The following is a 52,411-nucleotide window of genomic DNA, read 5'->3' as shown; positions in this document are numbered from 1 at the left end:
ACTCTCATGACCTCAACTTCTCGAACCGCCCGGTGCGGACCCGCATGCCGGGTGGTGTGGCAGGGGAGCGACCTCACAAGGTCGCCCCCTATGCCGATCGTGGTCTGTTCCGTTGATCTGGAATAAAAGGCAGCGACGAAACCTGATCATATGTGGCGCCGTATCTCGCGCCATGAACGGAGGAGTTGGGATCATGCGCAAGACGCAACTGGCCCTGCTGACGCTGGGAGCGACGGTGCTTGCCGGGTTCGCCACGGTCACTCCTGCTGCCGCGCGCGACTATCCCTGGTGCGCGCAGGGCGGCGAGTACGACTATCCCGGCGAATGCGCCTACAGCACCTATGAGCAGTGCCAGGCCAGTGTTTCCGGCCGCCTGCTGTACTGCGGTCCCAACCCGATGTACTACGCCTATGGCCAGGACCCGCGGCCGCAGCCGCGGGTGCATCGCCGCACGCGGCCCGCTACTCCGTACTAGCTTCACGCTGACCATCTCCGCAGGCAGTTGACCGCTGCCTGATCACGCAGTCGTGCAGATGCGCGACCGCAGGTTCCCGCTTGACGCATCTTCGTTCGCGCTTATACTAAACCAAATGGTTAAGTATCAGGGCGAGACACTCGACCGGACCTTTGCGGCGCTGTCCGATCCGACGAGGCGCGCACTACTCGCACGTCTCGGCGAGCGGGAGAGCCTGTCGGTGAGCGAGTTGGCCGCACCATTTCCGGTCTCGCTGCCGGCGATCATGAAGCATCTCGACGTGCTCAGGGATGCGGGCCTGATCGTGCGGGAGAAGACCGGACGCACGGTTTCTTGCCGCCTCACCGCGCAGCCGATGGAGCAGGCGATGAAATGGCTCAATCGTTACGCGCAGTTCTGGTCCGACAATCTCGATCGCCTTGCCGCCTTTGTGGAGGAAGAGAAATGGCCAACGCAGCCGTCAACGCCGATTCCCGCACAGTCGCTTCGTCAATCGAACGTCCAAGCCTCACGCTCACGCGCCGGCTCCGTGCGCGGCCGGAAAAGGTCTACGCCGCCTGGACGCAAGCCGAGCAGCTAGTGCAATGGTTCGGGCCGCCGAACATGAAGCCGGCGACCCTTCAAGCCGAGCTCGACGTCCGCACCGGCGGCCGCTACCGCATCAGCTTCACCCGTGACGACGGCGAATATTTCGAGGCGGGCGGCACGTATCGTGAGGTCGTGCCGAACGAGCGACTGGTCTTCACCTGGGCCTGGCACTCGACGCCGGAGCGCGAATCGCTGGTGACGATCGCGCTGAAGCCGGACAGCACGGGGACGCTGATGGTCTTCCATCACGCCCAGTTCTTCGACGAGACCGCCCGCGACAATCACCAGCGCGGCTGGAGCTCGTTCTTCGACAAACTCGACGCCTTCGTCGCCTGACTTTCATAAGGAGAGCAATATGCAGCAACATCAGATCGTCTCGCGCGAGCAATGGATCGCAGCCCGCAAAATCCATCTGGCGCATGAGAAGGAGCTTAGCCAGTCGCGCGAACGCCTCGCCGAGGAGCGCCGCGCATTACCCTGGGTGAAAGTCGACAAGAGCTATCTGTTCGACGCGCCGAACGGCAAGGTGACGCTCGGCGATCTCTTCAAGGGCCGCCCGCAGCTCGTTGTCCAGCACGTGATGTTCGCGCCCGACTGGGAGGCCGCCTGCAAGAGCTGCTCGTTCTGGGCTGACGGCCTTGAGCGCATGGTCCCGCACCTCGCTGCGCGCGATACCTCGGTGGTCGCGATCTCGCTGGCCCCCGTCGCAAAGCTCGAGGCCTTCAAGAAGCGGATGGGCTGGACCTTCGACTGGGTCTCGTCGGGGAGCAACGACTTCAATTACGACTACGAGGTCTCGTTCACGCAGGAGCAGATCGACAAGGGCGTGCCGAAATACAATTTCGGCACCACGCCGTTCTATGGCCCGGAGCTGCCCGGCATCAGCGTGTTCTACCGCAATGAGGCCGGCGAGATCTTCCACACCTATTCCTGCTTCGCCCGCGGTCTCGACATGATGAATGCCGCCTATCAGTATCTCGACCTCACCCCGCTCGGCCGCCACGAGCAGGGCCTGCCCTATCCGATGGACTGGGTGCGCCTGCGCGACCAGTACGAGCCGCAGGCGGTGAAGGGTGCGTGCTGCCACGGGTGAGGGGGACGCGAACAGTGTCATCGCCCCGCGAAGGCGAGCAATCCAGCATTCCGAGACAGTGAGATTAGAACCGAAAAGCCGCGGCGTACTGGATGCCCCGCCCCAGAGCGCAAGTGCGCACAAGGCGGGGCATGACAGCGGTGCGCTTGACGACGTCAGCTAATGCAAATGCAGCAGATGCGGCCACCACAGGCCGAGCCCGGTCATGACGAGGCCGGCGAGCGTCAGGATGCCGCCGACATAGGCCAGCGCGATCATCCCGGTGATGATGGTGGCCGAGGCCAGCACGATGCCGATCTGGAAGGCGGCAGACGCCAGCTCGAAGTGATGGTACTTCGCGGTCGCCTCGTCGCGCTCGTGCTCGGCATGCTTGGCCTTTTCAGCAAGCTGCTCGGTGCCCTCGCCGGTCTCGGGCTCGGAGCGGTAGCGCGCCGCGGTCTTCTGCCAGTCGTCGATCTGCTTCTGCAGCGCGGCCTTGAGGCCGTCGTCGTTCGTGGATCCCAGAGTCAGTTTGCCCTGCTCGGCCGCGGTCACCACCACGGTGCGGCGAACGCTTTTGGCCTGGAAGAACGCCCAGAGATTGGCGGCCTCGACGTTCTTGCTGATAGCTTCGGTCTGGGCGCCCTTGCCGAGCGTTTCCGAGATCGCCAAGAACAGCGCCAGCACAGCGATCAGAAGGGCGATCTTCTTGTTCGAGCCGGACGCGTGCTCGGCATGCTCCGCATGCTCCATGCTTTCATGTGCGCTCATGATTCCCCTTCCTGTCTCGGTTCCCCACGATTGACCGAACCGCGGGCGCCGCGCAAGAGGCATGCGCGCCACGAGAGTTGGCTATGACAGCTTCATGTCAGGATTCAGCGGCGATTCGGCGACAACTCAGCGTCTTGGATGCGCGCTCGCATAGACTTCCAGCAGCCGCTCGGAATCGATGCCGGTATAGACCTGCGTGGTCGAGAGCGAGGAATGGCCGAGCAATTCCTGGATCGCGCGCAGATCGCCGCCGCGCGACAGAAGATGCGTCGCGAAGGAGTGCCGGAGCGCGTGCGGTGTGGCGCTGTCGGGCAGGCCGAGCGCGCCGCGTAGCCGTTCCATCGCGAGCTGTATGATGCGCGGGCTGAGCGGGCCGCCGCGCGCGCCGACGAAGATAGGTCCTTCCGGCGGCAGCGCATACGGGCACATCGCAACGTACTCCTGCACGAGCGCGAGCACGTTCTGAAGCACCGGCACCATGCGGGTCTTGTTGCCTTTGCCGGTGACGACGAGCACGTCGCCTTCGCCGGGACGCGGCACCTCGCGGCGCTTCAGGCCGAGCGCTTCGGAGATGCGTAGGCCCGAGCCATACAGCAGCGCCATCACGGCGGCGTCGCGCGCCAGGACCCAGGTCTCGCGTTCCTCGCCGGCGCGCTCGTCGGCGTCGGCCAGGCGCTTTGCCGACGCCATCGGCAGCGGCTTCGGCAGGCTCTTGGCGACCTTGGGCGCGCGGATCGCCGAGAGTGCGCCAACCTTGCCTTTGCCCTCGCGCTCGAGAAAGCGGCCAAAGGAGCGCAGGCCCGCAAGCGCGCGCATCAGGCTGCGGCCGGCAATGTCGTCGGCACGGCGCATCGCCATGAAGGCGCGAATGTCGGTGGCTTCCAGTGCCGCGAAACGCGCCAGCGTGACGCGCTCGCCCCAATGATTGCTGAGGAAATCCAGGCACTGCCGCAAGTCGCGGCCGTAGGCCTCCAGCGTCTTCGGCGACAGCCGCCGCTCGGCGCCGAGATGCGACAGCCAGCGCGCCATCTCCTGCACGATGTCAGGATCGGCGCTGGCGAGCTCGATTGGTGGGGCGGCCGCTTTGCTCATGAGCTCTGGACGTGGTGATTCCGCACAGTATATCGCATCACACTCGTTTATCGTTCGCTAAGGCCGCCTTACGGCGCTAGCCTCGAAGCCCCCGGGTTCCGATTCTCCGCCCAAGACCGTTCCAAGACAGTTCATGGATCATTCGCCGCGCAGCAACGCCGTCTCCGCCAACGCGACCCGCATGGTCGACGTGCTGGTGCCGGTCGCGCTCGACCAGACCTATTCCTACAAGGTGCCGCGCGGGATGGAGCTGAAGGCGGGCGATCTCGTCGGCGTGCCGCTCGGCCCGCGCGAGGTGCTCGCGGTGGTCTGGGCGGAAAACGCCAATCCGGATCCGCGCCTGCACAATCGTCTCAAGGAGGTCAGCGAGAAGCTCGACATCGCGCCCTTGAAGCCCGAGCTGCGGTCGGTCGTCGACTGGGTCGCCAATTACACGCTGAGCCCGCGCGGCATGGTGCTGCGCATGTGCCTGCGCATGGGCGAGAACCTCGGCCCCGAGCGGGTGCGCCCCGGCGTGCGCCTCGTCGGTGATCCCCCGAAGCGGCTGACGCCGGCGCGGCAGCGCGTGATCGAGGTGCTGTCGGACCGGCTGCTGCACGGCAAGTCCGAGGCGGCCAGGGAAGCGGGCGTCTCGGCCGGCGTGATCGACGGCCTCGTCGACGAAGGCACGCTGACGGTCGAGGCCATGCCCCCGCCGCCGCCGCCGCCGGCCCCCGATCCGGATTTTGGCCGGCCGGATTTCACACCGCTCCAGCGCGCCGCGGTCGACACCATGCGCGCGCTCGCGGCCAACGGCACGTTCCACGTCGCGCTGCTCGACGGCGTCACCGGCTCGGGCAAGACCGAGGTCTATTTCGAGGCGGTCGCGGAAGCGATCCGCCGCGGCAGGCAGTCGCTGATCCTGATGCCGGAAATCGCGCTCACCGGTCAGTTCCTCGACCGCTTCGCGCAGCGCTTCGGCGTGCGGCCGCTGGAATGGCATTCGGAGCTGACGCCGCGCACCCGCGCGCGCAATTGGGCGGCGATCTCCGAAGGCAGCGCGCCGGTCGTGGTCGGCGCGCGTTCGGCGCTGTTTCTGCCCTACGCCAATCTCGGGCTCATCGTCGTCGATGAAGAGCATGATCAGGCCTACAAGCAGGACGAGGGCGTGCATTATCACGCCCGCGACATGGCGGTGGTGCGCGCGCATATCGCAAAGATTCCGGTCGTGTTGGCCTCGGCCACGCCGTCGGTCGAATCCGAGGTCAACGCGCGCAAGAACCGCTATCAGCGCATCGCGCTGCCCTCGCGCTTCGGCGGCCAGCACATGCCGCATATCGAGGCGATCGATCTGCGCCGCGAGCCGCCCGCGCGCGGCCGCTTCATCTCGCCGCGGCTTGCCGGCGAGATCAAAATCGCGATCGAACGGCGCGAGCAGGCGCTGCTGTTCCTCAATCGCCGCGGCTATGCGCCGCTGACGCTGTGTCGCGGCTGCGGCCATCGCTTCGCTTGCACCATCTGCGATGCCTGGCTGGTCGATCATCGTTTCCGCCAGCGGCTGGTCTGCCATCACTGCGGCTTCTCGATGCCGCGCCCGCATATCTGTCCGAATTGTTCGGCGGAGGAATCGCTGGTCGCGGTCGGCCCCGGCGTCGAGCGCTTGCAGGAGGAGGCGGCGGCGCTGTTCCCGGAGGCGCGTACCATGGTGCTGTCGAGCGATCTCATCACCTCGATCGAGACCATGCGGTCGGAACTTGCCGAGATCGCGGAGGGCCGCGTCGACATCATCATCGGCACGCAGCTCGTCGCCAAGGGCCATAATTTCCCGCGGCTCAATCTCGTCGGCGTGGTCGATGCGGATCTCGGCCTTTCCAATGGCGATCCGCGCGCGTCGGAACGCACCTGGCAATTGCTCAACCAGGTGATCGGCCGCGCCGGGCGCGAGCAGGGCCGCGGCGTCGGCTATCTCCAGACGCATCAGCCCGATCATCCCGTGATGAAGGCGCTGATCGCCTGCGACCGCGAGGCCTTCTACGACAGCGAGATCGACTTACGCGAGCGCACGCTGTATCCGCCGTTCGGACGGCTTGCGAGCCTGATCATCTCGGCAGGCGACCGTCCGAGCGCCGAAGGGTTTGGGCGCAAGCTCGTTGCGCTCGCGCCGCGCGACGAGCGCGTAGTGGTGCTCGGGCCGGCCGAGGCGCCGCTCGCTGTCATCAAGGGCCGCTATCGTTTCCGTATCCTGGTGAAATCGGCGCGCGGTTTCGATCTGTCCGATTATCTGCGCAACTGGCTTGCCGTCAGCCCGAAGCCGAAGGGCAATCTGAAGCTCGAAGTCGACATCGACCCGCAGAGCTTTTTGTAGGGGCTGCGCCACATCCTCGACCGTCATTCCGGGACGCGCCGTGAGGCGCGAGCCCGGAATCCATCGGGCGGCATTGCCTGCGGTGAAATGGATTCTCAGATGCGCAATTGCGCATCATAGTTCGCGCTTCGCGCGCCCCGGAATGACAAGCCAACAAAAAAGCCCGCCGTCCCCCAAGACGGCGGGCCTGTCTCACGCGCTCATCAAACTGCTCACGTCCGTGCGGACGATGATGAAAACTGCGCTTGTGAGGTGAGGCGCTGGTCGCGCCGTTAGGAGACGACTTCCGCGGTGACGCGGCCGACGCCGGCGCCCGTGAGGCCGATGGCGCGGGCTGCGCCGGTGGAGAGGTCAAGGACGCGGCCGCGAATGAACGGGCCACGGTCGTTGATGGTGACGATGACGCTCTGGCCACGGTGGGTGACGCGCAACTTGGTGCCGAACGGCAGCGAACGGTGCGCCGCGGTCATGGCGTTCTGGTTGAAGCGCTGGCCCGACGCGGTCTTGCTGCCGGACTCGTTGCCGTAGAAGGAAGCCATCCCGGAGAAGCTGTGGCCCGTGCCCGACGACGGCGTCATGGACGCGTTGGCGTTGTGCCAGTCGGAGCTGGAATCGTTCCGGGCCTGGTGGTGATGGTGCCGGTGATGCCTGGATTTGGCGGAAGCCTCGGTGGCAGTTCCACCGAGGAGGAGAGTTGCGGCGACGAAAGCAATCGCCGGACGCGGCCGGGTCACAGTGCCCAGCGTCTTCAAAGACAGCATTTAGTGGTCCCTAAGCTAGTATTGCCACATATGTGGCTAGTGAGCCCCCGTCAGTTTGTGAGCGAGATCGCGTTTCGATTCGCAATGAGGCGTGAATTGGGCAGTAAATCCGTCCCGTGTTGTCCTGAAATATCTTGTGATTGGCATCGATATTGCAGTCGATGTTTTGTATCTTTCGGCTTTAACGATTTGTTAACCTAGTCATTACTTCAGAATACTGTAAAACGAAGTCGTTGTTCCGGACGTTTAGAATTGAGTAAGTATTCGGCGCGGGGAACCATGGCCGGCGGACTCACGCCTCTGCGATCTGTGTTCATGGCCGCTATGCGCTGAGGGCAGGAACAATCGGGCGAGATGCCGACGTAATGCCCGCGGCAATTCCGCGGCGCGGCAGGTCATCGTGCTCGTCATCTATAAGGTGTCGCTGACTGCGACGAACTGGCGACAGAACCTCGTGCCTTTAATTTGGCGTCATGTTGCACGTGCGCGCCTGCTATGTTAGCAAGGCCGCGATTTTAACGGGCCCGGCACTTCCCGTGCTGGCCGGAAATCGAAGTCCCGCTTGAATTCCAAGGGCTTGGATCGCTTGGCGCCGCTTCGTGGCGACGGTTTTTCCCTTGCGAGTTTAACAGCAAAAAGAGCGCGTCTGTGGCTGCAGAAGATACGTCCGTTTCCGGTGTGTCCGGTCGTTATGCAACGGCCTTGTTTGAACTAGCCCGCGACCAGAAGGTGGTCGACGAGGTCAAAGCCGATCTCGACAAATTCGATGCCTTGCTGAACGAGAGTGCCGATCTGAAGCGCCTCGTTCTCAGTCCGGTGTTCGCGGCCGACGCCCAGTCAAAGGCCCTCTCGGCCGTGCTGGACAAGGCTGGCATCGCCGGCATCTCCGCCAACTTCCTGAAAGTGCTGACCGCCAACCGCCGCCTGTTCGCGGTGAGCGATGTCATTCGCGCCTATCGCGCCCTCGTCGCCAAGTTCAAGGGCGAGACGACGGCAGACGTCACCGTGGCGGAAGCGCTCTCGGGCAAGAATCTCGACGCCCTCAAGGTTGCCCTGAAATCGGTGACCGGCAAGGACGTCGCGCTGAACGTGAAAGTCGATCCCTCGATTATCGGTGGCCTTGTCGTCAAGCTGGGCAGCCGCATGGTGGATGGTTCGCTTCGCACCAAACTCAATTCGATCAAGCACGCGATGAAAGAGGCAGGCTGATGGACATCCGCGCCGCGGAAATTTCCGCGATCCTCAAGGACCAGATCAAGAATTTCGGCCAGGAAGCTGAAGTCTCCGAAGTCGGACAGGTGCTGTCCGTCGGCGACGGTATCGCCCGCGTCTACGGGCTGGACAACGTCCAGGCCGGTGAAATGGTCGAGTTCGAGAACGGCACCCGCGGCATGGCGCTGAATCTCGAAACCGATAACGTCGGTGTCGTTATTTTCGGTGCCGACCGTGAAATTAAGGAAGGCCAGACCGTCAAGCGCACCCGCGCCATCGTGGACGCGCCGGTCGGCAAGGGCCTGCTCGGCCGCGTCGTCGACGCGCTCGGCAACCCGATCGACGGCAAAGGCCCGATCCAGGCCGACAAGCGCATGCGCGTCGACGTCAAGGCGCCCGGCATCATTCCGCGTAAGTCGGTGAGCGAGCCGATGGCGACCGGCCTCAAGGCGATCGACGCCCTGATCCCGATCGGCCGCGGTCAGCGCGAGCTGATCATCGGCGACCGTCAGACCGGCAAGACCGCGATCGCGCTCGACACCATCCTGAACCAGAAGCCGCTCAACGCGCAGCCCGACGAGAACATCAAGCTGTACTGCGTCTACGTCGCGGTCGGTCAGAAGCGTTCGACCGTCGCCCAGTTCGTGAAGGTGCTGGAAGAGCAGGGTGCGCTCGAGTACTCGATCGTCGTCGCTGCGACCGCTTCGGATCCGGCGCCGATGCAGTACATCGCGCCCTTCACCGGCTGCACCATGGGCGAGTACTTCCGCGACAACGGCATGCACGCGGTCATTATCTATGACGACTTGTCCAAGCAGGCCGTCGCCTACCGCCAGATGTCGCTGCTGCTGCGCCGCCCGCCGGGCCGCGAAGCCTATCCGGGCGACGTGTTCTATCTGCACTCCCGCCTCCTCGAGCGTGCGGCGAAGCTGAACAAGGACCAGGGCTCGGGCTCGCTGACGGCGCTTCCGGTCATCGAAACCCAGGCCAACGACGTGTCGGCCTACATTCCGACCAACGTCATCTCGATCACTGACGGTCAGATCTTCCTGGAAACCGACCTGTTCTTCCAGGGCATCCGTCCCGCGGTGAACGTCGGTCTGTCGGTGTCGCGCGTCGGCTCCTCGGCGCAGACCAAGGCCACCAAGAAGGTCGCCGGCAAGATCAAGGGCGAGCTCGCGCAGTACCGCGAAATGGCGGCGTTCGCGCAGTTCGGCTCCGACCTCGACGCCTCGACCCAGCGCCTGCTCAACCGCGGTTCGCGCCTGACCGAGTTGCTGAAGCAGCCGCAGTTCGCGCCGCTGAAGATGGAAGAGCAGGTCTGCGTGATCTGGGCCGGCACCAACGGCTATCTCGATCCGCTCCCGCTCAACAAGGTGCGCGCGTTCGAGGATGGTCTGCTGTCGCTCCTGCGCGGCAAGAACGTCGAGATCCTCAACTCGATCCGCGACACCCGCGATCTCTCGGACGACAACGCCGCCAAGCTGAAGTCGGTGGTCGAAGGCTTCGCCAAGACCTTCGCCTGATAGCCGGCATGGCCGGTTCGTCCGGCCATGACCGCTTCGCGAGAGGCAAAACAACAGGAAGCGTGCCCGGCGCCCGGCCGGGCATTGCAATAGGGACAGGCTAGCGGTCCGACGTATCAGTCGAACCGCCGGGGTGAACGAAGAATGGCGTCACTTAAAGACATGCGCGTCCGCATCGCCTCCACCAAGGCGACGCAAAAAATCACCAAGGCCATGCAGATGGTCGCGGCCTCCAAGCTGCGCCGCGCGCAGACCGCCGCGGAAGCCGCGCGCCCCTATGCCGACAAGATGAGCGCGGTGATCTCCAACATCGCCGGCGCCGCTGCGGGCTCGCCCGGCGCGCCGACGCTGCTCGCCGGCACCGGCAGGGACCAGGTTCACCTGCTGCTGGTCTGCACCGGCGAGCGCGGCCTGTCCGGCGCCTTCAACTCCTCGATCGTGCGTCTCGCCCGCGAGCGCGCCCAGGCGCTGATCGCGCAGGGCAAGGAAGTGAAATTCTTCTGCGTCGGCCGCAAGGGCTACGAGCAGCTTCGCCGCCAGTTCGACAAGCAGATCGTCGAGCACATGGATCTGCGCAGCGTTCGCCAGCTCGGCTTCGTCAACGCCGAGGACATCGCCAAGAAGATTCTGGCGCGTTTCGACAACGGTGAATTCGACGTCTGTACGCTGTTCTACTCGCGCTTCCGCTCGGTGATCGCGCAGATCCCGACCGCCCAGCAGGTCATCCCGCTGGTCGTCGAGGAGGGCGCTGCCGCCAGCACGACGTCTTACGAATACGAGCCGGAGGAGGACGAGATCCTCACCCGCCTGTTGCCGCGCAATCTCGCGGTCCAGATCTTCCGCGCGCTGCTCGAGAACAACGCTTCGTTCTACGGTGCGCAGATGAGCGCGATGGACAACGCGACGCGCAACGCCGGCGAAATGATCCGCAAGCAGACGCTGGTCTACAACCGTACGCGTCAGGCGATGATCACCAAGGAACTGATCGAAATCATCTCGGGCGCCGAGGCTGTCTGACGAAGACGCATCGGTACCCATCAAACGCAACATCCCGGTCAAGCTGACCGTGGTCTAAAAGTTCGGATCGAAGGAGACATTCAATGGCTACAGCAGCCGCCCAGGTCGGTCGCGTCACCCAGGTCATCGGCGCCGTCGTCGACGTGCAGTTCGAAGGCCACCTCCCGGCCATTCTCAACTCGCTCGAGACCAAGAACGGCGGCCACCGCCTGGTGCTCGAAGTCGCTCAGCATCTCGGCGAATCCACCGTGCGCACGATCGCGATGGACACCACCGAAGGTCTCGTCCGGGGCCAGGAAGTGACCGACACCGGCGCTCCGATCCGCGTTCCCGTCGGTGAAGGCACGCTCGGCCGCATCATCAATGTCGTCGGCGAGCCGATCGACGAAGCCGGTCCGGTCAAGTCGGAAGGCCTGCGCGCCATCCACCAGGAAGCGCCGTCCTACACCGACCAGTCGACCGAAGCCGAAATTCTCGTCACCGGCATCAAGGTCGTCGACCTGCTCGCGCCCTACGCCAAGGGCGGCAAGATCGGCCTGTTCGGTGGCGCCGGCGTCGGCAAGACCGTGCTGATTCAGGAGCTCATCAACAACGTCGCGAAGGCGCACGGCGGTTACTCCGTGTTCGCTGGCGTCGGCGAGCGTACCCGTGAGGGCAACGACCTCTATCACGAGTTCATCGAGTCCAAGGTCAACGCCGATCCGAAGAATCCGGATCCGAGCGTGAAGTCGAAGTGTGCGCTGGTGTTCGGCCAGATGAACGAGCCGCCGGGCGCCCGCGCCCGCGTCGGCCTCACCGGTCTGACCGTCGCCGAGCACTTCCGCGACCAGGGCCAGGACGTGCTGTTCTTCGTCGACAACATCTTCCGCTTCACCCAGGCAGGCTCCGAAGTGTCGGCGCTGCTCGGCCGTATTCCTTCGGCGGTGGGTTATCAGCCGACGCTCGCCACGGACATGGGCGCGCTCCAGGAACGCATCACCACCACGCAGAAGGGTTCGATCACCTCGGTGCAGGCCATCTACGTTCCGGCCGACGACTTGACCGACCCGGCGCCCGCGACCTCGTTCGCGCACTTGGACGCCACCACCGTGCTGTCGCGCGCGATCTCGGAAAAGGGCATCTACCCCGCGGTGGACCCGCTCGACTCGACCTCGCGCATGCTCTCGCCGCTCGTCGTCGGTGAGGAGCACTACCAGACCGCCCGTATGGTTCAGCAGGTGCTGCAGCGCTACAAGTCGCTTCAGGACATCATCGCCATTCTCGGCATGGACGAGCTTTCGGAAGAAGACAAGCTCACCGTGGCGCGCGCCCGCAAGATCGAGCGCTTCCTGTCGCAGCCCTTCTTCGTCGCCGAAGTCTTCACCGGCTCGCCCGGCAAGTTTGTCGAACTCGCGGACACCATCAAGGGCTTCCGCGGCCTCTGCGAAGGCAAGTATGACCACCTGCCGGAAGCCGCCTTCTACATGGTCGGCACCATCGAAGAGGCGGTCGAGAAGGGCAAGAAGATGGCTGCCGAAGCGGCCTAAGCTTTCTCATCTCGTCATCGCCGGACAAAAGCGCAAAGCGCGTCTTTCGCAGAGCCTGGCGATCCATCGAGAGAGAACTTTCGTTGACTGATGGACCCGTGGGTCGAGCCCGCGGGTGACAAGCGAAGCAAGCGGAAACATCATGGCCACCTTCCACTTTGATCTCGTCTCTCCGGAAAAGCTCGCATTCGCGGGCGAGGTCGACCAGGTCGACGTCCCCGGCTGGGAAGGCGACTTCGGTGTGCTCGCCGGGCATGCACCCCTCGTGGCTGCGATGCGGCCGGGTATCCTGACGATCATCGCCGGCGGCCAGAGGCAGAAGGTCATTGTGCTCGGTGGCCTCGCGGAAGTTTCCGCCGACCGTCTTACCGTTCTCGCCGACGTTGCGACGTCGATCGAGGAGCTCGATCGGGCGCAGTTCGCCGAGACCATCGCGGAGATGGAAGAGGGGCTGAAGGAGCATCGGGGCGACGAGCTCGATCAAGCCATCGAGCGGCTCGACCACTTCAAGAGCATCCAGCAGCAGCTCAACACCACGGCTATGCATTAAGCCCCGGGGCACCCGCGCCGGGGCTCAAACCACAAATTCCTGAATAAGTTCAGCGCTCGTCACCACCGTGGCGGGCGCTGAAACTTTGTTGCACCGCGCCGCCTTCGCCGTCCGCTGCGATCAGCGGCAAATTCCCGGCCGACATGGTGTCGTTCATCAATGAGCGCGTGCGCGGCTATCTCACCAGCGAATATTCCGCCGCCGGCGACTACAAGGCCTTTGCCCTGAGCATCGGCGGTTTCACCGGTGCGGCGCTCGATCAGCCGAACGTGGAAGCCGCGCGCAACATGGCGCTGGAGCAGCGCCAGAAGCGCGCGGATGCCGCGCAATCGCCGCGGCGCTGCGAGCTCTATGCGGTTGACTCCGCAGGAGCGCTACTGGCTGACCCTGCGATGATTGCGCGCTTTCGCCGATTCATCCCGACATGTCAGTCATTTCACAACCACCACTGCGCATCGCACCCGCAATGACCGGCTACTGTGCATGGGGTTGTTTTCGATACTTTAGTTTTCGAAGGGCGCAAACTGCTGCGCCACGGCGCGGTAGACGTCGCGGCGGAACGGCACCACGAGATCGGCGACACGGTCGAGGCGCTCCCAGCGCCACGCGTCGAACTCCGCGGGCTGTCCGTTGCGCGGCGTCAGCGGATCGATCTCGTCATCCTTGCCGGTGAAGCGCAGCGCGAACCATTTTTGCCGCTGCCCGCGGAATTTTGCCAGGCGATGGGTTTGCGGTCCGTCATAGGGCGGGAATTCGTAGGTGAACCAGTCGGTCTCGCCGAGATAGTCAGCGCTGACGACGTTGGTCTCCTCCCAGAGCTCGCGCATCGCGGCATCGCGCAAATTCTCGCCTTCGTCGACGCCGCCTTGCGGCATCTGCCAGTCGAGGCCGGGCAGGATGATCTCGGGCCCGTCGCCCTTGAAGCGGTGGCCGATCAGCACACGGCCTTCGGCATTGAAAAGAGCGATCCCGACATTGGGACGGTAGGGCTTCTGATCGGTCACACGCAGACTTCTTTCTTCGTCATTCCGGGGCGCGCAAAGCGCGAGCCCGGAATCCATAACCACAGGCGGTCGTTGGTTGAAAGGTCGTGGTTGCTATCCGTTGCCAACTTCTCCCTGGGGGCATGGACCCCCCGCCCCAGTGCGCAATTGCGCACAAGGCGGGGACAACGACCGGGAGCGCGGCGGCAGATCCTATTCATCCGCCAGCGCGGAAAATTCCTTCACTACGCGCTCATAGACCGGGCGCTTGAACGGAATGATCAATTCAGGGAGATTCTTCATCGGCTCCCAACGCCAACTCACGAACTCGGCCTTGTGGCCGCCACCGCCGGGCTTTTCGACGTTGATCTCGCTGTCCTTGCCGGTGAAGCGCACCGCGAACCATTTCTGGCGCTGGCCGCGGTAGCGGCCTTTCCAGGCGCGCCCCGCAACCGTGCGCGGAATGTCGTAGATCAGCCAGTCGGGGACCTCGCCGAGCCGCTCGACCGAGCGCACGCTGGTCTCCTCGTAGAGCTCGCGCCTGGCCGCGTCCCAGGTGTCCTCTCCGGGATCGACGCCGCCTTGCGGCATCTGCCAGACGTGGCTGTCGTCGACACGTTCGATGCCGCCGGCGCGGCGGCCGATGAACACCAGTCCCTTTTTGTTGATCAGCATCACACCGACGCAGGTCCGGTAGGGCAGATCCTCGTAACGCGCCATTCCGCCAAACCTCTCGCGTGCTCTTCGGTAAGGCTTAATCGGCCCCGCGGGACCCGTGCCGTACCAATTCGTTGATTTAGCTGGATTTTGATTTCAGCATCGCGGTTGTCAATGGCACCAAAAGGATACCTCGGTCGCCCAATGTCTTGGTCCAGGCGCCGATGCGCTCGATCGAGACCGGGAGGGCGGAGGCAGTGCCGACGGCCGCGCCGCGCTCGCGCGCCGCCGATTCGAGCTTGTTCAGGGCGCGGTCGATCTCGGCCGGGGTCGGCACCACATCGATCGCGATGTCGCCCTTGCCGAACGGCATCGCCTGACCCGCCGCGGCCTGGGGCGCGACGCTGCGGGGCGAGGAGCCGTCGTCGAAGAAACCGAGCCCGCGCTTGGCCGCCTCGCGGATGATCGGCTGCATCGCCGCCTCCGTCGCCACGAAGCGGGCGCCCATGAAATTGGTGATGCCGGCATAGCCCTGCATCCGGCTCAGATGCCAGTAAAGGCGGTCCATGTTCTGGTCGGTACCGAGCGAGGTCAGCAGCGTCTGCGGCCCCGGATCGTTGTCGGGGAAATCGTAGGGCTCCATCGGGATCTGGAGGAAGATCTCGTGGCGCTGGGCGCGGGCCCGCTCGGCGAGCTTGCCGGGATCGGTGCCATAGGGCGTGAAGGCGAGCGTAATTGCCGGCGGCAGCTTCATGATGGCATCGGTGGTCTTGGCGGCGCCGACGCCGAGACCGCCGATGACGATCGCGACCACCGGCATCCTGGCGGCCTTGGCGCGGTCGGCGTCCGCCGCATAGACGTTGAACGGTTTCAGCCCGTTGGAGACCACCGGGATCATGCCGTAGCGTGATTTCTCCAGAAGCTTCGGATCGATTCCGGCCATGACGGGCGGCGGTGCGGAAGCCGCCTCGCCGATATCCGCTGCATCGCCGCTGCCGATCACCACGTCACGGCGCGCGCCAGTGGAGCCGTCGATCATGGTGACGGTCTTCTGATCGCCCGGGGTGGCCTGCTTCGGCGTCTCCTTGATTTCGCGCTTGCTTTCCTGGCCCAGGCCGGCGGCGGCCGGCTTCTCGTCCGTGGCTTTGGGCTCGCGGATCGCGATCCGCGCCATCGGCTCGCCGCCGAGCGGATCCTTGTTGAAGATGGCGAAGCCGGCGAAGGAGACGAGGAACAGGCCAAGAAAGACGGCAAGCGCCTGCATAGCCGTGAACGGCAGCTGCAGCCGGCGTCTCCGGCGCGGGCTGTTTTGTCCGAGCGGGGCACTCAGATCATCGGCCGTCTCAGTCATGCGCGATCCCGAATCACTTACGCCGACGATACCACGCCGAGGTCAAGCGGCGGCAGGCCGGGATAGACCGGGGGGACGGGCAGACTTCCACGCAAAAAGGGCGGCTCCGGGAGCCGCCCTTTTCGAGAGATCGCGTGGGTTGCGCCGACTTACATCGCCGGCCTGGTTCGCTGCCTTAATTCGCAGCCTTGGCCTTGTCGGTCGTCGTGCCCTTGTTGTCGCTGCCCGGCGTCGGCGCCGCGGAGGCGCTGTTCTTGATACCGTGGAGCAGGTCGTCGGCCATCTTGAGCGCCTTGTCGTCCTTGGCGTCCGGCGGGACGTAGGACTGCGAACCGGTCTTCTCGTCGCCGTCGTTCTTCAGGTGGCCGCGCAGTGACGCCTCGCCCTTGGTGTCGGTGCGCGACTTCAGTTCGTCCGGCACGTCCTGGAGCACTTCGATGTCGGGCACGATGCCCTTGGCCTGGATCGACTTACCCGACGGCGTGTAGTAGCGCGCCGTGGTCAGCCGCAGCGCGCCGTTGCCCGAGCCGAGCGGAATGATGGTCTGCACCGAGCCCTTGCCGAACGAGCGCGTGCCGACGATGGTCGCGCGCTTGTGGTCCTGGAGCGCGCCGGCGACGATCTCCGACGCTGAAGCCGAGCCGCCATTGACCAGCACGATAACCGGCTTGCCCTTGGTCAGGTCGCCCGCATGCGCGGTGCGGCGCTGGGTCTCCTCGGCGTTGCGGCCGCGGGTCGACACGATCTCGCCCTTCTCCAGGAACGCGTCGGAGACGGTGACTGCTTCCTCGAGCAGGCCGCCCGGATTGTTGCGGAGGTCGATGATGTAGCCCTTGAGCTTGTCACCGATCTGGTTCGAGAGGTTGGCGACCTCGCGCTTCAGGCCTTCGGTGGTCTGCTCATTGAAGGTGGTGATGCGGATGTAGGCGATGTCGTCGGCCTCGACGCGCGCGCGCACCGAGCGGACGCGGATGTTGTCGCGCACCAGGGTGACGTCGATCGGATTGTCCTGGCCCTTGCGGATGATCTTGAGCTTGATCTTGGTGTTGACCGGACCGCGCATCTTCTCGACCGCCTGGTTCAGGGTCAGGCCCTGCACCGCCTCGTCGTCGAGATTGGTGATGATGTCGTTGGCCATGATGCCGGCGCGCGAGGCCGGCGTGTCGTCGATCGGCGAGACCACCTTGATCAGGCCGTCTTCCATCGTGACTTCGATGCCGAGACCGCCGAACTCACCGCGGGTCTGCACCTGCATGTCGCGGAAGCTCTTGGCGTCCATGTAGCTCGAATGCGGATCGAGACCGGTGAGCATGCCGCTGATGGCGGATTCGATCAGCTTGGTGTCGTCGGGCTTCTCGACATAGTCGGAGCGCACGCGCTCGAAGACGTCGCCGAACAGGTTGAGCTGGCGATAGGTGTCCGCAGTGGCGGCTCGCGCGCTGGAGCCCATGAAGACCGCGCGCGGCTGGGTCACGAACAGCGTCAGCGCCGCGCCGGTAGCCGCGCTGAGGAGGATAACTGAAGTCTTGCGCATCATCCGCGAACCTTCTCGCCTTCATTTGCGGCCCACCATGGGCCTGGATCGATTGGAGTGCCGTCTTTGCGGAACTCAACATAGAGCACAGGTTGACTCGCGTTCGTGGCGAGAATGGAGGCGACTTGAGAGGTCGATCCCATGGTCGCGACCGGCTCCCCCCGTGAGCACAAACTGTCCGATATTGACCGAAATGCGCTCCATCCCGGCGATCAGGACATGATACCCGCCCCCGGCATTGAGGATCAAGAGTTGTCCATAGCTGCGGAACGGGCCGGCATAGACCACCCAGCCGTCGCACGGCGTCGTGACCTGCGATCCGGGCCGACTTGCCAGCGAAATGCCCTTCTGGACCCCGCCGATCCCGTCGGAACCGCCGAAATCCCTGATCTTGTTACCGTTAACCGGAAGAGGCAGGAGACCCTTGGCCGAGGCGAAGGCGATCGCCGGGGTCGTCCGGGAACGGTCCTTGAAAGCGGCCGGACCGGACTTGGCGCTGGCGGCCGCTTTTGCCTCGGCCTGCCTTGCGGCCTCAGCCGCCTTGGCCGCGCTTTGCAGATCCTGCTCCATCTTGGCGATCAGCCCCTGGAGATCGCCAACCTGCTTTGAAAGCGTGATCGCGCGCGAATTCTCGGCATCGAGGTCCTTTTCGCGTGCCGCCTGCTGGCGCTGCCGCTCGTCGACCAGGGCGGTGAGCCGGGTCTGGTCGTTGCGGATCCTGTCGCGATCCAGGGCGAGCTGGTCGCGCTCGGTGGCGATGGTCTTGCGCAAGGCGACGAGCTCGCCGAGCTCACTCGCGAGCTTCTCTGCGCGGCCGCGCAATTCCGGCACGACGGCGCCGAGCAGCATCGCCGTGCGCAGTGATTGCAGCGCATCTTCGGGGCGTACCAGTAGCGCCGGCGGCGTGCGCCGGCCGGCGCGCTGCAGGGCCGCCAGCACCTCGATGATGTCGGCGCGGCGCGAATCAAGCGAAGAGCGCATCTGCTGCTCGCGGCCGTTCAGCGACTGCAGGCGTGCTGCGGCTTCGTCGATCTTGCTCTCGACGTTGCGCACATTGGCGGCGGTGTCGATCAACTGCTGATTGAGCTGGGTGCGGTCCTGTCCGAGGGAGGTGATCTCGGCCTTCAGCTTGGCCTGGGCTTCCTCCGCGCTCTTCTGCCTTGCGCGGGCGGCTTCCAGCTCCTGCTCGCGCTGCTTGATCGCGTCGGGCGAGATCTCCGCGCTCTGCGGCGCCGCCGTCTGAGCTTGCGCGAGGCTTGCGCCTGAGAGGCTTGCGATCAGCAGCAGGTGGAGGATCGGCGCTCGCATCGCGTTACGCAAAGGTGCTCGTTGTGGCGCGCATCACGCGCGGTGATAGGGGTGGCCGGCCAGAATGGTGGCGGCCCGATAAAGCTGTTCCAGAAGCATGACGCGGACCATTTGATGCGGCCAGGTCGCAGAGCCGAAAGCGATCGCGAGCTTGGCCTTACGGCGCAATTCGGGCGAAAGTCCGTCCGCCCCTCCGATCACGAAGACAGTATGACCGGCACCCTCGTCGCGCCAGCGCCCCAGATGCCGTGCGAATACCGTGGAATCGAGATTCTGGCCGCGCTCGTCCAGCGCCACCAGGATCGATTTTTCCGGAATATGCGCGCCGATCGCCGTGGCCTCTTCGGCCATCCGTGTCACGGCGTCGCGCGCGCGGCTTTCGGGAATTTCGTGGATCGACAGCTCGCGGAATCCGAGCTTGCGGCCGGCCTCGTCGAACCGCTCGAAATAGCGGTCGGCAAGCTCCCGTTCGGGGCCCTGCTTCAGCCGGCCCACCGCGATGACAGCAACACGCATAACGTCTTCAGGACCACGTCTTCAGGACCACGTCTTCAGGGGCGCGTTTTCAAGACCGCGCGCATCTCGCGCGCGCACGACGCTAGCATGCGCGCCAGCCGATTCGAAATCGGCCAGTAGTAGCCCCTCTAGATCGCCTTCGCCGCCCCTGGGCCCTGCGTGTACAATCTCTCGAGATTGTAGAACTCGCGGACTTCGGGTCTGAACACGTGCACGATCACATCGCCGGAATCGATCAGCACCCAGTCGCAATTGGGCAAGCCCTCGACGTGGATGCTCTTGATACCGTTTTCCTTGAGGCTCTTGGTGACGTTGTCCGCGATCGCGCCAACGTGCCGGTTAACCCGGCCGGTGGTGACGATCATGTAATCGGAGTACGTCGATTTGCCGCGAAGGTCGATGGTGACCGTCTCTTCCGCCTTCATATCCTCGAGGCGGGAGAGGATCAGGCTCAGCGTCTTGTCGGCGTCGGGTTGCGCCTTCAAGGCCGCAGCTTTGGTCGATGTTTTACGCGCGGGTTTAGCTACCTTGGGTAAAACAGACTTGGACAATACAGATGTGGCCAGGGACCATTCCTTTCACTGTATCGCGAATGCCGAATCCGGCACTCACTGGTTATACTACATCATGTGGGGTTAAGGGTTTCAATATGCCAGAGAGCCCCACTTCCACACACTCTGTTTCAGTATCACTTCGTACCTTTCCAGCTCCCGTCCGGGTTCCGTAGTCCCGTCGAGGAGAGATTGAGCTTCAATCCGGTCAGGAAGACCCAGGCCGGCGTCGGTCGGTCTGCAAGCAATGCTGCCTCACTCTCGGGCATGCGATAGCGCGCCAGCGCTTGGGCGGCGGGTGAGGCGAGGGCGCGAAAACTCTGCGGCGGACGATCGATGACTGCAATCGGCACCTGACCGGCGATACGCCGCCAGTCCTGCCAACGATGGAATTGAGCGAGGTTGTCGGCGCCCATAATCCAGACAAAGCGCAGGCCGCTGAAGCGGCGGCGCAGGGTGTTGATTGTGTCGATAGTATAGCGGGTGCGAATGACGGATTCGAGACAGCTCACCTCGATCCTGGGATCATCAGCGACATCGCGCGCCGCCTGCATGCGCTCGCCGAGCTCATGCAGGTTGCCGTTCTCCTTCAGCGGATTGCCGGGGGTCACCAGCCACCAGACGCGATCGAGTTGCAATCGCTTGAGCGCGAATTGGCTGATCGCGCGATGAGCCTCATGCGGCGGATTGAACGAGCCGCCGAGCAGGCCGATGCGCATGCCCTCGGTGTGGGGCGGGACCGCTTGCGCCACAGAACGCGGCACGACGAATTTGTTACTCAATGCCCGCGCCTCGCGCCGTTTACGGCCGCGTCTGCCCTGTGCCGTGGACGCGATACTTGAAGCTCGTCAACTGCTCGGCGCCAACAGGGCCGCGGGCGTGGAATCGGCCGGTAGCGATGCCGATCTCGGCGCCGAAGCCGAACTCGCCGCCATCGGCGAACTGCGTCGAGGCGTTGTGCAGCACGATCGCGGAATCGACCTCGCTCAGGAACTTCTTCGCAGCGGTATCATCCTGACTCACGATCGCGTCGGTGTGATGCGAGCCGTGGTTCTGGATATGCGCGATCGCACCGTCGACGCCGTCGACCACCTTCGCCGCGATGATCGCATCGAGATATTCAGTGTCCCAATCGTCTTCGCTGGCGGGTTTGACGCGCGCATCAGTCTTCTGCACGGCGTCGTCGCCGCGCACTTCGCAGCCGGCCTCGATCAGCATCTCGACCAGCGGCTTCAGGCTCGTTGCGGCACCAGCGCGATCGACCAGCAGCGTCTCGGCTGCACCGCAAACGCCGGTACGGCGCATCTTGGCGTTGAGCACGATCGACTTCGCCATGGCGAGGTCTGCGCTGCCATCGATGTAGACGTGGTTGACGCCTTCGAGATGCGCGAACACCGGCACGCGCGCTTCAGCCTCGACGCGCGCGACGAGGCTCTTGCCCCCGCGCGGCACGATCACGTCGACGGCGCCGTTCAATCCCGACAGCATCATGCCGACCGCGGCGCGGTCTCGCGTCGGCACCAGCGTGATCGCAGCTTCAGGCAGCCCGGCTTCGCGCAGCCCCTGCACCAGGCAATCGTGGATGGCGCGGCAGGAGCGGAAACTGTCCGAGCCGCCGCGCAGGATGACCGCATTGCCCGACTTCAGGCACAGCACGCCGGCATCGGCCGCGACATTGGGCCGGCTCTCGAAGATCACGCCGACGACGCCGAGCGGCACACGCACGCGCTCGATGGTCATGCCGTTCGGCCGCTGCCAGCTCTCGGTGACGACGCCGACCGGATCGGCAATGCCGCGCACGATGCCGATGCCCTCGGCCATGCCTTCGACGCGCGCCGGCGTCAGCGTCAGGCGGTCGATGAAGGAGGAGGTGGCATTGCCGGAGGCGCGGGCCTCGGCGACGTCCTCGGCATTGGCGGCGAGGATCGCCGCGGCATTGCTGCGGATCGCCCGCTCCATGGCCTCGAGCGCCCGGTTCTTCTGCTCCGGCGGCGCCAGCGCCAGCACGCGCGCGGCAGCGCGGGCACGGGTGGCGAGATCGGACATCAGCGCCTGGAGATCGGCATTGCCGTCAACGGCTTTGAGGGGGGCGGCCATGGGGGTTCAACCTTCTGCTAAGGGCGTGTCCTAGCACGGAAATCCCGCTCCTGCGAAGGGCGGGGAGGGTATGGCAGGTCTCCCCGGCCGTACGCCGGCTAGGTCATTAGCCCAGCAAAATCAGTGAAAAGGGGCCGTTGCGGCCCCTACCCGCCCACCACCAGGTCGTCGCGATGGATCATCTCCGAGCGGCCGCTGATGCCGAGGATGGCCATCACGTCCGGGGACGAGCGGCCCTTGATCCGCTCGGCGTCCTCGGCGTCGTAGGCGATTAGGCCGCGGCCGATCTCGCTGGTGTCGGGGCCGCGCACGATCACGGCATCGCCACGGGCGAACTGGCCCTCGACCTTGATCACGCCGGCCGGCAACAGGCTGGCGCCCGCGCGCAGCGCGGTCACCGCGCCGGCGTCGATCGTCAGCGTGCCCTTCGGCTCCAGCGTGCCCGCGATCCAACGCTTGCGCGAGGTGATGGGATTGGCCGGTGTCAGGAACCAGGTGCAGGGGCCGCCATCGGCGATCGCCTGCAGGGGATGCTCGATCTTGCCGGAGGCGATCAGCATGTGCGTGCCGCCCGTGGTGGCGATCTTGGCCGCCTCGACCTTGGTGCGCATGCCGCCGCGCGAAAGTTCAGACTCGGCGTCGCCCGCCACGGACTCGATCTCCGAGGAGATGCTCTCGACGACGGGAATGAGCTTTGCGTTCGGGTTGTTCTTCGGCGGGGCGTCGTAGAGCCCGTCGATGTCGGACAACAGCACCAGGAGGTCGGCGCTCGCCATGGTGGCGACGCGCGCGGCAAGGCGATCATTGTCGCCGTAACGGATCTCGTTGGTGGCGACCGTATCGTTCTCGTTGATCACGGGGATCGCGCGCCATTCCAGCAGCTTGCCGATGGTGGATCGCGCATTGAGATAGCGGCGGCGCTCCTCGGTGTCCTGGAGCGTTACCAGGATCTGGCCCGCGCCGATGCCGTGTGCCCCGAGCACCTCCGACCAGATGCGCGCCAGCGCGATCTGGCCGACGGCCGCCGCGGCCTGGCTCTCTTCGAGCTTCAGCGGGCCGCGCGGCAGCTTGAGCCGGCTGCGGCCAAGCGCGATCGAGCCCGAGGAGACGACGAGGACGTCGCGGCCCTCGCGGTGCAGCTTGGCCATGTCGTCGGCGAGTGCGGCCAGCCAGGAGGCGCGCACCTCGCCCCTGTCGGAATCCACCAGCAGCGCGGAGCCGACCTTGACGACGGTGCGGCGAAATTGACTGAGTTCGGGGCTGGCCATGGCGTGTGCGACGAATTGCTCGGGCTTGGTAACGGCGGAGCAAGAAGCCGGCGCCGATGAGGCCTGCTTTTGCAGCAGGACGATGGCCGGCGCAAGGCGGCCGGCATGGGAAATGGCCAAGGTCGGCCTTGTCTTGAACCTTGTCTTGGGCGTGCAGGCCCGGTTCTAATGCCGCCAACCGATAATGGGCTCGAGGGGAAACGTATGGATCGCCGCGAATTCATGGCTGGATGTCTCGGCCTGCCGCTGCTGGCGCAGGCGGGCGCAGCGCAGGCACAGGCCGCGCTTACAAAAATCATCTTCCCGTTCGCGGCGGGAGCCGGCGGCGATACGCTGTGCCGGCTGATCGCGCAGGAAATGGCGCCGGTGCTGCAACGGACCATCGTGGTCGAGAATCGCACCGGCGGCGACGGCCTGATCGGCATCAAGGCGGTCAGGGGTGGCAGCGCCGATGGCAGCATGGTGCTGGTGACGACAGGCCCGACCATGTACCTGCTGCCGATGGTGGAGACGATTCCGAGCTTCGACACGGCGAAGGATTTCATGCCGGTGTCGCTGCTGGCGCGGTTCGAATTCGCCGTCGTGATCGGTCCGGCGATCGATGCCACCGATTTCAAGGGATTTGTCGCCTGGCTGAAGGCGCACCCGGACAAGACGTCATTCGGCGTGCCGAGCAACGGCACGATCCCGCATTTCACGGGCTCCAAGCTCGAGAAGGATCTCGGCATTCCGTTGACCCGCGTGCCCTATCGCGGCAGCGCGCCGATCCTCAACGACATCATTGGCGGCCACATTTCTTTTGGGATCACCACGCTGGCGGATGCGCTGCCGCAGCATCGCGCCAAGGGCGTGAAGATCATTGCGGTCTCGAGCGCGGAACGTTCGCCCTTTGCGCCCGATGTCCCGACGCTGAAGGAGAGCGGGATCGATCTCATCGCCGATGCCTGGTACGGCATGTGGCTTCCCGCCGGCAGCCCGCCGGAATTCGCCGGCAAACTCGGCGCGGCCGCGAGCGTCGCGCTCGCAAGGCCCGACGTGAAGGAAAAGCTCACCGCGATCGGCCTGATCCCGGTCGGCAGCACGGCGGACGGGCTATCCCGGGAGCTCGCCGCCAACACGGCGTTCTGGCAGCCGATCGTGAAGGCGACGGGATACAAGATCGATAATTGAGATCTTCTCCCTCTCCCCGCTTGCGGGGAGAGGCGAAAGCACCCTCACATCTTCGCGCGCTGTGCGATGCCATCCTTGATAGCCGCGAGCTCGGCTTCATCCCAAACGCCGATCAAAATGCCACCCTTCACCTGGAGCTGATTTTCGGCGTACGCCGCGATCTTCTCGCGCGGCGTGGTGATATGGTCGTTCGGATGCAGCGCCCAGTCGAACAGTTCGGCCTGCAACCGCGCGATGATGCCGGCGCATTCGGGATCATCGCCGCGATCGACGTATTCTTCCGGATCGGTTTCGAGGTCGTACAGCATCGGGCGGAAGCCGGAGGCGTGGATGTATTTCCAGCGGCCGTCGAACACCATGAACAGGCGGCAGCGTTCGATCGGCTGGTTCAGCTTCAGCCGGACATCCTGCATGGCGTAGTCGTATTCGGAGAACGCCACCTTGCGCCAATCCGCTGGCGTCGGGCCGCGCAGCAGCGGCAGCAGCGAACGCCCTTCGAGGATGTGGCCCGGCACCTTGCCGCCGAAATAATCGACGAAGGTCGGAGCGAGATCGATGCCTTCGACCAAGGCATTGCTGCGCGTGCCGCGCGTGGCGTCGGCCTCTTTAGATGGATCGATGACGATCAGTGGAATCTTGGCCGACTGTTCGTGGAACAGATCCTTCTCGCCCATCCAGTGATCGCCGAGATAATCGCCGTGATCGGAGGTGAACACGATCATGGTCGTCTCCAGCAGGCCGCGCTCCTCCAGGAATTTCATCAGCACGCCCATCTGGTCGTCGATCTGCGTGATCAGGCCCATATAGGTCGGGATCACCTTCTCGCGGGCGTCGTCCCGCGCCATGTTGCGGGAATAGCGCATGTCCATGTAGGCGCCGAACACCGGATGCGGGTTCTGCCGCTCGCGCTCGGAGCGGATCACCGGGATCATGTCGTCCGTCGAATACATGCTGGCGTAGGGTTCGGGCGCAATATAGGGCCAGTGCGGCTTGATGTAGGACAGATGCAGGCACCACGGCCGGCCATCGGTTTCGGCTTCGCTGATGAAGTCCATCGCGCGCCGCGTCATGTAGGGCGTTTCGGAATGCTCGTCCGGTACGCGCGCGGCCTTGTCGGCGTGCACGAGCAGCCAACCGTTCTGCAGGGAGCCGTCGTCGGCCGCGCCCGAATTGGCCCAGTGCTCCCATGGATTGGTGGCTTCGAATCCCTGCTGGCGCAGATACTCGTCGTATTTGGGTCGCGGCCTTCCCGACGGGTGCAGGCCGTCGTCGCGCTCATAAGGCTCAAAGCCGCATTCAGCGACATGCACGCCGATCATCGACTCCGGTGGGATGCCGAGGGCCTTCATGCCTTCAAGGTCGGGCGCCATGTGGGTCTTGCCGACCAGCACGTTGCGCACGCCGATCTTCTTGAGGTGATCGCCGAGCGTGGGCTCGCCGACACGCAAGGGCCAGCCGTTCCAGTGCGAGCCGTGCGAGCGCATGTAGCGGCCGGTGTAGAACGACATCCGCGACGGGCCGCAGATCGGCGACTGTACGTAAGCGCTGGTGAACAGCACGCCGCGCCTGGCCATGGCGTCGATGTTGGGCGTCTTCAGCGTGGGATGGCCGGTGCAGCCGAGATAGTCATAGCGAAGCTGGTCGCACATGATCCAGAGTACGTTCTTCGCACGCGCCATGCTTCGCCCCTGTCGCTTCTTGATTGTTCGATGCTGCGCTATCGCGTCAGCGAAGACAAGCGGGGCGAGATCAAGCCGACTAAATCAGGCTGACCAAATCAGGCCGACCAGGGCTCTGCTTCGGCCGCGCTCTTGGCCTTGCTGGACACCGGGCTTTCGCCAATCAGGTCCGCAAGTGCGCGCAAGGCTTCCTTCACGCCCTGGCCGGTCGCGCCGGAAAGCAGCAGCGGCGTCTTCTTGGCGGCGCGCTTCAGCCGGTCCTTCTGCTTCTTTAATTCGTCCGGCTCGACCGCGTCGATCTTGTTCAGCGCAACGATCTCGATCTTGTCGGTCAGCAGCCCGCCATAGGCGTCGAGCTCCTTGCGCACCGTCTTGTACGCCTTGCCGGCATGTTCGCAGGTTGCGTCGACGAGATGCAGCAGCACGCGGCAGCGTTCGACATGGCCGAGGAAGCGGTCGCCGAGGCCCGCGCCTTCATGCGCGCCTTCGATGAGGCCGGGAATGTCGGCCAGCACGAATTCGCGGCCGTCGGCATTCACGACACCGAGCTGCGGATGCAGCGTGGTGAAGGGATAGTCGGCGATCTTCGGTTTTGCCGCGCTGACCTTGGAGAGGAAGGTCGACTTGCCGGCATTGGGCAGGCCGACAAGGCCGGCATCCGCGATCAGCTTCAGCCGCAGCCAGATCCAGCGTTCTTCACCGGGCTGGCCGGGATTGGCGTTGCGCGGCGCGCGGTTGGTCGACGACTTGAAATGCGCGTTGCCGAAGCCGCCATTGCCGCCTTCGGCCAGCACGAACTTTTCACCGACCTTGGTGAAGTCGTGGATCAGCGTCTCGCGGTCCTCGTCGAAAATCTGCGTGCCCACGGGGACCTTGAGCACGATCGCCTTGCCGTTGGCGCCGTGGCGGTCCGAGCCCATGCCGTTCTCGCCCTTCTGGGCCTTGAAATGCTGCTGATAGCGGTAGTCGATCAGCGTGTTGAGGCCGTCGGCGACCTCGATGACGACATTGCCGCCGCGGCCGCCATTGCCGCCGGAAGGACCGCCGAATTCGATGAACTTCTCGCGGCGGAACGCCACGCAGCCGTTCCCGCCGTCACCGGAGCGGATATAGACCTTTGCTTCGTCGAGGAATTTCATGGGCCATAGGTAGGCCAGCCGGGCAGGCGCGGCAACCCGAATTGACCCGTGGATCGGCCGAATTTCCGCGAATTTGGGCCCTTGCTTAACCCCAAGACGACTTCGAAGCCGCCTTCGAAGCCGACTTCAGAGGGGGCGGCGCCGGATCAGGAATTTCTGCGTGCCCTCCAGCACCAATTCCTTACGCTGGTTGAACACGGTGCTTTTGAGCGTCACTGCGCCGGTTGTGCGGCCCGGCACGAGCTCTGTGACCTCGAGCGCGGGATAGATGGTGTCGTCGGCGAACACCGGTTTGAGGAACCGGCTCGATTGCTCGAGGAAGCCGACCAGGGACTCCTCGACCATGAACGGAAACAGGCCTGCGCCGGGCGCGGTGTGAATCAGCGTCTGAAAGCCGTGGGCCAGCAGGTGCGGCATGCCGCGGCTGCGGCAATACTCCACATCGTAATGCACGGGGTGGGTGTCGCCGCTCGCGGTCTGGAATGCCGCGAACACCGCCGAGGTCTGGGTCCGGCTCGGCAGCACGAAGCGTTCGCCGACCACAAAATCCTCAAACCAGCGTTGCGTGGGGATCATGCGATGTTGGGCCGGGTCGAAGTCGGTCATGTCCATGCTCTCTCGTTCGGGAGACACCTATCGCTACCGCGCCGCGAGGCGTGCGACAATCCGTTCAATTCGGTGGAGGTGGGCTTGTCCGGTGCGTCCACGTCATTAAAACGATCGCAAGCGACGGTAGTCGCGGTGTCCTGACGCTCCCTCCGCTCGTCATTGCGAGCGAAGCGAAGCAATGACGGGTTTTCCACGACCGACAGCCATGCCCCTGTTCAAGAAACTCTCCGCCTATGACGACCGCTCGGCACCCCTGGCCGGCATTGCACTCATGGTGCTGTCGATCTTCATGTTCTCGTTCGGCGACGCCATGGGCAAGTTCCTGGTCGGGACGTATTCGGTGGGGCAGCTGCTGTTCTTGCGCGCCTGTGCGGCGCTGCTGCTGCTGGCGCCGCTGATCTGGCGGCAGCGTCGTCAGTTCCTGCATCTGGAGCGGCCGCTCCTGCAGCTCTTCCGCGTCATCCTGTCGACGCTGGAAGTGGCCGCCTTCTTCCTTGCGACGGTCTATCTGCCGCTGGCCGACGTCATTACCTATTATCTGGCTGGACCCATCTTCGTCACCGCGATGTCGGCGATCTTCCTGGGTGAGAAGGTCGGCTGGCGGCGCTGGACCGCGATCCTGATCGGCTTCTGCGGCGTGCTGATCGCGTTGCGGCCGTCGGCGCAGACGGTGAGCCTGCCGGCACTGATCGCGCTTGGCGGCAGCCTCTCCTTCGCAACGCTGATGCTGATCACGCGCAGCCTGCGCAAGACGCCCGACATCGTGATGGCATCCTCGCAATTCATCGGCACGTTTTCGCTGGGCGCTGTGCTGTCGGCAGTCCACTGGGTGCCGCCGACGCCTGGGAGCCTCGTGATCTTCGCGCTGGCAGGATGCATCTCGGTGACCGCGCTGTTCTGCGTCAATCGCTCGCTCAAGCTGGCGCCGGCGAGCGTGGTGGTGCCCTACCAATATTCGATGATCGTCTGGGCCGTCATTTTCGGCTTCGTCGTGTTCGGCGATGTGCCACAGGTCGCCACCATCGTCGGCGCCGCCATCATCATCGGCGCCGGCTTCTACATCTATTTGCGCGAGCGCGATCTTGGCCGTCGAAGCACAGACGTGAATCCTCCGGCTTGAACGCGGCAAAGAAGGATAGGGCGCGAACTCATTGACGATCTGAGCGCGCGCCCCCCGCTTGGCCTAACGCAGCAAACGGTCAGTAGTCCCAGAAGACCGGCACCCAACGAAAGGCGTCGCCGTCGACCGCGACCCGGCCGACGGACGGGAACGGCAGGTGAGTGGCCACCAGCATCTCGCCGCTCTCTGCAAGCTCTCGCAAGAGCCGGACCCGAACGCGCGCCGCCTCCTCGGGATCGTGTTCGAAACCGTTATGCCAGTCGGGTTGGTCGAACCCGACGGCAAACACGGCGTCGCCGGCGAATGTCAGCGCCTCGCCGCCCGACGCCACGCGAACCACGCTGTGTCCGGGAGTGTGGCCGCCGGTGCGACGTGCGACCACGCCGGGCGCAATCTCGTGCTCCTCATCGAACTGCCGCAGTTGGCTCCCGTACTCCTTCACGAACCGCTTGGCGGCCGACCGAAGCGCATCGGGAAATCCCTGCGGCATGTTGGTGTGAGTGAAATCGGGCGATTCCCAGAATTTGACCTCGGCGGCCGCCACGTGGATCCGCAGGTCCTTGCGCAGTCGCTCCTTCACACCGTCGACCAGCAGTCCGCCAACGTGGTCCATGTGCATGTGGGTCAGCACCAGATCGGTCACGGACGAAAGATCGATGCCCGCGGCCTCCAGTCGCTTGAGTAACTGCCCGGCCCTCGGCAAGTTCAGGTCCGGATCGGAGCCCAGCCCGGCATCGATGAGGATGGTCTTGTCGCCGCTACGGACCATGACTGCATTGAGCGCCCAGTCGAAAGCGTCCGGCGGCAGGAACATGTCGTGCAGCCAGGTCGCCCGGTCGGCCGGGGCGGCGTTGTGCCCGAGCATGACGGTTGGTAGCGGTAGCACGCCGTCGCTGACTACCAGCACGTCGATCTCGCCGACCTTCACCGCGTAGCGCGACGGGACGAGCTCCTCGGGTCCCGATGTAACGGAATATGAAGTGTTGTGCAGGTTCATGCTTGTCTCCTGTTTCATGGGAAAGGTCCCTGGCTGGTCATGGTTGTGCAGGCCGCGCAGCCAGGGGAGTGCGGCCGCCGTCGTTTCGTGGGTCTAGAGGTCAGTCACACGTTCCGGATCAGCCGACGCGAGCGCCGCGGCGCGCTCGGCGCGGGGCGGGTAGATCCAGACAGTGTTGATCTCCTGCTTGGTCTTCTTGGCGGTTTCGCCGACCATCTCGACCTTGCGCTCCCAGCCGCGCGTGAACAGCGCGCCGGCTTCTCCGAGGTCGAGGCAGGTGACGTAGACCTTCTGGTGATACGGCCTGATCGGAACGCCCAGGAGTTCGGCAGCAGCATTGTTGCCGGCAAAGGCGCCCATTCGTGTCGCGTGCTGACACGACATCAGCGCGTAGTTGCCGTCATCGTCGCACGGGGCCCTCGCGGCATCGCCGGTGGCAAAGACGCCGTCCACGGAAAGCACGCGCAGTTCGCGGTCGACCAGCAGCCGGCCTAAATTGTCGCGCTCGGCGGGAATCTGTGCGGCCAACGGTGCGGCGCGCATGCCGGCCGCCCAGATCACGGTCGCGCTTTCGATGTGCTCGCCAGTGGAGAGCGTAACCCCGGACTTGTCGAGCGAAGTGACGCCGGCTCCGAGTCTTGTCTCGACCCCAAGCTTGCGCAGCGCATCCTCGATGATGGGGCGGGGACCTGCACCCATATCGGGTGCGATCGCCTGGTTGCGGTCGACGATAACGACGCGCGGCTTGACATCCTTGCCGAGGATCTCGCGCAGCCGCGACGGAATCTCGGTCGCGGCCTCAATACCGGTGAAGCCGCCGCCCGCAACGACGACAGTGTCGCGCGCCTTGGATGCGGGCCGGCTCGACAGGCCATGGAGGTGCCGGTCAAGCGCGATGGCGTCGTCGAGCTGATCGACGCTGAAACCGTGCTCGGCGAGACCGGGAATGTTGGGCCGGAACAGCCGGCTGCCGGTGGCGACGACCAACCGGTCATAGGGGAGCTGCTTCTTTATGCCCTTGGCCGCGGCGATATCGATCACCCTGGTCCTGGTGTCGATCGTCTCGGCACTGCCTTGGACGTAGATGACGTCGATCGCCTTCAGCACGTCCTGAAGCGGCGCCGTCAGGGTTTCCGGCTTCGGCTCGTAGAGCCGCGGGCGAACCACCAGCGTCGGCTCGGGCGCAACCAGTGCGATCTCGAGCTTCTCGGGCGAAACACCCTGGATGTCGCGCAGTCGGGCGGCGGAGAGGGCGGCGTACATGCCGGCAAAGCCGGCGCCAATGATGACGAGTCGCATGTCGAATTATTCCTTGGTTCGGTTCTTTCCAGTGAAAGCGAGGGCTACGCCGTCACGAATTTGAGCAAGTCGGCGTTGATGATGTCGGGATGTGTCGTGCACACGCCGTGCGGCAGCAGGTCGTAGATCTTCAGGGTGCTGTGCTTCAGAAGCCTGGCCGACAGCGGCGCCGAGTCCGCGACGGGAACGATCTGGTCGTCGCTCCCGTGCAGGACGAGCGTCGGCACGGAGATGGCTTTCAGATCTTCGCTGAAGTCGGTTTCGGAGAAAGCCTTGATGCAGTCGTAGTGCGCCTTGGCACTGCCCATCATGCCCTGACGCCACCAGTTCCAGATCACGGCCTGTGAAGGCTCCGCGCCCGGCCGGTTGTAGCCATAGAAGGGGCCGCTCGCGAAATCGAGGTAGAACTGCGGCCTGTTGGCGGCGAGCTGCCGACGCAGGCCATCGAATATCTCGAGAGGCAGGCCGCCTGGATTGGCTTCGGTCTTCAGCATCAGGGGTGGCACGGCGCCGATGAGAACCAGCTTGGCAACACGATCCCGGCCGTAACGCGCGACGTAGCGCGTGGCCTCGCCGCCACCGGTCGAGTGGCCGATGTGAATGGCGTTGCGGAGATCCAGATGCTCGACGAGCGCTGCGACGTCGGCCGCGTATTGATCCATGTCGTGTCCATCGCTGACCTGACTCGAGCGGCCATGGCCGCGGCGGTCATGCGCGATGACGCGAAAGCCTTTGCCGAGGAAGTAGAGCATCTGCGCGTCCCAGTCGTCGGAGCTCAGCGGCCAGCCGTGGTGAAAGACGATCGGTTGCGCGGACTTCGGTCCCCAGTCCTTGTAGAAAATCCGCACGCCGTCGCTGGTGGTGACTGACGTCATGGCACCGCTCTTTTCGGCAAGGAGAAGCGAAGCTTTCGTGTCCTTGCCTGCCGCCGAGGTCGAGCGGACGGTCATCGAAGCCGTGTACATGAGTGTGGTTGCGAGAATCTTCCGGCGCGAGATGCCGGCGATTCGACTGACGGAGCTGATCAAGGCCATCTGTTCGTTTCCGTTTTCATTGCTATGGGCAAGACGATCTCTACAGAGCTGCATGTGCCGATGCCCCAGCGCGATTGACGCGATTGCAGAGCGATTGCTGCTAACGTGCGCGTCGTCTCCAATCGGTGGGGGTTTCGCCGGTCAGCCGCCTGAACGCTGCGGCGAAGGCGGTCTGCGATGAGTAGCCGAGCGCGGCCGCTACCGAGACGACCGAAGCTTCAGTGTCGCGCAGCATGTTCGTGGCCTGCCCGAGCCGGTGCTGGCGCAGCCAGGCGTGCGGCGACAATCCGGTGCTTTCCTTGAAGGCACGGCAGAAGTGGAAGCGCGACAGACCGGCATCCGAGGCGAGCGCGGCGAGCGACACATCGGTATCGCTGTCCGAGCGCAGCCGTTCGATGGCCCGCCGCAGGACGTTCGGTGACAGGCCACCCAACGCCGGCTGCACCACAATAGGCGCGCCCGCATGCGCGGCCAGAAGACGCGTCGCGAGAAGATCCGTCAGTTGTTGCCTGAACAGCGTGTCGAGCGCGGCATTGCCGTCCAGGACGTCCACGGCACTCATCAGCAAGCGGGATGTGACGGGGGTCGGGATGTACCGTCCGCTCCACGAGATCGCTGGACGTGCTGACATCGGCTTCACCGGCCACGCGCATCAGCGTTCTGTCGGGCAGATAGAGCTGAAGCACATGCATGGGCTGGTGGATGTCCCAGCGTGAGGTCGAACCGGCAGGAATGATGGTCACTACGCCCGGACGCGCCGTCCCGATCGAGGTCGCCTTTCCCGTGCGCCGCTCCAACCGCTGCACACCGGTCGGGTAGGTCATGATGACGTGATCGGTCATCGGCTTGACAGTCTCGTGGAGCGGCTCGTGCTTCCAGTAAGCGATGGTGCCGCTAGCCGGCTCGGATGCCATGCGGAAGGGACGGGTCCTGAGCACGCGCGCCATTTCCTCGTCGGCGGGACGGCGCGCGCCGATCGGCATTTCACTTCCGTGCATATCGGACGCGACGGGCTGGTCTGCCGGAGGAGTGTGCAAGTTGGTCTTGCTCATGGAGGTCCGCTCGCATCGGAGGCATGTCGCGCAAGCCGGCGCGACGCAGTGCTTTCCCTGTGCTGCGATCATGAGGTCGGCGGCCGCACGACGGAATCGTGCAGCAGCACTGGTTCCGCTGTTTCAGCGAATAGACTGACCTGTACCTAGGGATAGTATGGGGTGGATGCGTGCCGTTACGCACGCGATGCCTCAGGCAGGCACCGGAAGCGCGAAGTGAAAATGTGCGCCACCGTTCGGGCGATTTGCACCCGAAATGCTGCCGCCATGCGCGCCGATGATCGACTGGCAGATGGCAAGTCCAATGCCTATTCCAGCATCCTTGGTGCTGAAGAAGCTGTCGAAGACATGCGCGAGATCCGTTGCGGCAATTCCCGGCCCATTGTCGAACACGGAAAATCCGACCGCCCCTCCATCGTCGACCGACGTCTGGATATCGATCCGTCGCGTCGGCTGTCCGGATTGCACAATCGCCTGGACGCTGTTGACGAGCAGGTTGATGATCACTTGCTGCAGCTGAATCCGGTCCCCCAGCACCTGCGGAAGCCCCGGAGCAAATGTCGTTGAGAGGGTGATCGATTTCGAATCGATATCGTGGCGAATGAACAGCAGGGCTTCCCTGGCAATCTCATTGATGTCCAGGAGACGCTTCTCCGGTTCGTGCTTCGCGGCCATGCTCCGGATGCGGTGGATGATCTCGCTCGCGCGGCGGGCATTCGTCACGATCCGTGAGGTGAGCTGCGTGACTTTCTCGATGTTTTGATCGGTGCGCGCCAGCCACCGCAGACTCGTCTCGCCATTGGTCACGATGGCCGCAAGCGGCTGATTGATCTCATGGGCGATAGACGTCGCCAGCTCTCCGAGTGTTGCGATGCGTCCGGCATGAGAGAAATCGGCCTGCAACTTGCGGAGCTGCCGTTCCGCGTTGAGCCGCTCGCTAATGTCCTGGATGGTGATGAAGGTGTTGTCCAGTTGCTCGGGGGGAACGGGATAGGTGACCGTGAACAGGACGTCGATGATCGAGCCGTCGAATGCGCGTATCCGGGTTTCCTCGATCAGATTGCGCCGGCCTTCGAAGTGCGCAACCATGACGCGCTCGGCAAGACCCGGCGCGGCGGCAAAGAGATATCGAACCGGCTTGATCAGCTCGGCGGGATTTTGGGCGCGAAACAGTGACATCGCGTCCCGATTGACGTCCGTCACACGAACGATGTCCTTGGCATGTTCGACGAGGTCGGGGGTTCGACTAAGGTAGCTCGCAATATCACGAACGCCCCTTGCCTTCAGCGCATCGAAAGCCTCGCCGGCGCGCCGTGAATCGACCTGCCAGAGTGCCGTCGGCAGGTTTTGGATGAGCCGGCGATATCGCTCCTCGCTCGCTTGCAGCTCCCAGGATGTGCGGTAATCGCTGACTGCGCCATTGATCGTCACGAGCAGGGTGCCGGGCGGCTTCGGCCCCGCGGAATGCCAGACGCGGACGATGGGATTGCGGATGGCCCCGCTCAGCACCATCCTGCGAGTCTCGAGCTGCGAACGGCCGCTTGCGACCTGCTCGATCAGCTCGGCCAGAACGATACGGCTCTCCGCCGGCCAGAACGTGCCAATCGGCTGGCCGATCATCTGCTCGTGCCCGGCATGGGCACCGAACATGCGGACCGCGCGATCGTTGACAGCCAGGATACGAGTCGCGGTCAGGAGCCCATCAACCCAGTCGGGGCGCAGATTGAGATCGACGGGCGCTCCATTGCGCCCATTCTCTGCGATCGCATCGAGCATCGGCCGGGCGGCCGATGTGTCCAGCTCCCAGGACGCGGCCAGCGAACCCTGCAATTCGGCGTCCATGCGCAGGTACTCGGTCTCGGTGAGCGGGGTCGCGTCGCGCCCGAACTCGACGATATCGCGCACCACGCCGGCTGCGTCGCGCCGGACGACCTGCCTCACGACAGCAACGACTTCTGCGCCCGTCACGCTGCGCCGGAAGACGATGCCGTCCCATCGGCCTTCGCGCAGCAATGCATCGATATAATCGATGCCGGCGCGCTCGCGCGATCCAATCTCGCCGAGGTGTCGGCCGATCATCGCCAGGGCCGGCCAGCCGTACAGGACTTCCGAAGCCGCATTCCAATACTGGATGACGCCGTGAGGGTCGCTGATGATGACGCTCTCGGAGGAGAGGTCGGCGAGCTCCGTTCCTTCAAGAGAGATCACGGGGCTTGTCTGATTCCCCGGAGAGGCCTGGCGGGCGAGATTAGTCATCTGACGTTGGACCCCGTCCATCGTTGCGTCGCGAGCGTCCAGCGTGATCCATCGCATTCTGGAGAAGATGAAACAGCACCTCGTCATTGACCGGCTTGGTCAGACACGCATAGGCGCCACCTTTCAGTGCCCGCACGCGCGTTGCCGGATCCGTGTCGGCGGTGATGAAGATGACCGGCATTGACGAGCCCAGTTCCCGTAGTCTCTCCTGCAACTCGAGCCCGCTACGGCCCGGCATGCTTACGTCGGTGATCAGGCAATCGAAGCGGTCTGGCGCGAACTCGGCCATGAAGGTTTCCGCCCGCTCGAAGGTGCGACACGCCACATCAAGGACCAGCAGGAGATCGGAAAGAGCCTCTCGCACCGCTTCATCGTCATCGACGATGGCTACTAAAGGCGTCTTGGGCAAGCAGATGTCTTTCGCTGGCATGGCCTCGCGACCATCTGCCCATTGCTGGCAGGGATGTACCTATTCTTTGGTGTAGGATGGATGCTCCCCTCGAAGTTCCTGCGGCAGTGCGTCCCAGATACGGATGAGGTCTCCGACCGAGGTTGCCTCCAGCTTTCTCGTCACGTTGCCGCGGTGCAGCTTGACGGTGACCTCGCTGATGTCGAGGTCGAAGGCGATCTGCTTGTTGAGCCGGCCTCTCGCCACCTCGCGCAGGACCTCGCGCTCGCGCGGTGTCAGCCTTTCGTAGCGATCGGCATATTGTTTGACGAGGCGGGTTGCGGCGCGCTGCGAGATGTCCTTCTCGATCCCGGCCGCGACCGCGTCGAGCAACGTCTGATCGCGCACGGGTTTCGTAAGAAAGTCGATGGCGCCGGCCTTCATCGCCTGGACGGTCATCGCGATGTCGCCGTGACCGGTCAGGAAGATGATCGGCCGCATATTGTTACGGGAGACGAGATGCTGCTGGAGATCCAGCCCGCTTGCGCCGGGCAGGCGAACGTCGAGGATCAGGCACCCGGGTCGATCCGGAAGTTCGGCTCTGAGCAGTTCCTGGGTTGATCCAAAGCAGCATGCGTCGATGCCGACCGACAACAAAAGCTCATAGATCGCCGAGCGGATCTCCTCGTCGTCGTCCACGACCAGGACGAGCGGGCGGTTGGGATCCTCGGCAATGGTGTTCATGATCAGGCGGGATACCTGGCTTGAAGCAAACGAGCCGCTCGATGCGCTTGTCGCAATCATCGTGACCTCTTGTCGATCGCTTCGCCGTCGTGACTTGCTGATCTCGATCCAGGCCCGTTCGGACTTTGAGATCGGTCATTTACGGGTTCTAGGCGGTATGAAGGTCCTCGTCTTTCCCGATGCTGCCGTGTGTTGCCTGATCCTGCTCCATGGGCTCCTTTGCGCGACGTCGGGCCGCACTTTGCGTGCGTTTGTGAAAACTCGTGATGTCCTCGTCTCGGTTCGGCAACGGTTCCCCCGGGCAGGAGCGAATGAAATCATACCGAAATTGCTCGAAAATGATCGGGCCCATCGCCCGGAGCAAGCGGATGAGCCCTGCGTCGGCGGCCGTGGACAGCTATCGGCGAATATCCGATAAGCGGTTCTGCAAATTGCAGGGCGCTGTGGCCTGCTCTTGGACGTTCACAGAAGAGACAACCCTATGACGCGGACTGGCGCTTACGGAGAACGGTTAGGCGAATTCCTGCGCCTCGAGGATACGCCGCCTTCATTGGTGACCCATTCGCTGCGCGGCACCGAGATCGCGGTGACCGAAACGCGCAGCGACAATCCCGTGCCGGGTCTTTCCGGCTCCTTCGCTGCGGAAGATGCCTATCTCGTCAGCTTGAAGCTTCTTGACTATCCGGATTGCGAGATATGGGAACATGGGCGCCATATCAAGAAGGCGGACGTCCACGCCGGCACGACCTATCTCTACGATCTCAAACGTGACCCGCGTTACGTAATCGACAAGCCGCTTCATTCCCTTCACTTCTACGTGCCGCATTCGGCGCTCAACAGTCTCGCCGATCAATCCGGTACGCAGCGTGTCGACGCGCTCGATTGCAAGCCTGTCGGGCACGATGATGCCATCGTCCGCCATATCGGGGCTTCATTGCGCGAGGGCCTGCGACGGCCGGACGAAGCCAATCAGATTTTCGTCGATCATATGATGCTCGCGCTCACCGCCCATGTCGCGCAGGCCTATGGCGGATTCCGGCACAAGACCGAGCCAAGCCGCGGTGCCCTTGCACCCTGGCAGGTGACGCGCGCCTGCGAAAAACTTGAAGCAAACATCGGCGGCAAGCTGCCGTTGCAGTCGATCGCAGCCGAACTCGGCCTCTCGGTCAGCCATTTCTCGCGTGCGTTTCGAGCCTCGACCGGCCTGCCGCCGCATCGTTGGCTGCTGCATCATCGCGTGAGGACCGCCAAGCAGCTGATGAGCGTACACGGTTTGTCGCTCTCGGAAATTGCAATCTCGGCCGGCTTTGCCAACCAGAGCCATTTCACAAGGGTTTTCTCCGCGACGGTCGGCGTCAGCCCCGGCGCGTGGCGGCGAGATGCGCTGGGAGCGCAGAGGTGAATCCGCCGGCGTAGTGCGGCCACACTGTCGTCCCGGGCTCGCGACTTCGTCGCGCCCCGGGACTACAGTGGCGATTGAGGATGGGCCTACGCCCTATCTCACTCGTCTCGCGCTGCTCCAGCTTTTCAGCGACGCCCACACCCCGCGCGAGAGGCGGAAGCAGTCGACGGGTGTGGAGGATCCCAGCGCCAGGAATCGGTGCAGCTGGACGCCGCTCCACTGGAAGCCGCACTTTTCCAGCACGCTGCGCGAAGCCGGATTGGTGACGCGCGCGCCGGCATAGAGATGGTCGTCCTCGAACTCCTCGAAGAAGAAGTCGATCGCGCCGCGCGCAGCCTCAGTGGCGAAGCCCTGGCCCCAGTGCTCGACGCCGAGCCAGTAGCCGAGCTCGGCATTGTCAGGCGTGGAGCAGTCGATGCCGACCATGCCGATCGGCGTGGTGTCATACTCGATCAGGAACGCGGTCTCGCTGCCGAGCTCGGCCGTGGCGCGGACGAATTCGACGGCGTCGTCGTGCGAATAGGGATGGGGAAGGCGGCGGGTGTTCTCCGCGACGCGGCGGTCGTTGGCGAGCCGGGCAATGGTCCTGACATCGGCGAGTGTCGGCCGCCGCAAGGTCAGCCGCTCGGTGGCGACGACGCTCGGTCTCGCCTCCCGCAAGGTCACGCTCGAGAAATCCTGCAACATGTCCGGCTCCGTCAAAGTCACTAAGTCAAAGTGAAAAACGAAAGGGGAGGCCGGTTTCCCGCCTCCCCTGGAGCCTACTTGTGGACTCCGCCGGTTTGGTCAGGACCCGGCGGACTCCAAATTTGATCCACCGTCTATTCAGCCGCCTCTGCAATCGGGAGTACCGATACGAAGGTGCGGCCGTTGGCTTTGGCCTGGAACGCAACGCGACCTTCAACCTTGGCGAACAAAGTGTGGTCCGTGCCCATGCCGACATTGAGGCCGGGGTGCCAGGTGGTGCCGCGCTGACGCGCAATGATGTTGCCGGGAGTGACGATCTCCCCGCCGAACGCCTTGATGCCGAGGCGCTTACCCTTGGAATCGCGTCCGTTGCGCGATGAACCGCCTGCTTTTTTGTGAGCCATGGCTCGTCTCCGAAATCCTACGTAGTTCTAGGTCAATTCCTTGACGGAATCATTTCAAATTTTCTCACGCATCAATTCGTGAATTGGCGTGATCGATTTTCGTTATTCGGCGGCTTCCTTTGCCGACTCCTTGGCCACCTTCTCCTTCTTCGGACGCGGGCCCTTGGTGGGCTTGGCGTTGTCCGTCAGGATCTCGGTGACGCGCAGAACCGTGATCTCGTCGCGATAGCCGCGCTTCCGGCGCGAGTTCTTGCGGCGGCGCTTCTTGAACGCGATGACCTTCGGTCCGCGCTTGTGGTCGAGCACCTCGACCGCAACGGACGCGCCTGCGACCGTCGGAACGCCCAGGACCGGCGTGTCGCCGCCGACCACCAGGACTTCATTCAACTGCACGATCGTGCCGACTTCGCCGGCGATCTTGCCTACTTCGAGAACATCATCCGGAGCGACGCGGTATTGCTTGCCGCCGGTTTTGATGACTGCGAACATCGTTTTCTTCCTTCGTGTTCAATCCCGGCCTCGTGACGGATTGTCCGGGCCGGCTTTTTGTCAGTCGCTATGGGTTTATGCGAGTTTCGCGTGGGCGGGAGTTATCCCTTTGAAAAACCACGCAAAAGCAAGCGGCGCGAGAAACGCCCCGCGCCGGTGGTGGGACTTATAGCCTCAAGACGCCCAGAGTCAAGGAAAACCGCCGAAAAGGCCCGGATTTGAAGGATTTGGACCGCTTCCACGGCTCGAATCTCGGCCCGCGCTGCAACCAACCGGTTCCCGCGCCGTTGTCCCGACCGGAACAGGTAAGCGGGCAAGGGCTCCCATGGCAACAGACGAGCTGGTCAAGACGACGGGCATCGCCCGTCACGGCGCCGAGCGGCTGCCTTCGGTCGAGGTCGACAGCTTCAACGTCGAGATGAAGGACGAGGACGGTTTCCTTGGCGACCGCGCCAGCAAGGGCGCGTTCCGCAAGATCCTCGACCGCTGGCGTAAGCCGCTGCGCAAGACCGGCGAGGACCCGTTTGGCAAGGAGCCGTCCGAGAACATCAGCAAGAAGACATTGGACGCCATGCTGGTCGGTGACGACACCGAGGCCTCGGCGGTCGTGCATAGCGCGATCGAGGATTTTGCCCAGGAACTCGCTCACGTCACGCGCCGGTTCCTCAAGACCAAGGCCTGGGCCAAGACCGAGCGCATCGTGGTTGGCGGCGGATTTCGCGATTCGAGGCTCGGTGAGCTGGCGATCGCGCGCACCGAGATCATCCTCAAGGCCGAGGACTTCAAGATCGACCTGCAGCCGATCCGCCATCACCCGGACGAGGCCGGCCTGATCGGCGCGCTGCATCTGGCGCCATCCTGGATCTTCGAGGCCTACGACAGCATTCTCGCCGTCGATATCGGCGGCACCAACATCCGCTGCGGCCTCGTGGGGACGAACTGGAAGAAGGCCAAGGATCTCTCGAAGGCGCGGGTCGTGAAATCCGAGCTCTGGCGTCATGCCGACGACGAGCCGACCCGCGAAGGTGCGGTGAAGCGGCTCACGAAAATGCTGAAGGAGCTGATCACGGCGGCCGAGAATGAAGGCTTCAAGCTCGCGCCCTTCATCGGCATTGCCTGTCCCGGCGTGATCAACGAGGACGGTTCGATCGAGAAGGGCGCGCAGAACCTGCCGGGCAATTGGGAGAGCAGCAAGTTCAACCTGCCGGCGAGCCTGATCGAGGGCATCCCTGAGATCGGCGAGCACGACACCGCGATCGTGATGCACAATGACGGCGTGGTTCAGGGCCTCTCCGAAGTGCCGTTCATGCAGGATGTCGATCGCTGGGGCGTGCTGACCATCGGCACGGGCCTTGGCAATGCCCGCTTCACCAATCGCCGCAAGGACACCGATAACGGAAAAGACCGTGATTCTACTGAGAACGGCAAGAAAAAGGGCAAGAACGACTAGCTAGCGTTTTCGAGCGAAGTGGATACCGGTTCGCGTAAAGAAAACGCGCCAAAACAAGAATCTGGAGCCCCGTTCCGGTTTTACCGGAACGGAAGCGGCTCCAGAGTAACCTTGACTGGTTAGGTTAAGGAACACTTTGCGTTGCGGCGCGCAGGCCGCGCGCTACGGTCGAATTGTCGCCTCGCCTGGCCGGCGAAGCCGCCCTTCCCGGCCAGAATTTCAATGAGCGGCACGGGACCGCCAGTGTTTACCGCGTCTGGCGGTCCCACCCGCTGTTTGGCTCCTTGCGGGCCTCAACTCCACCCGATGCGCTGAAAGTACGCCGCGATCTCCGTCGCCGCGCGATCCGGATCTTCCCGATGCGGGAAGTGTCCGACGTCCGGAAACATCGCAAGATCGAGTTCGGCGAAAGTCTCTCCCAATCCGTCGGTCCAGGCATACGGAAACAGCGGATCGTGCTCGGCCCAGCGCACGCAGGTCGGCACATGGATCGGCGGCAGTTGCGGCGTCTCACCCTTCATCATCGCGACACGCCCGGCATGCGAGGCGCGATAATGCGCAAAACCGCCGGCTAGATTGCCATCCCTAAAGAAGTTGTCGGCGAAGTCATCGAGGACGTCGTTGAAGGCGGACTTGCGGTGCGACCAGCCCTTCAGGAAGTGGGCGATGTAGAGGCGGCAGCTTTCGCGACTCGCGCCGACGAGCCCGGGTGCCATCTCCATCTGGTGGAAGGATTGATACCAGATGTGGTTGAGCCGATCGGGCGCTGCCATGCGCGGTCCGATGCCGGGATAGACGAAATCAAAGAAAAAGAGTCCGGCGAGCCGGTCCGGTGCCTGCCGCGCGAGGGGCTGCATGACGGCGCCGCCCACATCATGGCCGACCGCCCCGAATCGCGCGATGCCGAGTCGGTCCATCAGCGCCAGCATGTCCGCCGCATGGCCCTCCGGCCCGTAGGGCCCGTCCGGCTTGTCGCTGTCGCCAAAGCCGCGCAGATCGGGCGCGATCAGCATGAAACAGTCCGCCAGTCGCGCCATCACCGGCTCCCAGGTCAGCCAAAATTCCGGCCAACCATGCAGCAAAAGCAGCGGTTTTCCCCGCCCGGCGCGAACCAGGTGGAAATTGGCACCATTCGCCTCAATCGTCAGATGCTCCAAGGCGATTCCTTCGGGAATGAGACCGGGGACGAAAGAGGCTGCGGATTTTCCCCTTTCGCGCCTTGTCTGGCCCGCCATCCTCGCCTATTACACGCCCCGACCACAGGGGTTCCTGCCCCGATTTGGCGCACCAAGGAGAGGTGGCAGAGTGGTTGAATGCACCGCACTCGAAATGCGGCATAGGTGCAAGCCTATCGGGGGTTCGAATCCCTCCCTCTCCGCCATTTGCCGCCGTTTACGCTGTAATCAGCGAGATAATTCCCCAATCACCGCCGCTAGCCGCACGAGCTTCTACAGGACTTGCCTTGAGCTCCGACTTTCTTAATGCCGGATAGAACAAGGTCGCGATCTGAGGGGGAATCACGATGAACATAGCGAGCGACGCCCGTTTCTGGGACCGGAGTTCACGGAAGTACGCCAAGGGTGCGATTGCGGACCAGGCCGGATTTGAGCGCACGCTGGACCGGACACGCGCCCTGTTGGGACCAAGCGATAAGGTGTTGGAGCTGGGCTGCGGAACAGGAACAACTGCGCTCCGGCTCGCGGGCGAAGTGGAAGACTATCTTGCGACGGATATTTCCGCTGGAATGATCGCGATTGCTAATGAGAAACACGCCGCTGGCCCCATCCGGGGCCTTGTCTTCCGCACCGCGACCGCAGAAGCGCTTACACCTGACGCCGCGCAGTTTAATGCGGTTCTGGGATTCAACTATCTCCATCTGGTCCGCGACCTGCCTGGCACGCTGCGCCGCATCCATACCTTACTTGCAGCGGAAGGCTCGTTCATCTCCAAGACACCCTGCGTCGGGGATATGAACCCACTCATCCGGTTTGCTTTGTTGCCTGCGATGCGCACGATCGGCAAAGCACCCTACGCAGGCGTCTTTCGGGAGGCGGACCTAAGTCGGCATATAAGTGCCGCGGGCTTCGACCTTCTTGCCACCGAAATCCACGCAACGAAGGGCAACGACAACCGTCCTTACATTGTGGCTCGCAAGAGGTGACGTGAACGGCCGAGGCTGCGTCGATACCCTTGTTCGCATCCGCAGAAGGTTACCCCTCGCTCGGCGAGCGCAGAGGGTCTCAAGCCAAAAGCGCACAAATGCCGAGCTGCCGCTGACGCTAACAGCGCCGCCTGGAGGTCGCCTTCAGCACCCGCCGCATCGCATCCCACATCCGCGGATCGTCCATTTGCGCGACGTTGAACCGCATGAAATTCGACGCCGTCTGCGACACGCTGAACACGTTACCCGGCGCGAGCACCACATTTTCTTCGAGCGCTGCGCGCGCAACCGCGGTGGCATCCTGCGCGCCCGCGAGGCGGCACCAGAGGAAGAAGCCGCCGCGCGGCATCAGCCAGGGCTCGATGCCCAGGGCCTGAAGCTTGCGCGCGACCTCGCGACGCATGCGCGTGAGCTTTTGCCTGAGCTCGTCCATGTGCTTGCGATAGCTTCCGCCGGCGAGGACTTTTGCGATGATCTCGGTCGCGACCGGGCCCGGGCCGCCGAAGCTTGTTGCGACCTGGAGATCGACGAGATGCTCGACCCAGTCGGCGCGCGCGGCGATATAGCCGCAGCGCACCGACGCCGACAGCGTCTTGGAGAAGCTGCCGATACGGATCACGCGGGTGAGCCCGTCGAGCGCGGCAAGGCGCGGCGAACGCTCCGGTTCGAAGTCGCCAAAGATGTCGTCCTCGATGATGGTGAGATCGTGCGCGCCTGCCGCGGTCAGGAGCCGGTGCGCGGTCTGCAGCGACAGCGTCGCACCGGTCGGATTGTGCAGCGCTGAATTGGTGATGTAGAGCCGCGGCCGTTCGCTCGCGAGGATCTGCTCGAAGCGTGCGACGTCCGGGCCCGACGGCGTGTAGGGCACGCCGACGATCCTGGCCTGATGCGCCCGGAGCAGCGCGCGAAAGTTGAAGTAGCAGGGATCGTCGACCAGCACGGTGTCGCCGGGACGGAGCAGGAAGCGGCAGACGAGATCGGTCGCCTGCGTGCCCGAGCCCGTCAGCATGAGCTGGTCGACCGACGCCTCGATCGCGTCTTCGGCAAGGCGTGCGAGCAACAGCCGCCGCAGCACCGAAGCGCCGCGCGTGCTGCCGTAGTTGGTCAGCAGGCTGTCATCGGCGCGGGCGAGTGCGCGGGCGGCGCGGCGCAAGCCCGCCTCCGGCATCCACTCCGGCGGCAACCAGCCGCAGCCGGGCTTCGGCACGGCGGCGTCGGCATCGAGCGATTGCCTGGAAACCCAGAACGGGTCGACTTCCCGGTCGCGACGCGGTTCGGCCTCGGCAAGCGCCAGCGGCGGCATGGACGTTGGCGAAACATAAAAGCCCGAGCCGCGGCGGGCACGGATCAGGCCCTCGGCGGCGAGGCGGTCATAGGCTTCGACGATCGTGGAGGGCGAAACGCCCATCGTCGTAGCAAGGCTGCGGATCGAAGGCAGGCGGTCGCCGGCACCGAGCGCGCGACCCGCGACCTTGGCGCGGATCACGCTCATCACATCGGTGGTTCGCGTTCCGCCGCGGCCCTTCGCGCGTTGTTCGCCGCCCAAGTGTATCGCCTTCCATATCCATACAGTTCAGCCGGATTGTACTGGATTGTCGCTGGTTTCGCTATCGGCCACGACAGAGTATCGCCGTCCAAAAAGGGTAAGGCTACATGCAATCTGCGGGCAGCGGCTGGGGCAACGGGCTTCTCGGCGTCATCATCTTCAGCGGTTCGTTGCCGGCGACGCGTGTCGCGGTTGGCGGTTTCTCCGCGCTCTTCCTGACCTCCGCCCGCGCCGTGATCGCTGCGCTGCTGGGGGCGGCGCTGCTCGGTCTGCTCCGTCAGGCATGGCCGGCGCGCAAGGACCTCGCCTCGCTCACCATCGTCGCCGTCGGTGTCGTGGTCGGCTTTCCCTTGCTGACGGCTCTCGCGCTCCAGCACATCACCTCGGCGCATTCGATCGTCTTCATCGGGCTCTTGCCGCTATCGACCGCGATCTTCGGCGTGCTGCGCGGCGGCGAGCGGCCGCAGCCGCTGTTCTGGCTGTTCGCTGTAATCGGCAGCGCCACGGTGGTCGGCTTTGCTCTCTCAAACGGCGGCGCGGCATCACTTACGGGCGATCTCCTGATGGTCGCCGCGATCGTCTTGTGCGGGCTCGGCTATGCCGAAGGCGCCGCGCTGTCGCGCCGCCTCGGCGGCTGGCAGGTGATTTCCTGGGCGCTGTTGCTCGCGCTCCCGCTGATGGTGCCGCTCGCGGTCTGGACCTGGCCGTCGACATGGAGCGGCGTCGGTGCGCCCGCCTGGATAGGGCTCGCCTACGTCTCGGTCTTCAGCATGTTCGTCGGCTTCATCTTCTGGTACCGGGGCCTTGCGATCGGCGGCATCGCGCGCGTCGGCCAGCTGCAGCAGCTCCAGCCGTTCTTCGGCCTCGCGCTCGCCGGCTTCCTGCTGCATGAGCCGGTCGCATGGAGCATGATCGCCGCGACCGTGCTCGTGGTCGTCTGCGTTTTCTTTGCGCGGCGATTTGCCTGAGGGCGGTGCTTCACTCCTGCGCCATCACGGTCCGCGTCAGTTCGCTCCGTGCAAATTTCTTCAGCGGCATCGGCTTGCCGAACAGGAAGCCCTGGACGTGATCGAAGCCGAGCTCGTTTGCGGCCACGAGGTCGGCGCGGCTTTCGACGCCTTCGGCCACGGTGTGCACGCCATAGCCCTGCGCGAGCTCGACGATGTGGCGGCACACGGTGCGCTTCAGGCGGTCATTGCCGCTGCCGGTGACGAAGTGCCGGTCGGCCTTCAGCTTGATGAAGGGAATTTTGCCCATATCCATCAGCGACGGCCAGTTGGCGCCGAGATTGTCGATCGACAGGCCGATATTGTGCAGGCGCATCTCGCGCGCGATCTCGGTGAGGAGATCGAGGTCGCGGATCGCTTCCTCGCTGTCGATCTCGATGGTCAGCCCGCCGAAGGCCGGATGCGTCGGCATGCGGCGGCAGAGATCGCGCACAGCCTGCGGCTCCTTCAGATACGATGCCGGCAGGTTGACCGAGAGATCGACCGGGCTCTGCCGCTCCAGGAGGTAATGCCAGTCCTGCACGGCGCGCTCGATCACGAATTCCGAGAGGTCGCGCAGATGCGGGTCGCGCTCTTCGGGAATGAAATAGGCGGGCGGCACCACGCCCCAGGTCGGATGCCGCATCCGCACCAATGCCTCGGCGCCGCAGCGGATCAGTGTGCGCGCGTCAATCTTGGGCTGGTACCAGAGTTCGAGCCAGCCGGCGTGAAGGGCTTCGCCGACATGCACGGCCGGGCTCGGGGCCGGCTCGTCCGGCAGCAGCATCGCGACGCGCTCGCGCAGCGTCTCCGCGGCAAACGGCGTCGTCAGCGGCGGCAGCATCGCAAGGCCATATTCCTCGCCGACCTGCTGCACGGCCCTGACGATGATCGACTCGCGGGCGCCGACAGTCAGAACCTTGCCGTCGAATGCCTCGCGAACCAGCGTCTGAAGGAATGTCCCGGGCTCGATGCCGTCGGCAGCGATGCCGAGCAGGATCAGGTCGGGCAATTCGCTCGTCAGCACGATTTGCAGCTCGTCGGCGCTGGCGCATTCGCTGGTGACGAAGCCGAGATCCTCCAGCACCTCTGCGAGAAAAGCGCGCAAATGGCGCTTGCCATCGACGACGCATGCGCGCGGCATCATCTTTCGCCGTCCGAAGGTCTTCGGCCTTCGTTCGGCGAGTTCAATAATCTGATCATTCATCGCAAACCACTCCCGTTCCGCGACGGTGTTTAGCGATGTGGAAGGCTTCAAATATGGAGAGCTTCAGCGCTATCCCGGAATTGTCCGGGTAACGTTAAAGCCTGCACCATATCTAAAATTGTAGGGATATCCTTGGAGAAGTTTTTACATCTGCCGCCGCCTTGCGCGCGGCGCCGCAGTAATCGCACGAGACTTCGGCAACGCGCGGTTTGACAGCGAGCGCGCGCGGTGTCCTGCAATTGGACGAAGCCGCGCACGCTTCGCCAATTGAATAATCCCGGTCTCACTTGCCCGCAGCTTTGCGTGCTGGTCCGGGCCGACCGCCCTGGAGTCGTGACGGCCCTGCGACAATGCGTTCCGGTCGCGGCGGCGTGAGTGTGAAGCACATCACAAGTGGATTGCTGCACCTGCGCTAATGCTTCGCGCAGCCGGTGGTGGGCTGTCGAGGATTGCAGCGATGACGACGCGGCGGCTGATCTATTGGTGGTTCAGACTTGTGCTGTCGGGGCGATTCCTCGATCGCTTCCTGAGCCTGCCGCGCCCGCACTAAAACATGATCCGGACCCGAAGGGCCGCGTTAGCTGCGCGATATCAGGTTTGCCCGATCAATTTGCGAAACGCCGCCGCTCCATCGTGCACGGCGTCTCGTCCCTTCCAGGCCAGATAGGACAGCTTGCCGCCGAGCGTATCGTGGCTGCGCAGCCGGCGCGATCCCAGGATGTGACCGACATTGGTGGGGAAGCGGCTCACCTCGGCGGACACCAGCGCCGCGATCGCGTTCATCAAGTGCTGGAGGCGGATGCCCCATTCGCAATGTTCGATGCCGTCGATGCGGACCTTGAGCGCGTATTCTGTGTCGTAGATTTCGGCGAGCAGATCGCGGGCGACCAGCACCCGGTTATGCCGGAGCGCGATCCGCAAGGCGAGGCGCTTGTCGTCGAGCCGGTCGAGCACCATGGGCACGACGCAGGCATAGGGCGTGGCGGCGACGTCGGCGGCGCTCTTGCTCGCGGCGGCCTTGGTGGCAAGGCGGACCAGCTCCCAGGACGTCTTCAGGCGCCGTGCCACCAGCGCCAGCGCAAAGGGCAGCGCCTCCGGATGGGCCTTCTTGAAGGCGTCGAGCTGTGCGGTGATCCGGGCAACCTGACCGTCGTCGAATTTCGCGATCTTCTCGGGCAGCTTTTCGTTGAACTTCGGCAGCGCATCGCCGGCACGCAGCACATGCTGCATCTTCTTCACATCGTCGAAGGCCGTGTGCGATGCCGTGTATTGCGCGAGCTTGCTGCGTGCAAACTCGGTGCTCTCCGCCGAGGCCAAGGTGTTCTCGAGCACCTTGATGACCTTGGTCTGGAAGGTCGATGCGATCTTCAGCACTTCCTTCGGGTTGTTGGCGGTGACCTGGTCGTTGACGGCCTTGATGTAGTCCCGCGCCATGGTCGGCAGCAGGTCGCGGCAGATCCACTCCCAGATCGGGGTCAGCGTGTTGCGCGAAATCCGTCCCGCATTGGCATGCTCAGGCGCGCCGTCGGTCAGGAGCAGCTCGAGCGGGGCGAAGAAATAGCGCGAGGGACTGGTGGCGCGCGCCTGGGTCGATCCGTCCCTGCGAAACTCGGCGCGCAGGCGGGCCTGGATGTCGGCCGAGCCCGGCATGTCGATGCCGCAGAGCTCGAGCCGTTCGAGCTCGCTGAGCAGGCAGCTGCGCGACAGCGGCGTCAGCCTCTGCAAGAACTCCGACAGCCGATCGATCTCGCTCATGCACGCAATCTTTCGCAGCGTTTCCCGCAGGCCTACCGGCCCGATGCGAGGAGGCATTTGCGCGCTCTCAATCGACGCTAAGAGAAGCAAGTCATTGTTAATTTATCCGTAAAATCCGGGGCGGACCGGGCCGGGAAGGAGCACGACTATCAATTGGTCCGGATGCCAGTAGTGCGGGCAGATCCTTCAACCTCCACGCGGTCTTTCCCGACGGGGCGCAAGCATAAATTGTGCCGATGCCGAGATTTCAGCACAGAACTGACAAAATCACCGTAGTCTTACGGTGCAGAAAGTTAACTACAGAACGCTCCGGGTTCCGCTAAACGAGTCACATGGAGTCACAGAACGATACGGCTGCTGATTCGCAGCCGTCGGAATGGTTCGAAAGCGGCGCATCTCCGCCTGAAGATCTCGATTTCGTCCGCCTGAACGCGGCCCGCGCCAAGGCGGCCGACGAAATGGCCTCCGCCATCGCTCGCGAGCTCAACGGCCCCCTGACCGCGCTCCTGCTCTACATGGGCGAGATCAAGCATCACAGCGACCAGCTCGTCCCGGTTTCGGGCGACCGAGCCTATTTGCAGCGCGTGGTGGAGAATGCGCTGGAGCAAACCGAGCGTGTTTGCGGCCTCGTCAAGCAGCTTGCCGGCTCTCACCAGGGCGCTCTGCCGATCCCGACCAGGGCCGAGGATTCCGAGCTGAAGGTCAGCCGCGCGCCGCAAGCACAGCGTGCGCCGGGCGCCGAGCTCGCGGGCCTGTCCGGCCAGAAGCGGTTGACCAAGCGCGAGCGCGAGGTGCTGAGGCTGATCAGCGAGGGCTATTCGAACAAGCAGGGCGCGCTTCGGATGCAAATCAGTCCGCGCACGTTCGAGAGCCATCGCGCCGAGGCGATGCGCAAGCTCGGTGCGCGCAACACCGCCGACCTCGTCCGCGCGGCGCTGCTGCATTCGATCGACTGACGCTGTTGCGTTGCGCCGCTGGCCGGCGGGACGCCCAAAGCTCAGGAAAGCCCGGGAACTCGATCGCGCTCAGAAATAGTCTTCAGCGAAGGGACGTGTGCGTGTGCCGGGCAGTAGCGGCCTGGTCTCTTCCCTCGGCGTGTTCGGGATGATCGTGATGGTCCAGCGGGGAGGGATGCTCGATTCCTGCTCCCGCACCGAGCGCACGAAACCTGTCACCGTCGACTCGCCAGACTTCACCGTCGCCATGCGGCCGTTGAACTGTGCGATGCGGAAGCGACGGACCTCCTTCTGGTCCGCGGTCTCGTAGGTGAACATGGAAACCCTCCTGGTTTCCTGCGACTATCGCCACCTATGATTAGCCATCTGTGAAAATCCCAAGCCGTAGAAGTACGGCGGGGTTGTGCGTGTTTCGCTAGTCCTGCGGTTCCTGTGTGCGTGCGGCGGCGTAGGCGGCATCCATCAGGTCCAGGAGATCGTGGAATTCGCTGCTGCCGAGCTGCTGCGCAGTCTTCTCCAGCCGCAGCGCCAGCGCTGCGAGCCTGACATAGCCGAATGTTCCGGCCGCGCTCTTCAGCGAATGCGCTTCGCGCGAGATCCTGGCGTGGTGCTGCTCAAGCGAGAGTGTGCGGAATAGTTGCAGGCGGGCGCAGGTCTCGCTCCAGAACACGGCGCGCACCTCACTGGCGCAGTCTTCGCCGATCTCGCGCACGAGCGCCGCGTACGCGCCTGGCTCGCGCGCGGGGGCCGGCATCGAGCGCCTTCTGCGCAGGTGCGGCGGTCACTTCAAACATGGCTGTGCCTGTCCTGATCACGGTTCGTTTGTCGCGCGGCTCGCGACGCGCGAGGGCGCGGCCGTGTCTACGGCATTTGGATTTCAGCTCCGGTATCAGGTCTGACGGTGTTTGCAGGCCGGCGTTAGCCGGAGGTTTACCACGTGACGGTGCCGGTCATCGAGGCCTGAGCAGACGGTCGTACTGCGCCTTCACCGTGGCGTAGCATTCGCATGCCGTCTGGCGCAGGCCGTCCAGATTCATGATCTGGATGTGTCCGCGGCTGTAATGGATGAAATTGGCCTGCTGCAGGGTATTGGCGACCAGCGACACGCTGTTGCGCCGCGCCCCGATCATCTGCGCCATGGCTTCCTGCGTCAGCAGCAGGCGGTAATCGCCCGACAGGTCATGGGTATGCAAAAGGCAGCGCGAAAGGCGCGATTCCACCGGATGGGCGGCGTTGCAGCCCGCGGTCTGCTGCACCTGCGCGTAGACCGCCAGCCCGTGGCGCGTGAGCAGGGTTCGCATCGTGCTGCTCTGCTCGGCCGCGCCACGCAGCCGGTCAAGCTCTATCATGGAGGCGACGCCGGGAACCAGCACGACCGCCGTATTCAGCGCGCATGCATCGCCCATGGTCGAGAGCGTCCCGAGCAGGCTGTCGCGGCCGATCATAGCGACCTGCACATGCTCGCCCCTGGCGAGTTTCACTACCAGCGAGATGACGCCGCGGTGCGGGAAGTAGGCGCGCTGGAGCGTCTCGCCGGCCTCAACCAGCACCGCATCATGCGGCAGGTCGATTGGGCGCAGGTGCGGACGGAGCAGTTCATAGTCGTCTGCGGACAGCGCAGACAGGAAACCATTGGATGGACGCGTTTCCAAAGCTGGTCTCTCCCGTCTTCCTCAGCCGGCTGATCTCAATGGCGAATTCATTCCTTGCTTTGGTGCAGTTCCATATTGTTCCCAGAGGGATAAGTTGGCAATCGCGGACATTACGAGGCGCGGTGACCTTTTTCACCGATGCCGCGCTGTGTGGCATCCAGTTCTACGCATTTCCGCAAGGAGACTGACCGACCGGCTTGCCCGCCAGGCAAAACTGCCGGTCTCCATCACAGCGCGAAGTCACTACATCGAAGTATCGCACAGGTTGTGTAAAGGATTGTATGCCCGCTAGAGGGCAGGCATCATGTCGCATTTGCGGCGGAAATAAGAATAGCGCGCCTGAATCGCGCGCGAGGACGCGCCCAATGCGGCTCGGGACAGATCGCCAAGGGCGTCCCGTGTCGGCGAAAGTCGGAATGCGCAGCTCGCCACCATGAGCGAATGCCTGCTGGAACGCGCCGTCTGCCGCACCGGCCTTCTCGCCGCAAGGTTGCGTCAGGCTGCATCGCCGGTGGCGGTCATTGCGCAAGCATTCGTTTACTGCGCAGGCGGATCGCGCGCATGCCGCGCGTCAGACGCGAAGCGTGTCGTAGCTGCGCCGCCGATCGCGCGTGATTTGATTCAAATTTATGCGAGCCGTGCACATGGTCCCGCAGGAGCGGGGCTTTCCCGCACGTGTCATGCCGCCTTTATCGGCGCGTTTACCTGTTGCATCTGCCGCAGGACACACGCTGCGGCGTTTGCCGAAAGACGCTGTCGCATGCAGCCGAATGGCAAACTTGTCTTCAATATCCGTATTAGCACGGAGGCTGAAATTAACGGGACCGTGAAAGGGGATGTCTAACGATCCAAGAGCGGACTTCCGCCGATTCCAAGCGCGGTTCAGGCGACGAAGTCCAGCTCGGTAAGGCGTGGCTCATGGATGATCTGTTGCGGGAGTTTTTGACGGAGACCAGCGAGAGCCTGGACACCGTCGACAATCAGCTGGTGAAGTTCGAGCAGGAGCCGAACAACGCCAAGATTCTGGATA

Annotated in this window: 51 protein-coding genes, 1 tRNA gene and 3 pseudogenes; 22 read left to right on the top strand and 33 right to left on the bottom strand. The window is 64.1% G+C overall.

Annotated features, from left to right (window positions below; all coding sequences use genetic code 11):
* Positions 1-193: 193 nt before the first annotated feature.
* From AC629_RS17825 to AC629_RS17810, 4 genes are all read left to right on the top strand, one after another.
* Entirely contained in the window at positions 194-475 is a 282-nt protein-coding gene (locus AC629_RS17825) for a DUF3551 domain-containing protein (protein ID WP_084806347.1), read from the top strand.
* A 115-nt stretch (positions 476-590) separates the two neighbouring features.
* Entirely contained in the window at positions 591-1,055 is a 465-nt protein-coding gene (locus AC629_RS17820) for an ArsR/SmtB family transcription factor (RefSeq protein ID WP_084806346.1), read from the top strand.
* The gene (locus AC629_RS17815) at positions 1,055-1,399 is read left to right on the top strand and encodes an SRPBCC family protein (RefSeq protein WP_245331903.1); all 345 of its coding nucleotides are present in this window, start codon (positions 1,055-1,057) and stop codon (positions 1,397-1,399) included. Before AC629_RS17820 ends, AC629_RS17815 begins: the two co-directional genes overlap by 1 nt.
* A gap of 19 nt (positions 1,400-1,418) precedes the next feature.
* On the top strand, positions 1,419-2,156 hold the full coding sequence (locus AC629_RS17810) for a DUF899 domain-containing protein (protein WP_084806345.1): 738 nt from the start codon (positions 1,419-1,421) through the stop codon (positions 2,154-2,156).
* Positions 2,157-2,315: 159 nt separating this feature from the next.
* Here AC629_RS17810 and AC629_RS17805 read toward each other — a convergent pair whose 3' ends face one another.
* Both AC629_RS17805 and AC629_RS17800 read right to left on the bottom strand, forming a co-directional pair.
* Entirely contained in the window at positions 2,316-2,906 is a 591-nt protein-coding gene (locus AC629_RS17805; protein WP_084806344.1) for a DUF4337 domain-containing protein, read from the bottom strand.
* Positions 2,907-3,032: 126 nt separating this feature from the next.
* Complete coding sequence (locus tag AC629_RS17800; protein ID WP_084806343.1) at positions 3,033-3,998, bottom strand: tyrosine recombinase XerC; 966 nt, start codon at positions 3,996-3,998, stop codon at positions 3,033-3,035.
* Between the two features lie 133 nt (positions 3,999-4,131).
* Between AC629_RS17800 and AC629_RS17795 the strand changes: the two genes are divergently transcribed.
* Positions 4,132-6,342 (top strand): primosomal protein N', encoded by a 2,211-nt coding sequence (locus AC629_RS17795; protein ID WP_084806342.1) that lies wholly within the window; start codon positions 4,132-4,134, stop codon positions 6,340-6,342.
* 272 nt (positions 6,343-6,614) lie between these two features.
* On the opposite strand, the gene AC629_RS17790 is transcribed toward AC629_RS17795, so the two are convergent.
* Positions 6,615-7,103, bottom strand: a complete 489-nt coding sequence (locus AC629_RS17790) for a septal ring lytic transglycosylase RlpA family protein (RefSeq protein WP_084806341.1) — start codon at positions 7,101-7,103, stop codon at positions 6,615-6,617.
* A 648-nt stretch (positions 7,104-7,751) separates the two neighbouring features.
* On the opposite strand from AC629_RS17790, the gene AC629_RS17785 reads away from it, so the two are divergent.
* From AC629_RS17785 to AC629_RS17760, 6 genes are all read left to right on the top strand, one after another.
* A complete protein-coding gene (locus AC629_RS17785) occupies positions 7,752-8,312 on the top strand; it encodes a F0F1 ATP synthase subunit delta (protein WP_084806340.1) in 561 nt (186 codons plus the stop codon).
* Positions 8,312-9,841 carry a F0F1 ATP synthase subunit alpha gene (gene atpA / locus AC629_RS17780; protein ID WP_084806339.1) on the top strand — a complete coding sequence of 510 codons (1,530 nt, stop codon included), beginning with the start codon at positions 8,312-8,314 and terminating at the stop codon, positions 9,839-9,841. Before AC629_RS17785 ends, atpA begins: the two co-directional genes overlap by 1 nt.
* A 144-nt stretch (positions 9,842-9,985) precedes the next feature.
* Positions 9,986-10,858: a F0F1 ATP synthase subunit gamma gene (locus tag AC629_RS17775; RefSeq protein ID WP_084806338.1), complete on the top strand. Its 873-nt coding sequence runs from the start codon at positions 9,986-9,988 to the stop codon at positions 10,856-10,858.
* Positions 10,859-10,941: 83 nt separating this feature from the next.
* Positions 10,942-12,384, top strand: coding sequence for a F0F1 ATP synthase subunit beta (gene atpD / locus AC629_RS17770; RefSeq protein WP_084806337.1), 1,443 nt, complete (start codon positions 10,942-10,944; stop codon positions 12,382-12,384).
* Positions 12,385-12,526: 142 nt separating this feature from the next.
* Positions 12,527-12,934, top strand: coding sequence for a F0F1 ATP synthase subunit epsilon (locus tag AC629_RS17765; protein ID WP_084806336.1), 408 nt, complete (start codon positions 12,527-12,529; stop codon positions 12,932-12,934).
* Positions 12,935-13,077: 143 nt separating this feature from the next.
* Entirely contained in the window at positions 13,078-13,404 is a 327-nt protein-coding gene (locus AC629_RS17760; RefSeq protein ID WP_245331902.1) for a hypothetical protein, read from the top strand.
* Positions 13,405-13,437: 33 nt separating this feature from the next.
* Here the strand turns inward: AC629_RS17760 and AC629_RS17755 are convergent, their stop codons facing one another.
* From AC629_RS17755 to proB, 10 genes and pseudogenes are all read right to left on the bottom strand, one after another.
* Positions 13,438-13,938: an RNA pyrophosphohydrolase gene (locus tag AC629_RS17755; RefSeq protein ID WP_084806352.1), complete on the bottom strand. Its 501-nt coding sequence runs from the start codon at positions 13,936-13,938 to the stop codon at positions 13,438-13,440.
* Between the two features lie 192 nt (positions 13,939-14,130).
* Positions 14,131-14,637, bottom strand: a complete 507-nt coding sequence (locus AC629_RS17750; protein WP_084806335.1) for an RNA pyrophosphohydrolase — start codon at positions 14,635-14,637, stop codon at positions 14,131-14,133.
* 76 nt (positions 14,638-14,713) lie between these two features.
* Complete coding sequence (locus tag AC629_RS17745) at positions 14,714-15,925, bottom strand: divergent polysaccharide deacetylase family protein (protein WP_084806334.1); 1,212 nt, start codon at positions 15,923-15,925, stop codon at positions 14,714-14,716.
* A gap of 175 nt (positions 15,926-16,100) precedes the next feature.
* Positions 16,101-17,462 carry a S41 family peptidase gene (locus AC629_RS17740; protein ID WP_084806333.1) on the bottom strand — a complete coding sequence of 454 codons (1,362 nt, stop codon included), beginning with the start codon at positions 17,460-17,462 and terminating at the stop codon, positions 16,101-16,103.
* Positions 17,459-18,767, bottom strand: a pseudogene (locus AC629_RS17735) (murein hydrolase activator EnvC family protein). The gene AC629_RS17740 and the pseudogene AC629_RS17735 overlap by 4 nt, the downstream one beginning before the upstream one ends.
* Positions 18,768-18,800: 33 nt before the next feature.
* Positions 18,801-19,283 (bottom strand): 23S rRNA (pseudouridine(1915)-N(3))-methyltransferase RlmH, encoded by a 483-nt coding sequence (gene rlmH / locus AC629_RS17730; RefSeq protein WP_084806332.1) that lies wholly within the window; start codon positions 19,281-19,283, stop codon positions 18,801-18,803.
* Between the two features lie 128 nt (positions 19,284-19,411).
* Positions 19,412-19,768 carry a ribosome silencing factor gene (gene rsfS / locus AC629_RS17725; protein WP_074119521.1) on the bottom strand — a complete coding sequence of 119 codons (357 nt, stop codon included), beginning with the start codon at positions 19,766-19,768 and terminating at the stop codon, positions 19,412-19,414.
* A gap of 203 nt (positions 19,769-19,971) precedes the next feature.
* Positions 19,972-20,616 (bottom strand): nicotinate-nucleotide adenylyltransferase, encoded by a 645-nt coding sequence (locus AC629_RS17720; protein WP_084806331.1) that lies wholly within the window; start codon positions 20,614-20,616, stop codon positions 19,972-19,974.
* 19 nt (positions 20,617-20,635) lie between these two features.
* On the bottom strand, positions 20,636-21,931 hold the full coding sequence (locus AC629_RS17715) for a glutamate-5-semialdehyde dehydrogenase (protein ID WP_084806330.1): 1,296 nt from the start codon (positions 21,929-21,931) through the stop codon (positions 20,636-20,638).
* Positions 21,932-22,077: 146 nt separating this feature from the next.
* On the bottom strand, positions 22,078-23,199 hold the full coding sequence (proB, locus tag AC629_RS17710) for a glutamate 5-kinase (RefSeq protein WP_084806328.1): 1,122 nt from the start codon (positions 23,197-23,199) through the stop codon (positions 22,078-22,080).
* Between the two features lie 204 nt (positions 23,200-23,403).
* Between proB and AC629_RS17705 the strand changes: the two genes are divergently transcribed.
* Positions 23,404-24,369 (top strand): Bug family tripartite tricarboxylate transporter substrate binding protein, encoded by a 966-nt coding sequence (locus tag AC629_RS17705; RefSeq protein WP_084806326.1) that lies wholly within the window; start codon positions 23,404-23,406, stop codon positions 24,367-24,369.
* A 44-nt stretch (positions 24,370-24,413) separates the two neighbouring features.
* Here the strand turns inward: AC629_RS17705 and AC629_RS17700 are convergent, their stop codons facing one another.
* From AC629_RS17700 to AC629_RS17690, 3 genes are all read right to left on the bottom strand, one after another.
* Positions 24,414-26,048: an alkaline phosphatase family protein gene (locus AC629_RS17700; RefSeq protein ID WP_084806324.1), complete on the bottom strand. Its 1,635-nt coding sequence runs from the start codon at positions 26,046-26,048 to the stop codon at positions 24,414-24,416.
* A 98-nt stretch (positions 26,049-26,146) separates the two neighbouring features.
* Complete coding sequence (gene obgE / locus AC629_RS17695) at positions 26,147-27,187, bottom strand: GTPase ObgE (protein WP_084806322.1); 1,041 nt, start codon at positions 27,185-27,187, stop codon at positions 26,147-26,149.
* Between the two features lie 126 nt (positions 27,188-27,313).
* Positions 27,314-27,793, bottom strand: a complete 480-nt coding sequence (locus AC629_RS17690; RefSeq protein WP_084806321.1) for a MaoC family dehydratase — start codon at positions 27,791-27,793, stop codon at positions 27,314-27,316.
* A gap of 208 nt (positions 27,794-28,001) precedes the next feature.
* On the opposite strand from AC629_RS17690, the gene AC629_RS17685 reads away from it, so the two are divergent.
* Positions 28,002-28,916, top strand: coding sequence for a DMT family transporter (locus tag AC629_RS17685; protein WP_084806318.1), 915 nt, complete (start codon positions 28,002-28,004; stop codon positions 28,914-28,916).
* A 79-nt stretch (positions 28,917-28,995) separates the two neighbouring features.
* On the opposite strand, the gene AC629_RS17680 is transcribed toward AC629_RS17685, so the two are convergent.
* From AC629_RS17680 to AC629_RS17650, 7 genes and pseudogenes are all read right to left on the bottom strand, one after another.
* Positions 28,996-29,913, bottom strand: a complete 918-nt coding sequence (locus tag AC629_RS17680; RefSeq protein ID WP_084806351.1) for an MBL fold metallo-hydrolase — start codon at positions 29,911-29,913, stop codon at positions 28,996-28,998.
* Positions 29,914-30,006: 93 nt separating this feature from the next.
* Entirely contained in the window at positions 30,007-31,212 is a 1,206-nt protein-coding gene (locus AC629_RS17675; protein WP_084806316.1) for an NAD(P)/FAD-dependent oxidoreductase, read from the bottom strand.
* A gap of 44 nt (positions 31,213-31,256) precedes the next feature.
* On the bottom strand, positions 31,257-32,087 hold the full coding sequence (locus AC629_RS17670) for an alpha/beta fold hydrolase (RefSeq protein WP_084806350.1): 831 nt from the start codon (positions 32,085-32,087) through the stop codon (positions 31,257-31,259).
* Between the two features lie 259 nt (positions 32,088-32,346).
* Positions 32,347-33,244 (bottom strand): annotated as a pseudogene (locus AC629_RS17665) (helix-turn-helix domain-containing protein).
* A gap of 246 nt (positions 33,245-33,490) precedes the next feature.
* Complete coding sequence (locus AC629_RS17660; protein WP_168195515.1) at positions 33,491-35,506, bottom strand: PAS domain-containing sensor histidine kinase; 2,016 nt, start codon at positions 35,504-35,506, stop codon at positions 33,491-33,493.
* A 40-nt stretch (positions 35,507-35,546) separates the two neighbouring features.
* The gene (locus AC629_RS17655) at positions 35,547-35,984 is read right to left on the bottom strand and encodes a response regulator transcription factor (RefSeq protein WP_084806312.1); all 438 of its coding nucleotides are present in this window, start codon (positions 35,982-35,984) and stop codon (positions 35,547-35,549) included.
* Between the two features lie 39 nt (positions 35,985-36,023).
* Positions 36,024-36,686 (bottom strand): response regulator transcription factor, encoded by a 663-nt coding sequence (locus AC629_RS17650; protein WP_084806349.1) that lies wholly within the window; start codon positions 36,684-36,686, stop codon positions 36,024-36,026.
* Here AC629_RS17650 and AC629_RS45380 point away from each other — a divergent pair.
* Positions 36,676-37,104 (top strand): hypothetical protein, encoded by a 429-nt coding sequence (locus AC629_RS45380; RefSeq protein WP_143199209.1) that lies wholly within the window; start codon positions 36,676-36,678, stop codon positions 37,102-37,104. The two genes, AC629_RS17650 and AC629_RS45380, sit on opposite strands and share 11 nt — an antisense overlap.
* 63 nt (positions 37,105-37,167) lie before the next feature.
* Positions 37,168-38,088 (top strand): AraC family transcriptional regulator, encoded by a 921-nt coding sequence (locus tag AC629_RS17640; RefSeq protein WP_084806308.1) that lies wholly within the window; start codon positions 37,168-37,170, stop codon positions 38,086-38,088.
* 93 nt (positions 38,089-38,181) lie between these two features.
* Here the strand turns inward: AC629_RS17640 and AC629_RS17635 are convergent, their stop codons facing one another.
* From AC629_RS17635 to rplU, 3 genes are all read right to left on the bottom strand, one after another.
* The gene (locus tag AC629_RS17635; RefSeq protein WP_084806306.1) at positions 38,182-38,775 is read right to left on the bottom strand and encodes a GNAT family N-acetyltransferase; all 594 of its coding nucleotides are present in this window, start codon (positions 38,773-38,775) and stop codon (positions 38,182-38,184) included.
* Between the two features lie 134 nt (positions 38,776-38,909).
* On the bottom strand, positions 38,910-39,179 hold the full coding sequence (gene rpmA, locus AC629_RS17630; RefSeq protein WP_018643862.1) for a 50S ribosomal protein L27: 270 nt from the start codon (positions 39,177-39,179) through the stop codon (positions 38,910-38,912).
* Between the two features lie 102 nt (positions 39,180-39,281).
* Positions 39,282-39,668 (bottom strand): 50S ribosomal protein L21, encoded by a 387-nt coding sequence (rplU, locus tag AC629_RS17625; RefSeq protein ID WP_084806305.1) that lies wholly within the window; start codon positions 39,666-39,668, stop codon positions 39,282-39,284.
* A 325-nt stretch (positions 39,669-39,993) separates the two neighbouring features.
* Here rplU and AC629_RS17620 point away from each other — a divergent pair, with 325 nt between their 5' ends.
* Positions 39,994-41,118: an ROK family protein gene (locus AC629_RS17620; protein ID WP_084806303.1), complete on the top strand. Its 1,125-nt coding sequence runs from the start codon at positions 39,994-39,996 to the stop codon at positions 41,116-41,118.
* A gap of 293 nt (positions 41,119-41,411) precedes the next feature.
* Here the strand turns inward: AC629_RS17620 and AC629_RS17615 are convergent, their stop codons facing one another.
* The gene (locus AC629_RS17615) at positions 41,412-42,275 is read right to left on the bottom strand and encodes an alpha/beta fold hydrolase (protein ID WP_084806301.1); all 864 of its coding nucleotides are present in this window, start codon (positions 42,273-42,275) and stop codon (positions 41,412-41,414) included.
* A 134-nt stretch (positions 42,276-42,409) separates the two neighbouring features.
* Between AC629_RS17615 and AC629_RS17610 the strand changes: the two genes are divergently transcribed.
* Both AC629_RS17610 and AC629_RS17605 read left to right on the top strand, forming a co-directional pair.
* Positions 42,410-42,499, top strand: a tRNA-Ser gene (locus AC629_RS17610).
* A 141-nt stretch (positions 42,500-42,640) separates the two neighbouring features.
* Entirely contained in the window at positions 42,641-43,279 is a 639-nt protein-coding gene (locus AC629_RS17605) for a class I SAM-dependent methyltransferase (protein ID WP_084806299.1), read from the top strand.
* Between the two features lie 118 nt (positions 43,280-43,397).
* On the opposite strand, the gene AC629_RS17600 is transcribed toward AC629_RS17605, so the two are convergent.
* Positions 43,398-44,771 carry an aminotransferase-like domain-containing protein gene (locus tag AC629_RS17600; protein WP_084806348.1) on the bottom strand — a complete coding sequence of 458 codons (1,374 nt, stop codon included), beginning with the start codon at positions 44,769-44,771 and terminating at the stop codon, positions 43,398-43,400.
* Between the two features lie 161 nt (positions 44,772-44,932).
* Between AC629_RS17600 and AC629_RS17595 the strand changes: the two genes are divergently transcribed.
* The gene (locus AC629_RS17595; protein WP_084806297.1) at positions 44,933-45,793 is read left to right on the top strand and encodes a DMT family transporter; all 861 of its coding nucleotides are present in this window, start codon (positions 44,933-44,935) and stop codon (positions 45,791-45,793) included.
* 10 nt (positions 45,794-45,803) lie between these two features.
* On the opposite strand, the gene AC629_RS17590 is transcribed toward AC629_RS17595, so the two are convergent.
* Both AC629_RS17590 and AC629_RS17585 read right to left on the bottom strand, forming a co-directional pair.
* Positions 45,804-47,018: an EAL domain-containing response regulator gene (locus AC629_RS17590; protein ID WP_084806295.1), complete on the bottom strand. Its 1,215-nt coding sequence runs from the start codon at positions 47,016-47,018 to the stop codon at positions 45,804-45,806.
* A gap of 591 nt (positions 47,019-47,609) precedes the next feature.
* Positions 47,610-48,773 (bottom strand): hypothetical protein, encoded by a 1,164-nt coding sequence (locus AC629_RS17585; RefSeq protein WP_084806293.1) that lies wholly within the window; start codon positions 48,771-48,773, stop codon positions 47,610-47,612.
* A 332-nt stretch (positions 48,774-49,105) separates the two neighbouring features.
* On the opposite strand from AC629_RS17585, the gene AC629_RS17580 reads away from it, so the two are divergent.
* Positions 49,106-49,729, top strand: a complete 624-nt coding sequence (locus AC629_RS17580) for a helix-turn-helix domain-containing protein (protein ID WP_084806291.1) — start codon at positions 49,106-49,108, stop codon at positions 49,727-49,729.
* 69 nt (positions 49,730-49,798) lie between these two features.
* Here AC629_RS17580 and AC629_RS17575 read toward each other — a convergent pair whose 3' ends face one another.
* From AC629_RS17575 to AC629_RS17565, 3 genes and pseudogenes are all read right to left on the bottom strand, one after another.
* Positions 49,799-50,047: a hypothetical protein gene (locus tag AC629_RS17575; RefSeq protein WP_084806289.1), complete on the bottom strand. Its 249-nt coding sequence runs from the start codon at positions 50,045-50,047 to the stop codon at positions 49,799-49,801.
* 97 nt (positions 50,048-50,144) lie between these two features.
* Positions 50,145-50,523: pseudogene (locus AC629_RS17570) on the bottom strand (Hpt domain-containing protein).
* A 156-nt stretch (positions 50,524-50,679) separates the two neighbouring features.
* A complete protein-coding gene (locus AC629_RS17565) occupies positions 50,680-51,381 on the bottom strand; it encodes a Crp/Fnr family transcriptional regulator (protein WP_084806285.1) in 702 nt (233 codons plus the stop codon).
* On the opposite strand from AC629_RS17565, the gene AC629_RS45370 reads away from it, so the two are divergent.
* Positions 51,366-51,569 carry a hypothetical protein gene (locus AC629_RS45370; protein WP_143199207.1) on the top strand — a complete coding sequence of 68 codons (204 nt, stop codon included), beginning with the start codon at positions 51,366-51,368 and terminating at the stop codon, positions 51,567-51,569. The genes AC629_RS17565 and AC629_RS45370 overlap by 16 nt on opposite strands.
* Positions 51,570-51,814: 245 nt before the next feature.
* A complete protein-coding gene (locus tag AC629_RS45365) occupies positions 51,815-52,225 on the top strand; it encodes a hypothetical protein (protein ID WP_143199206.1) in 411 nt (136 codons plus the stop codon).
* Positions 52,226-52,411: the final 186 nt, after the last annotated feature.

This window comes from Bradyrhizobium sp. NAS80.1, from assembly GCF_001908205.1.
GTDB lineage: Bacteria > Pseudomonadota > Alphaproteobacteria > Rhizobiales > Xanthobacteraceae > Bradyrhizobium.
Note: the sequence above shows the minus strand (reverse complement) of the source record. Positions and strands in the feature narration are given on the sequence as shown.

Bases quoted from the DNA above. Each gene is read 5' to 3' on its own strand.
- AC629_RS17750 (WP_084806335.1), bottom strand. From the start codon at position 14,637: ATGGCGCGTTACGAGGATCTGCCCTACCGGACCTGCGTCGGTGTGATG.
- AC629_RS17700 (WP_084806324.1), bottom strand. From the start codon at position 26,048: ATGGCGCGTGCGAAGAACGTACTCTGGATCATGTGCGACCAGCTTCGC.
- AC629_RS17655 (WP_084806312.1), bottom strand. From the start codon at position 35,984: ATGCCAGCGAAAGACATCTGCTTGCCCAAGACGCCTTTAGTAGCCATC.
- AC629_RS17585 (WP_084806293.1), bottom strand. From the start codon at position 48,773: ATGAGCGAGATCGATCGGCTGTCGGAGTTCTTGCAGAGGCTGACGCCG.
- AC629_RS17640 (WP_084806308.1), top strand. From the start codon at position 37,168: ATGACGCGGACTGGCGCTTACGGAGAACGGTTAGGCGAATTCCTGCGC.
- AC629_RS17705 (WP_084806326.1), top strand. From the start codon at position 23,404: ATGGATCGCCGCGAATTCATGGCTGGATGTCTCGGCCTGCCGCTGCTG.
- AC629_RS17820 (WP_084806346.1), top strand. From the start codon at position 591: ATGGTTAAGTATCAGGGCGAGACACTCGACCGGACCTTTGCGGCGCTG.
- AC629_RS17690 (WP_084806321.1), bottom strand. From the start codon at position 27,793: ATGACCGACTTCGACCCGGCCCAACATCGCATGATCCCCACGCAACGC.
- AC629_RS17680 (WP_084806351.1), bottom strand. From the start codon at position 29,913: ATGAACCTGCACAACACTTCATATTCCGTTACATCGGGACCCGAGGAG.
- AC629_RS45380 (WP_143199209.1), top strand. From the start codon at position 36,676: ATGGTGTTCATGATCAGGCGGGATACCTGGCTTGAAGCAAACGAGCCG.
- proB (WP_084806328.1), bottom strand. From the start codon at position 23,199: ATGGCCAGCCCCGAACTCAGTCAATTTCGCCGCACCGTCGTCAAGGTC.
- AC629_RS17775 (WP_084806338.1), top strand. From the start codon at position 9,986: ATGGCGTCACTTAAAGACATGCGCGTCCGCATCGCCTCCACCAAGGCG.
- AC629_RS17790 (WP_084806341.1), bottom strand. From the start codon at position 7,103: ATGCTGTCTTTGAAGACGCTGGGCACTGTGACCCGGCCGCGTCCGGCG.
- AC629_RS17805 (WP_084806344.1), bottom strand. From the start codon at position 2,906: ATGAGCGCACATGAAAGCATGGAGCATGCGGAGCATGCCGAGCACGCG.
- atpD (WP_084806337.1), top strand. From the start codon at position 10,942: ATGGCTACAGCAGCCGCCCAGGTCGGTCGCGTCACCCAGGTCATCGGC.
- AC629_RS17795 (WP_084806342.1), top strand. From the start codon at position 4,132: ATGGATCATTCGCCGCGCAGCAACGCCGTCTCCGCCAACGCGACCCGC.
- rlmH (WP_084806332.1), bottom strand. From the start codon at position 19,283: ATGCGTGTTGCTGTCATCGCGGTGGGCCGGCTGAAGCAGGGCCCCGAA.
- AC629_RS17635 (WP_084806306.1), bottom strand. From the start codon at position 38,775: ATGTTGCAGGATTTCTCGAGCGTGACCTTGCGGGAGGCGAGACCGAGC.
- AC629_RS17715 (WP_084806330.1), bottom strand. From the start codon at position 21,931: ATGGCCGCCCCCCTCAAAGCCGTTGACGGCAATGCCGATCTCCAGGCG.
- rplU (WP_084806305.1), bottom strand. From the start codon at position 39,668: ATGTTCGCAGTCATCAAAACCGGCGGCAAGCAATACCGCGTCGCTCCG.
- AC629_RS17810 (WP_084806345.1), top strand. From the start codon at position 1,419: ATGCAGCAACATCAGATCGTCTCGCGCGAGCAATGGATCGCAGCCCGC.
- AC629_RS45365 (WP_143199206.1), top strand. From the start codon at position 51,815: ATGAGCGAATGCCTGCTGGAACGCGCCGTCTGCCGCACCGGCCTTCTC.
- AC629_RS17595 (WP_084806297.1), top strand. From the start codon at position 44,933: ATGCAATCTGCGGGCAGCGGCTGGGGCAACGGGCTTCTCGGCGTCATC.
- AC629_RS17580 (WP_084806291.1), top strand. From the start codon at position 49,106: ATGGAGTCACAGAACGATACGGCTGCTGATTCGCAGCCGTCGGAATGG.
- AC629_RS17605 (WP_084806299.1), top strand. From the start codon at position 42,641: ATGAACATAGCGAGCGACGCCCGTTTCTGGGACCGGAGTTCACGGAAG.
- AC629_RS17745 (WP_084806334.1), bottom strand. From the start codon at position 15,925: ATGACTGAGACGGCCGATGATCTGAGTGCCCCGCTCGGACAAAACAGC.
- AC629_RS45370 (WP_143199207.1), top strand. From the start codon at position 51,366: ATGGACGCGTTTCCAAAGCTGGTCTCTCCCGTCTTCCTCAGCCGGCTG.
- AC629_RS17620 (WP_084806303.1), top strand. From the start codon at position 39,994: ATGGCAACAGACGAGCTGGTCAAGACGACGGGCATCGCCCGTCACGGC.
- AC629_RS17825 (WP_084806347.1), top strand. From the start codon at position 194: ATGCGCAAGACGCAACTGGCCCTGCTGACGCTGGGAGCGACGGTGCTT.
- AC629_RS17650 (WP_084806349.1), bottom strand. From the start codon at position 36,686: ATGAACACCATTGCCGAGGATCCCAACCGCCCGCTCGTCCTGGTCGTG.
- AC629_RS17765 (WP_084806336.1), top strand. From the start codon at position 12,527: ATGGCCACCTTCCACTTTGATCTCGTCTCTCCGGAAAAGCTCGCATTC.
- AC629_RS17685 (WP_084806318.1), top strand. From the start codon at position 28,002: ATGCCCCTGTTCAAGAAACTCTCCGCCTATGACGACCGCTCGGCACCC.
- AC629_RS17600 (WP_084806348.1), bottom strand. From the start codon at position 44,771: ATGAGCGTGATCCGCGCCAAGGTCGCGGGTCGCGCGCTCGGTGCCGGC.
- AC629_RS17740 (WP_084806333.1), bottom strand. From the start codon at position 17,462: ATGATGCGCAAGACTTCAGTTATCCTCCTCAGCGCGGCTACCGGCGCG.
- AC629_RS17590 (WP_084806295.1), bottom strand. From the start codon at position 47,018: ATGAATGATCAGATTATTGAACTCGCCGAACGAAGGCCGAAGACCTTC.
- AC629_RS17575 (WP_084806289.1), bottom strand. From the start codon at position 50,047: ATGTTCACCTACGAGACCGCGGACCAGAAGGAGGTCCGTCGCTTCCGC.
- AC629_RS17670 (WP_084806350.1), bottom strand. From the start codon at position 32,087: ATGACGTCAGTCACCACCAGCGACGGCGTGCGGATTTTCTACAAGGAC.
- AC629_RS17675 (WP_084806316.1), bottom strand. From the start codon at position 31,212: ATGCGACTCGTCATCATTGGCGCCGGCTTTGCCGGCATGTACGCCGCC.
- AC629_RS17760 (WP_245331902.1), top strand. From the start codon at position 13,078: ATGGTGTCGTTCATCAATGAGCGCGTGCGCGGCTATCTCACCAGCGAA.
- AC629_RS17800 (WP_084806343.1), bottom strand. From the start codon at position 3,998: ATGAGCAAAGCGGCCGCCCCACCAATCGAGCTCGCCAGCGCCGATCCT.
- obgE (WP_084806322.1), bottom strand. From the start codon at position 27,187: ATGAAATTCCTCGACGAAGCAAAGGTCTATATCCGCTCCGGTGACGGC.
- atpA (WP_084806339.1), top strand. From the start codon at position 8,312: ATGGACATCCGCGCCGCGGAAATTTCCGCGATCCTCAAGGACCAGATC.
- rpmA (WP_018643862.1), bottom strand. From the start codon at position 39,179: ATGGCTCACAAAAAAGCAGGCGGTTCATCGCGCAACGGACGCGATTCC.